Origin of the sequence: Alteromonas sp. C1M14 (assembly GCF_018860965.1) — a bacterium.
GTDB lineage: Bacteria > Pseudomonadota > Gammaproteobacteria > Enterobacterales > Alteromonadaceae > Alteromonas.
This window is the reverse complement of record NZ_JAHKQF010000002.1, coordinates 173,015-230,685: the sequence shown is the minus strand read 5'-3', so window position 1 is coordinate 230,685 and position 57,671 is coordinate 173,015. Positions and strand designations below refer to the sequence as shown.

46 protein-coding genes (2 of these 46 running past the window's edge) are annotated in these 57,671 nt (G+C 44.8%); 37 read left to right on the top strand and 9 right to left on the bottom strand.

Annotated features, from left to right (window positions below):
- The 13 genes from pepN to rmf all read left to right on the top strand — a co-directional run.
- Positions 1-2,433, top strand: the 3' portion of a protein-coding gene (gene pepN, locus KO501_RS01550; RefSeq protein WP_216027882.1) for an aminopeptidase N. The gene continues 168 nt to the left of window position 1, outside the view; the window shows 2,433 of its 2,601 coding nt (coding positions 169-2,601); its start codon lies beyond the left edge, outside the window; it ends in the stop codon at positions 2,431-2,433.
- Complete coding sequence (locus KO501_RS01545) at positions 2,411-2,653, top strand: DUF2835 family protein (RefSeq protein WP_216027881.1); 243 nt, start codon at positions 2,411-2,413, stop codon at positions 2,651-2,653. Before pepN ends, KO501_RS01545 begins: the two co-directional genes overlap by 23 nt.
- 196 nt (positions 2,654-2,849) lie before the next feature.
- Positions 2,850-4,910, top strand: a complete 2,061-nt coding sequence (locus KO501_RS01540; RefSeq protein WP_216027880.1) for a DUF1302 domain-containing protein — start codon at positions 2,850-2,852, stop codon at positions 4,908-4,910.
- Between the two features lie 10 nt (positions 4,911-4,920).
- Positions 4,921-6,285, top strand: coding sequence for a DUF1329 domain-containing protein (locus tag KO501_RS01535; RefSeq protein WP_216027879.1), 1,365 nt, complete (start codon positions 4,921-4,923; stop codon positions 6,283-6,285).
- A 58-nt stretch (positions 6,286-6,343) separates the two neighbouring features.
- The gene (locus KO501_RS01530) at positions 6,344-7,384 is read left to right on the top strand and encodes a YCF48-related protein (protein WP_216027878.1); all 1,041 of its coding nucleotides are present in this window, start codon (positions 6,344-6,346) and stop codon (positions 7,382-7,384) included.
- Positions 7,385-7,393: 9 nt separating this feature from the next.
- Positions 7,394-9,721: an MMPL family transporter gene (locus KO501_RS01525; RefSeq protein ID WP_216027877.1), complete on the top strand. Its 2,328-nt coding sequence runs from the start codon at positions 7,394-7,396 to the stop codon at positions 9,719-9,721.
- Positions 9,722-9,894: 173 nt separating this feature from the next.
- On the top strand, positions 9,895-14,733 hold the full coding sequence (locus tag KO501_RS01520) for an NAD-glutamate dehydrogenase (protein ID WP_216028179.1): 4,839 nt from the start codon (positions 9,895-9,897) through the stop codon (positions 14,731-14,733).
- Between the two features lie 62 nt (positions 14,734-14,795).
- On the top strand, positions 14,796-15,803 hold the full coding sequence (pyrD, locus tag KO501_RS01515; protein WP_216027876.1) for a quinone-dependent dihydroorotate dehydrogenase: 1,008 nt from the start codon (positions 14,796-14,798) through the stop codon (positions 15,801-15,803).
- A 53-nt stretch (positions 15,804-15,856) separates the two neighbouring features.
- Entirely contained in the window at positions 15,857-17,959 is a 2,103-nt protein-coding gene (rlmKL, locus tag KO501_RS01510) for a bifunctional 23S rRNA (guanine(2069)-N(7))-methyltransferase RlmK/23S rRNA (guanine(2445)-N(2))-methyltransferase RlmL (RefSeq protein WP_216027875.1), read from the top strand.
- Positions 17,956-18,189: a glutaredoxin family protein gene (locus KO501_RS01505; RefSeq protein ID WP_216027874.1), complete on the top strand. Its 234-nt coding sequence runs from the start codon at positions 17,956-17,958 to the stop codon at positions 18,187-18,189. Before rlmKL ends, KO501_RS01505 begins: the two co-directional genes overlap by 4 nt.
- Complete coding sequence (locus tag KO501_RS01500) at positions 18,186-20,117, top strand: ABC transporter ATP-binding protein (protein ID WP_216027873.1); 1,932 nt, start codon at positions 18,186-18,188, stop codon at positions 20,115-20,117. Before KO501_RS01505 ends, KO501_RS01500 begins: the two co-directional genes overlap by 4 nt.
- A gap of 12 nt (positions 20,118-20,129) precedes the next feature.
- A complete protein-coding gene (locus KO501_RS01495; RefSeq protein WP_216027872.1) occupies positions 20,130-21,899 on the top strand; it encodes a DUF3466 family protein in 1,770 nt (589 codons plus the stop codon).
- A gap of 293 nt (positions 21,900-22,192) precedes the next feature.
- Positions 22,193-22,369 carry a ribosome modulation factor gene (gene rmf, locus KO501_RS01490; RefSeq protein ID WP_216027871.1) on the top strand — a complete coding sequence of 59 codons (177 nt, stop codon included), beginning with the start codon at positions 22,193-22,195 and terminating at the stop codon, positions 22,367-22,369.
- Positions 22,370-22,436: 67 nt separating this feature from the next.
- Here rmf and fabA read toward each other — a convergent pair whose 3' ends face one another.
- On the bottom strand, positions 22,437-22,955 hold the full coding sequence (fabA, locus tag KO501_RS01485) for a 3-hydroxyacyl-[acyl-carrier-protein] dehydratase FabA (RefSeq protein WP_216027870.1): 519 nt from the start codon (positions 22,953-22,955) through the stop codon (positions 22,437-22,439).
- Positions 22,956-23,085: 130 nt separating this feature from the next.
- On the opposite strand from fabA, the gene KO501_RS01480 reads away from it, so the two are divergent.
- Positions 23,086-23,346: a hypothetical protein gene (locus KO501_RS01480; RefSeq protein ID WP_216027869.1), complete on the top strand. Its 261-nt coding sequence runs from the start codon at positions 23,086-23,088 to the stop codon at positions 23,344-23,346.
- 140 nt (positions 23,347-23,486) lie between these two features.
- Entirely contained in the window at positions 23,487-24,920 is a 1,434-nt protein-coding gene (locus KO501_RS01475) for a deoxyribodipyrimidine photo-lyase (protein ID WP_216027868.1), read from the top strand.
- 11 nt (positions 24,921-24,931) lie between these two features.
- Here the strand turns inward: KO501_RS01475 and KO501_RS01470 are convergent, their stop codons facing one another.
- On the bottom strand, positions 24,932-25,348 hold the full coding sequence (locus KO501_RS01470; RefSeq protein ID WP_216027867.1) for a MerR family transcriptional regulator: 417 nt from the start codon (positions 25,346-25,348) through the stop codon (positions 24,932-24,934).
- 152 nt (positions 25,349-25,500) lie between these two features.
- Here KO501_RS01470 and KO501_RS01465 point away from each other — a divergent pair, with 152 nt between their 5' ends.
- The 5 genes from KO501_RS01465 (at position 25,501) to KO501_RS01445 (ending at position 33,392) form a co-directional block, all read left to right on the top strand.
- The gene (locus KO501_RS01465) at positions 25,501-25,905 is read left to right on the top strand and encodes a hypothetical protein (protein WP_216027866.1); all 405 of its coding nucleotides are present in this window, start codon (positions 25,501-25,503) and stop codon (positions 25,903-25,905) included.
- Positions 25,906-25,977: 72 nt separating this feature from the next.
- The gene (locus KO501_RS01460; protein WP_216027865.1) at positions 25,978-27,261 is read left to right on the top strand and encodes a TolC family protein; all 1,284 of its coding nucleotides are present in this window, start codon (positions 25,978-25,980) and stop codon (positions 27,259-27,261) included.
- 48 nt (positions 27,262-27,309) lie between these two features.
- Complete coding sequence (locus KO501_RS01455; protein WP_216027864.1) at positions 27,310-28,515, top strand: efflux RND transporter periplasmic adaptor subunit; 1,206 nt, start codon at positions 27,310-27,312, stop codon at positions 28,513-28,515.
- Positions 28,516-28,529: 14 nt separating this feature from the next.
- The gene (locus tag KO501_RS01450; RefSeq protein WP_216027863.1) at positions 28,530-31,643 is read left to right on the top strand and encodes a CusA/CzcA family heavy metal efflux RND transporter; all 3,114 of its coding nucleotides are present in this window, start codon (positions 28,530-28,532) and stop codon (positions 31,641-31,643) included.
- A gap of 213 nt (positions 31,644-31,856) precedes the next feature.
- Entirely contained in the window at positions 31,857-33,392 is a 1,536-nt protein-coding gene (locus tag KO501_RS01445; protein ID WP_216027862.1) for a glucan biosynthesis protein, read from the top strand.
- Between the two features lie 154 nt (positions 33,393-33,546).
- Here KO501_RS01445 and KO501_RS01440 read toward each other — a convergent pair whose 3' ends face one another.
- Together KO501_RS01440 and KO501_RS01435 are read right to left on the bottom strand one after the other, a co-directional pair.
- Positions 33,547-33,900 (bottom strand): hypothetical protein, encoded by a 354-nt coding sequence (locus KO501_RS01440; RefSeq protein WP_216027861.1) that lies wholly within the window; start codon positions 33,898-33,900, stop codon positions 33,547-33,549.
- Positions 33,901-34,248: 348 nt separating this feature from the next.
- Positions 34,249-35,385, bottom strand: a complete 1,137-nt coding sequence (locus KO501_RS01435) for an OprO/OprP family phosphate-selective porin (RefSeq protein ID WP_216027860.1) — start codon at positions 35,383-35,385, stop codon at positions 34,249-34,251.
- Positions 35,386-36,694: 1,309 nt separating this feature from the next.
- Here KO501_RS01435 and KO501_RS01430 point away from each other — a divergent pair.
- Complete coding sequence (locus KO501_RS01430; protein ID WP_216027859.1) at positions 36,695-37,753, top strand: tyrosine-type recombinase/integrase; 1,059 nt, start codon at positions 36,695-36,697, stop codon at positions 37,751-37,753.
- A 133-nt stretch (positions 37,754-37,886) separates the two neighbouring features.
- The gene (locus KO501_RS01425) at positions 37,887-38,288 is read left to right on the top strand and encodes a MerC domain-containing protein (protein WP_216027858.1); all 402 of its coding nucleotides are present in this window, start codon (positions 37,887-37,889) and stop codon (positions 38,286-38,288) included.
- 92 nt (positions 38,289-38,380) lie between these two features.
- Here KO501_RS01425 and KO501_RS01420 read toward each other — a convergent pair whose 3' ends face one another.
- Positions 38,381-38,914 carry a peroxiredoxin family protein gene (locus KO501_RS01420; protein WP_216027857.1) on the bottom strand — a complete coding sequence of 178 codons (534 nt, stop codon included), beginning with the start codon at positions 38,912-38,914 and terminating at the stop codon, positions 38,381-38,383.
- A 323-nt stretch (positions 38,915-39,237) separates the two neighbouring features.
- Here KO501_RS01420 and KO501_RS01415 point away from each other — a divergent pair, with 323 nt between their 5' ends.
- Complete coding sequence (locus tag KO501_RS01415; protein ID WP_216027856.1) at positions 39,238-39,603, top strand: hypothetical protein; 366 nt, start codon at positions 39,238-39,240, stop codon at positions 39,601-39,603.
- A 72-nt stretch (positions 39,604-39,675) separates the two neighbouring features.
- Positions 39,676-40,947 carry a DUF945 family protein gene (locus KO501_RS01410; RefSeq protein WP_216027855.1) on the top strand — a complete coding sequence of 424 codons (1,272 nt, stop codon included), beginning with the start codon at positions 39,676-39,678 and terminating at the stop codon, positions 40,945-40,947.
- Between the two features lie 68 nt (positions 40,948-41,015).
- On the opposite strand, the gene KO501_RS01405 is transcribed toward KO501_RS01410, so the two are convergent.
- On the bottom strand, positions 41,016-44,003 hold the full coding sequence (locus KO501_RS01405; protein WP_252728053.1) for a TonB-dependent receptor: 2,988 nt from the start codon (positions 44,001-44,003) through the stop codon (positions 41,016-41,018).
- A gap of 487 nt (positions 44,004-44,490) precedes the next feature.
- Here KO501_RS01405 and KO501_RS01400 point away from each other — a divergent pair, with 487 nt between their 5' ends.
- Entirely contained in the window at positions 44,491-44,847 is a 357-nt protein-coding gene (locus KO501_RS01400; protein WP_216027854.1) for a hypothetical protein, read from the top strand.
- A gap of 5 nt (positions 44,848-44,852) precedes the next feature.
- Here KO501_RS01400 and KO501_RS01395 read toward each other — a convergent pair whose 3' ends face one another.
- A complete protein-coding gene (locus tag KO501_RS01395; protein WP_216027853.1) occupies positions 44,853-45,275 on the bottom strand; it encodes a universal stress protein in 423 nt (140 codons plus the stop codon).
- Positions 45,276-45,342: 67 nt separating this feature from the next.
- Positions 45,343-46,971 carry an FMN-binding glutamate synthase family protein gene (locus tag KO501_RS01390; RefSeq protein ID WP_216027852.1) on the bottom strand — a complete coding sequence of 543 codons (1,629 nt, stop codon included), beginning with the start codon at positions 46,969-46,971 and terminating at the stop codon, positions 45,343-45,345.
- A 193-nt stretch (positions 46,972-47,164) separates the two neighbouring features.
- Between KO501_RS01390 and KO501_RS01385 the strand changes: the two genes are divergently transcribed.
- The 3 genes from KO501_RS01385 (at position 47,165) to bfr (KO501_RS01375) (ending at position 49,816) form a co-directional block, all read left to right on the top strand.
- On the top strand, positions 47,165-48,754 hold the full coding sequence (locus KO501_RS01385) for a cation:proton antiporter family protein (RefSeq protein WP_216027851.1): 1,590 nt from the start codon (positions 47,165-47,167) through the stop codon (positions 48,752-48,754).
- A gap of 118 nt (positions 48,755-48,872) precedes the next feature.
- Positions 48,873-49,349 carry a bacterioferritin gene (bfr, locus tag KO501_RS01380; protein WP_216027850.1) on the top strand — a complete coding sequence of 159 codons (477 nt, stop codon included), beginning with the start codon at positions 48,873-48,875 and terminating at the stop codon, positions 49,347-49,349.
- On the top strand, positions 49,349-49,816 hold the full coding sequence (gene bfr / locus KO501_RS01375; RefSeq protein WP_216027849.1) for a bacterioferritin: 468 nt from the start codon (positions 49,349-49,351) through the stop codon (positions 49,814-49,816). Before bfr (KO501_RS01380) ends, bfr (KO501_RS01375) begins: the two co-directional genes overlap by 1 nt.
- Positions 49,817-49,844: 28 nt before the next feature.
- Here the strand turns inward: bfr (KO501_RS01375) and KO501_RS01370 are convergent, their stop codons facing one another.
- Entirely contained in the window at positions 49,845-50,297 is a 453-nt protein-coding gene (locus KO501_RS01370; RefSeq protein ID WP_216027848.1) for a hypothetical protein, read from the bottom strand.
- A 234-nt stretch (positions 50,298-50,531) separates the two neighbouring features.
- Here KO501_RS01370 and ccoN point away from each other — a divergent pair, with 234 nt between their 5' ends.
- The 9 genes from ccoN to fnr form a co-directional block, all read left to right on the top strand.
- A complete protein-coding gene (gene ccoN, locus KO501_RS01365) occupies positions 50,532-51,965 on the top strand; it encodes a cytochrome-c oxidase, cbb3-type subunit I (RefSeq protein WP_216027847.1) in 1,434 nt (477 codons plus the stop codon).
- A gap of 12 nt (positions 51,966-51,977) precedes the next feature.
- The gene (gene ccoO / locus KO501_RS01360) at positions 51,978-52,583 is read left to right on the top strand and encodes a cytochrome-c oxidase, cbb3-type subunit II (protein ID WP_216027846.1); all 606 of its coding nucleotides are present in this window, start codon (positions 51,978-51,980) and stop codon (positions 52,581-52,583) included.
- A 1-nt stretch (position 52,584) separates the two neighbouring features.
- Entirely contained in the window at positions 52,585-52,758 is a 174-nt protein-coding gene (locus tag KO501_RS01355; RefSeq protein ID WP_216027845.1) for a CcoQ/FixQ family Cbb3-type cytochrome c oxidase assembly chaperone, read from the top strand.
- Between the two features lie 4 nt (positions 52,759-52,762).
- Positions 52,763-53,722 (top strand): cytochrome-c oxidase, cbb3-type subunit III, encoded by a 960-nt coding sequence (gene ccoP / locus KO501_RS01350; protein WP_216027844.1) that lies wholly within the window; start codon positions 52,763-52,765, stop codon positions 53,720-53,722.
- 145 nt (positions 53,723-53,867) lie between these two features.
- The gene (locus KO501_RS01345; RefSeq protein ID WP_216028177.1) at positions 53,868-54,347 is read left to right on the top strand and encodes a FixH family protein; all 480 of its coding nucleotides are present in this window, start codon (positions 53,868-53,870) and stop codon (positions 54,345-54,347) included.
- Complete coding sequence (locus tag KO501_RS01340) at positions 54,344-56,719, top strand: heavy metal translocating P-type ATPase (RefSeq protein WP_354667794.1); 2,376 nt, start codon at positions 54,344-54,346, stop codon at positions 56,717-56,719. The genes KO501_RS01345 and KO501_RS01340 overlap by 4 nt, the downstream gene beginning before the upstream one ends.
- A 7-nt stretch (positions 56,720-56,726) precedes the next feature.
- On the top strand, positions 56,727-56,918 hold the full coding sequence (gene ccoS, locus KO501_RS01335; RefSeq protein ID WP_216027843.1) for a cbb3-type cytochrome oxidase assembly protein CcoS: 192 nt from the start codon (positions 56,727-56,729) through the stop codon (positions 56,916-56,918).
- Entirely contained in the window at positions 56,911-57,579 is a 669-nt protein-coding gene (locus tag KO501_RS01330; protein ID WP_216027842.1) for a sulfite exporter TauE/SafE family protein, read from the top strand. Before ccoS ends, KO501_RS01330 begins: the two co-directional genes overlap by 8 nt.
- A 26-nt stretch (positions 57,580-57,605) precedes the next feature.
- A protein-coding gene (fnr, locus tag KO501_RS01325; protein ID WP_216027841.1) for a fumarate/nitrate reduction transcriptional regulator Fnr crosses the window boundary here: on the top strand, positions 57,606-57,671 show its beginning. Its footprint extends 672 nt past the window's final position; only the first 66 of its 738 coding nucleotides appear in the window; its start codon is at positions 57,606-57,608; the stop codon falls past the right edge of the window.

Below are 57,671 nucleotides of genomic sequence, written 5' to 3'. Positions count from 1 at the left end.
CTGTCATTATTGGGTGTCAGCATAGATGGTGCCGCGCACCATGATTATGTTGAAACGCAAGGGGGGCTTGTGATCCAGAATGTTCCTGACGCGTTCGAACTGGAAATTGAAACCCATATCGATCCGAATAATAATCATGCTTTAGAAGGGCTGTACTTATCTAACGGCGTGTTTTGTACCCAATGTGAAGCCGAAGGCTTTCGCCGAATCACCTATTTTCTGGATAGACCAGATGTACTGGCTACTTATGAAGTCACCGTACAAGGGGATAAACAGAAGTATCCGACACTGTTATCAAATGGTAATCCTGTCAATGCCGGTGAGAACGAAGATGGCACTCACTGGGTCACGTGGCAAGATCCCCATCCTAAGCCCTGTTATCTATTCGCCTTAGTGGCTGGCGACTTCGACTTATTAGAAGATCGCTACCAAACAATGAGTGGCCGAGACGTCAAATTGGAACTCTATGTGGATAAGGGCAAAAAAGAGCAGGGTAGCTTTGCCTTGGCGTCGCTTAAGCGCGCCATGAAATGGGATGAAGACACCTTTGGCCTTGAATATGATTTAGATATTTACATGATCGTTGCCGTAGACTTTTTCAACATGGGGGCCATGGAAAATAAAGGTCTAAACGTTTTCAATAGCAAGTTTGTTCTGGCAGATCAAAATTCTGCGACGGACGAAGACTTCTTTAATGTGGAATCGGTTATTGCGCACGAGTATTTCCATAACTGGACAGGCAACCGTGTGACCTGCAGAGACTGGTTTCAACTTAGCCTAAAAGAAGGGTTAACCGTATTTCGTGATCAGCAATTTAGCGCAGATATGACCTCGTCATTGAGCAACCGTATTAAGCATGTTCGGGTAATGCGCGAGCACCAATTTGCTGAAGACGCCAGTGCCATGAGCCATCCAATCCGCCCGGACGAAGTTATAGAAATGAATAATTTCTATACCGTGACGGTGTACGACAAGGGCGCGGAAGTTATTAGAATGATGCACACCTTGTTAGGCGAAGATGGGTTTCGTAATGGCATGGACGAGTACTTCAAACGCCATGACGGTCAAGCGGTTACCTGTGACGATTTCGTCGCGGCGATGCAAACGGCAACCACTAAAGATCTGACACATTTTTCAAAATGGTACAGTCAATCTGGTACACCGGTTATCAGTGTTGAGCGAATTTACGATAAACAACAACGAACCTTACACGTTACCTTGTCGCAACATACGCCGCCTACGGCCGATCAAGCCACCAAAGACGCCCTCTACATTCCTGTTGCCTTTGAGTGTGTAGATAACGAAGGCCAGCATTATCATGATCAAGAAGGGCGAATCAATGACGGTTTAGTTATTGTTGACGAACCTTCTGTGTCTCTGACATTTGTCGATGTTCCTGAGTCCAGTATCCCGGTGATCTTAGGGAATTTCTCAGCGCCGGTGAAAGTTGATAACCCGCTATCTGTGGCAGAATGGATCAGGGTATTTACATGGGCCAAAGACCCTTTTAATCGCTGGGATGCCATACAATCTCTGTACGACTGGTGTGTTCAACAAGTGGAGCAACAATCGGCCATTCCCCAAGAGGTTTGGTCATCGCTTAGCGAAGTATTAGAGCAAGAAAAAGACAACCATGAGCTATTAGCCGAATGCTTGTCAATTCCGAGTTTTGAAACCTTGTGCCAAAGCCGAACGTCAATTCATGTACAAAGCCTGGTTGCGGCAAGAAACACCTTTGCCCAACAATTTGCTACCCAAATGGCACCCGTGCTGACTGAAATCTGGCAGGGTATTGGTGTTGAAGACTACCAATACACCCAGCAACAGGTGAATGCCCGTCGTTGTAAAAACGTTATTCTTGGACTTTTGGCGCGAACCGATGACGGTAATGCCTTAATTGAGGACCACTTTAACAACGCCGACAACATGACAGATACTCTTGGTGCGCTTAAAGCGGGCCAAGTAAAAGCTGATGAACTATTTGAAAAGCTCATGGCTCAGTTCGAACAGAAATGGCGACATGATCCGTTAGTTTTAGACAAATGGTTTGCGTTACACGCCACGACCTCACGTGATGATATTCTTGCCCACATTACCATGCTAAAAACTCACCCCCAATTTACTATGGGAAATCCAAATAGAGTACGTTCTCTTATTGGTAGTTTTGCATTCTACAATGCATCGGGTTTCCATCAACAAGACGGTAGCGGTTATCAGTTTGTAGCCGATTATCTTATGGAATTAGACAAGCAAAATCCCCAAGTTGCGGCACGCATTGTCACCCCACTGACCCAGTGGCAACAATACGATCCTTGTCATCAAATTCAGATGAAAACCCAGTTGAATCGTTTGTTAAATCATGACGGTTTAAGTAAGGATGTGTTTGAGAAAGTCAGTAAAAGTCTGGCTTATGAAAATTGTGAAACCCACTGATAAAACGTATTTTTTTACCCTTAATATTCCATACACACACTGTCAGGTACTTTATCAAAGTGCCGGGCAGAGTGTGATCCTCATCGCCGAATCCGGCCTTCGTATACAAGTCCCTTTTGCCCGCCTTCGACCCTTTATCGACAGCCGGGGTGTACAAGGTCGCTTTCGCATGATTATTTCTGCCGAACGAAAGATTAAATCCTTCGAAAGAATCGCCTGATCCTGGCTAAAAAAACATCCCTCTACTACTTTTGACTAATAAGCTATTGAAACTGTTTACGTTATTAAAATGTTAAACTGGTACGATTAGTTCTTGCGAAAGTGACAAAATGATGTAATCATTTTGTTAACGACAGTAGTTGGTCATGTATTTTCGCAATCCATCGAATGATATTGCGTTGGATCAGGAGTAAAAAATGATAAATAGGCAGCATCGCTTTAATAAATCATCACTAGCCATTGGTATTGCCACCTTATTAGGCGCTTCTTCGCCAACGCTGGGTGCAAATTGGGATTTTGGTGATGTATCAGTATCCCTTGATTCTACCTTCACATTGGCTACCAGTGTGCGTGTAGAAGATAGAGATTTTGATCTCATTGGTAACAGTAATCACCCGCAATTTGATTGGTCAGGATATAATGCCGCTACCAATGTCAAATATCAGTCCGCAGATGTCTGGGCGTTATCCGACGGCAATTATTCGTCAAATGGCGATTTGGGTAATCTTTCTCATGATCCCGGAAAGGCTTTTTCAACTCAAATAGCCGGTAACCACGATCTTGATATTAATTTTGGCGATTACGGTTTCTTCACACGTGCTTTTTGGTTTTATGACTTTGAGCAAAGTGGCGAAGAACACGCCGCAGTCAATCCCATCACCGGCCATGCGCAAGATCTTTGTGCATCCTCTGGCGCTGAGGAACTTCTCTGTAAAGATTTTCGTATTCTTGATGCGTATTTTTATGGCGATTTTTGGATTGACGATAAGCCCTTGTCTATACGCATTGGTGACCAAGTCATTAGCTGGGGTGAGAGCACCTTTATCCAGCATGGTATCAATACCACCAACCCAGTGGATGTAAACCGAGCTCGCGCACCGGGTGCTGAATTAAAAGAAGTTTTTATACCCGTTGGCATGGTGTACGCCTCACTTGGCCTGACCGATACTGTTAGTGTATCAGCGTACTACCAATATGAGTGGGAACGCAGTTGGTTACCCGTTGCCGGTAGCTACTTTGCGACCAATGATTTTGTTGGAGAGGGCGGGCAGGCCAATAATATCCAGCTAGGCTTTACCGGTAACCCGGATATAGATCTTGAATTTCTCTTGTCATCACTCAACGGGTTAGGCGATGCATTAAGGGCGGGAGGCGACCAGACCGCCCTTGCGCAAGCCTACTTGGCGTATCCCACCAAAGTGGCGCTGCGGGGGTATTCTGACAATGCCCATGAAGATGCTGACGACCAAGGACAATATGGTGTTCGTGTCACTTGGTTGGCAGAAATGCTGTATGACAGTGAGCTAAGTTTTTATCATATTAATTACCATAGTCAGCGTCCTCTCATCTCTGGTATTACCTCAGATTTTACCGCCACGGGGATTGGTACAGATCTCGCTTATCTGGCCCAAAATACCATCACCAAGGACAATGTCACCAATCTTGATGCCTTCACTGAAGCCCGTTTTTATTACCCTGAAGACATTCAACTTTTCGGCATGAGCTTTAATACCAACATAGGTAGCTGGGCACTGGCCGGTGAATTTGCTTATCGGGTGGACGAACCTCTGCAAATTGATGATGTTGAGCTACTCTATATGGGTATGCCCGAACAATTAGCCAATGTGGGAATAAGTCCAGAGCTTGGGGGAATTTCTCAGTTAAACAATATCGACCGTGCCGTGGGACCAGGTGAAACGGCCCAGGGTTTCGTTTTCTCTGATACTTATCAAGCCCAGTTTACGCTGTCTCAGGTTTTTGGACCGGCACTAGGCACCGATAACCTTATTGTGCTCGGTGAAGTCGGTTACGTGAATATCGTGGATTTTCCCGATCCCAGTGTGGTGCGTTTAAATGCGCCGGGAACGGGTAGAACCGCGTCCCTCGAACCCACCGCGGATGGAAACCCCCGTACAGGTTTGCATACAGCGCTTTCAAATGGACCGGAAACGAATCCATTTGCTACCGATGACGCCTGGGGTTACCGCATATTAGCTCTTGCCGATTTTAATAATGTTTTTGCCGGAGTGAATGTACAAACTCGGGCGACGTTTTCTCACGATGTGAAAGGCACCACACCAGACCCATTGTATGTATTTTTAGAGGACACAAAATCCGCCAGTCTTGCGGTGACGTTTAATTACCTAAGCAGCTGGTCTGCTACAGCGTCATACAGCGCATTTTGGGGCGGAATAGGCAACAGCAATCAATTGTCTGACCGCGATTTTGTGTCTTTCAATATCAAGTATTCGATTTAAGGGGTATCGCATGTTACGCAAAGCTAGTCTTATCGCCGGTGCTGTAGCACTGACATTTTCTGCTACCGCAGCTTGGGCGAAAGTCTCCGACGAAGAAGCGGCAAAACTTGGCCAAACACTGACACCCTTAGGTGGCGAGGTGGCGGCCAATGCCGACGGAAGTATTCCTGCTTATAGTGGTGGGATCACTACGCCACCGGCCAATTACTCAGTAGGGGATCACCATCCCGATCCTTTTCCTGATGATAAAGTGCTTTTTGAAATCACAGGTGAAAACTACAAACAGTACGGTGACTTTTTGTCCGCCGGTCAAAAAAAGCTGTTTGAGATGTACGCCGACACCTATCGCATGCCGGTCTACCAAACCCGTCGGTCAGCATCTAACCCACAATTTGTTTACGATGCAACCAAAGCCAATGCCACTCGTGCAGAGTTAATCGAGTCGGGCAACGGTATTAAAGGTGCGGCTACGGGGATCCCGTTCCCTATGCCACAAAATGGACTTGAGGCGATATGGAATCACATTCTGCGCTATCGCGGCGAAGCGGTACAACGTTTTGGTGGTCAGGCGGCAGTGACCTCTTCAGGTAACTATACCCGAATTGGTTTTGATGAAAAATTGCTAATTAAATATTCCAACGAACAAGCCAAGCCAGATGATTTAGAAAAAGAAAATATCTTATTTTTCTTTAAACAAAAAATCACTGAACCGGCCCGTCTTGCTGGCGATATCTTGCTGGTAAAAGAAACCGTGGATCAGGTTAAAGAGCCTCGGGAGGCGTGGAAATACAACACAGGTCGCAAACGGTTAAATAGGGTGCCACAAATTGCCTATGATACGCCAGGTACCGAGTCTGACGGGTTAAGAACCACCGATGATTTTGATATGTTCAACGGCTCACCAGACCGCTATAACTGGACATTGAAAGGCAAAAAAGAAATGTATATTGCCTATAACAATTATGCTTTGCACAGTGATGAGGTTAGTTACGACGATATTTTAAAACCTAATCATATTAACCCTGATCTTACCCGCTGGGAAAAGCACCGTGTTTGGGTCGTTGAAGCAAACCTAAAAGAGGGACTACGTCATATTTATCAAAAGCGGGTATTCTATATTGATGAAGACAGTTGGCAGATTCAAGAAGCGGACATGTACGACAAGAACGATGAACTTTACCGCGTCGCTTTTGCGTATGGCATCAATTACTACGACGTGCCAACGCAGTGGTCCACCCTGGACGTGTATCACGACCTCAACTCCCGTCGCTACCTTGCCATTGGGTTAGATAATGAAGAAAAAATGTACGACTTCACAATTCGTCCCCGTGAGCGTGAATTTACCTCTCAAGCCTTAAGACGCGAAGGCCGTTAGTTTATTAGCATACACGGCTGGCTTTGCCAGCCGTTTTTCTTATAGGGTTACATAATTTATGAAGCAAGTTTTGTGGGCGATAATCGCGTTATCCGCGATAATGCCATTGCAGGCGCAAGACGCCTTCATGGCACCACTGGTTGAACAATCACTCTTGTTAGATATTGATAGTGTCGCAGACGATTACCTTGTGGTTGTTGGCGAGCGCGGCCACATACTCACCTCGAGTGATGGTGAGACATTTACACAACACGCAGTACCAACCACCGCAACGCTCACCGGTGTTACCGCAGTGGGCGACAATGTTTGGGCGGTAGGTCACGATGCCACCATATTGCACTCTACTGATGGTGGAAAGCACTGGCTTATTCAAATGGAAGCACCAGAACTAGAAAAGCCTTTCTTAGACGTGTTGTTTTTTGATGCGCGTCGGGGCATTGCCATTGGTGCTTATGGACTGTTTTTTCGCACAGAAAATGGCGGCGATAGCTGGGTTCAGGAGCGTCACCCCACCTTGTTGCATCCCTATGATCAAGAATACCTTAACGAGGTAAAAGCAGAGACACCGGAATATTATGATGAGGAGCTAAGTGCCATGTTGCCCCACCTCAACAAATTACATCGCACTGACAATGCTTTATATCTGGTGGGAGAAGCAGGGCTAGTGGCTAAAAGCATTGATGATGGGATGACCTGGCAACGTATGGAGACAGGGTATGAGGGATCATTTCTAAATATTACGTCCCTCGATAAACAAACCCTTATGATGGTGGGGCTGCGTGGCCACACCTTTGTGCAGCACCAAGATCAGCCTTGGCAGGCAGTTCCAACCTGCATGTCGGTATCCTTTAATGGCATTTTGGCCACCTCTGCAAATTCAGTAATGGTGTTGGCGAACAACGGGTATGTGGTGACACTCTCTCAACCTTTTAAAACGGAAAATTTTTCAGCATGGGGCCATCAAGATGATTGCCAACCCACTGAAAACATATCGTTCTATCAACTCGATGATAAAGCCAGCATAGTGAATGCCGTGAGTTTTAAAGACAAAATCATTGGGGTTTCTGCCAAGGGTATTAAGCAATTAAAAATGGATTAAGCGACCAATATGTCTAGTTTTACAACAATTCTCGAAAGACTCATTTTCGGTTACCGAAAAGTGGTTATTGCTATCTTTCTTATGGCCACGGTTTATCTTGGTTTTCAAGCTTCCATGATGCGCCTAGACGCAGGGTTTGAGAAAAATGTGCCGTTGAATCACACCTATATGCAAACTTACATGGCCCACCGGCAGGACTTTGGTGGTGCCAATAACATTTTAGTTTCTGTGTGTGATGCTACCGGCAGTATTTATAACACCGAGTTCATGGATACACTGCAACAGGTGCACGATGCATTGTTTTTTATCGATGGTGTTGAACGTTCATTAGTCAGTAGTTTATTTTCGCCTGCCACCCGATTTACCGAAATTGTTGAAGGGGGCTTTTCAGGTGGTCCGGTTATTCCCGCCGATTTTAAATCGTCAAACCCCGAGGCCCTCGCTCAGGTGGCCGCCAATGTGGAAAAGGCCAAAATCGTAGGGCGTTTGGTGTCTAACGATTATCACTGTGCCATGGTTACCGCACAGTTACTGGATCTAGACCCGCAAACCGGCGCGCCTATTGATATGCTGGCTATTGCCGAAGAGTTGGAAACCCAGCTAAGAGGGCAATTTGAAAGCGGCAATATCACTGTCCATGTTATTGGTTTTGCCAAAATGATTGGGGATGTCGCCGACGGCGCGAAAGATGTTATCTTCTTTTTCGCCATCGCCTTGGTGATCACCGCCATTATGGTTTATTTCTTCTCCAGAAATATCATGATGACCCTTTTGCCTTTATTGTGCTCAGTGATTGCCGTGATCTGGCAGTTAGGCTTATTGACGGTACTTGGATTTGGCCTTGACCCCATGTCCATTCTTGTTCCCTTTTTGGTGTTTGCCATTGGCGTCAGTCATGGTGTGCAAATGATTAACGCGGTAGAGAAAAAAGCCGTCGCTGGAATGGGGGCCCACCATGCCTCGATGAGTGCATTTCGGGCCTTGTTAATTCCTGGAGGCATAGCCCTATTATCCGATACGGTTGGGTTTATGACGCTCCTTGTCATTGACATCGGGATCATCAAAGAACTCGCCATCACAGCCAGTATGGGTGTGGCGGTTATCATTTTAACCAACCTTATTTTATTGCCTGTACTAATGAGCTTTTTGAACCTAGACGAAAACTATGTGAAAAAGTTTAATCGTAAGGAACGACGCAACACCCGGTTATGGGCATTCATTGCTGCTTGCACCCATCGCAAGCCAGCGATAGCAATCATGACAATCACCGGGGCATTATTCCTCTACGGGTTTGTCCAATCCCAACACATGAAAATTGGCGATCTTCATGCCGGTGCGCCGTCATTACAGGAAAGTTCACGCTATAACCAAGATACCTTCCTGATCACAGATAAATACTCGGTGACAGTGGACTATATTTCGGTGGTGGTAGAAACCACTCCAGAAGCCTGTACATCCTACAATGTGATGCAAGCCATGGACGATTTTCAGTGGCGGATGGAAAATGTAAAAGGGGTGCAATCTGCGGTGTCGTTGGCTTCTGTTGCCAAAAATGTGAATGCCGGTTACAACGAAGGGAATATAAAATGGCAGGTATTGCCCCGTAATCAGCAAACTTTAGCCCAAGATATTTCCCTGGTTCCTACCTCTTCAGGTTTGCTCAATGGTGATTGTTCAGTGATGCCGGTGATACTGTTCATGGAAGATCATAAAGCAGAAACCATTAATCACGTCATTGCGGCAGTGAAGAAATACCGTCAGCAATACCAAACTGATGACATGCAGTTTAAGCTTGCTTCAGGCCCTGTAGGCGTAATGGCGGCCACCAATGAAGCAGTGGCGGCGGCCCAAACGCCGATGATGCTTTACGTATTCGGCGCAGTGATCTTATTGTGTTTAATTAGTTTCCGGTCGTTACGTTCCACACTGTCGGTGGTCATTCCACTTTATGTGGTGTCTATCTTGGCGCAGGCTTTGATGACTCACCTGCAAATTGGACTTACCGTATCAACCCTACCAGTAATCGCACTGGGGGTGGGGATAGGGGTAGATTATGGTATCTACATATTATCGACCATGAGTCATAAGCTTAAAACCGGCGCGACAGTGCAAGATGCCTACATGGAAGCGCTAAAAGAGCGGGGCAGTGCGGTACTCTTTACGGGGATTACATTAGCCGTCGGAGTGAGTACCTGGGTATTCTCATCATTAAAATTCCAGATGGATATGGGAATTTTACTTACATTTATGTTTTTAGTGAACATGCTGGGAGCCATTATCGTACTACCCGCACTAGCCAGATTTTTGTGGTGGAAGAAAAACGCCCCAGAAACGTAAATATTTTTGCATAGATAATTACAAAAAAGGGCTTTTTAGCCCTTTTTTTGTGCGTTTTCTGCATAGTTATCTATCCTGTTAATATAGCGTTAAATTACCCCTTTCAAAGTGGCGTAACTTTAGCGAAAATAAGTAAGTATTTTGTGCACTTACGACTAGAATAAGGTTTAATGATGACAGTCACCTCCCAACGGCAGTCGGTGCTGCTTGATAATGTTTTCGCGCTCATTGAAAAAAACATCGATGGGCAGCAAAAAGCTCACGTCAAACAATTTGCCCATCATCTCTTTCATACGATTTCAAATGAAGACCTCGACGGACGAACTGACAGCGATCTTTACGGCGCAACGTTAAGTTTATGGAATGTGTTTTCCCAATTTGATAACGCCTCTCCCTATATCAAAGTCTTCAATCCAGAAATCGCCAAGCATGGCTGGCATTCTACCCACACCATTGTGGAGATCATTGTTGAAGATATGCCATTTTTGGTGGATTCGGTAAGGATGGCGCTTAACCGGCTTAACATCACTTCTCATTTGATGTTACACAGCCCCATTTGGTTAACCCGAGACAAAAGTCACAATGTGGATACTTTCTTAGGCCACGATAAAAAAGCGAAAACCGCCTGTAAGGAAACCGTACTATTAATCGAAATTGACCGCCAAACCACCAAAGCGGACATCGAACAATTAACCCACGAAATGCATTCTGTGGTGGATGAGGTTTCATTGGCTGTCAGCGATTGGCAAGCAATGGCCAATAAGCTAAGCGCGGTGATAAAAAACGCCAACAAGTTAGCATGGCCCGTGGATAAAGAACGTAAAACACAAACGATTCATTTTTTATCTTGGTTGGCGGATCATAATTTCACCATGATGGGGTATCGTTACTATGATGCCAAAGCCATTGAAGGAGACTATCGTTGGATCCCAAATAACGACAGTAGCCTAGGCTTGATGAAAAAGTCCATCAGCGATAGAGAACGACTGATTTCTAATCAAGCGCCCTCAGCCCGTGCCGAAGCGTTAAGTCAGAACCCCTTGATGCTGACCAAAACCAATACGCGCTCACGGGTACATCGTCCTGCTTATATGGATTATGTTGGCATTAAAGCCTTCAACAACGAAGGGCAGGTAATTGGCGAACATCGCTTCCTTGGTCTATTTAGCGCATCTTTTTATAATTCCAGTGCCACTGAAGTGCCGGTGCTGGCCAGCCGTATAAAAGAGATTTGTTCCCTGTCTGGGTATGACCCCGGCACTCACGCACACAAAGCCTTTGTCAACATTATCGAGACCTATCCCCGTGATGAGTTATTGCAAACACCGGTGGATGAAATGGCACAGATAATTACCGGCATATTCCAAATGCAGGAACGGGGCATCACCCGATTGTTCGTACGCAAGGACGTTTTTGGTCGCTTTATTTCTTGCATGGTGTACGTGCCTCGGGAACGCTACAACACAAAACTGCGTAAAGATACGCAGAAGCTTCTTCAGCGGTCATTTGGCACCACAGAGGATATTGAATTTACGACGTTTTTCTCCGAGTCAGTGTATGCCAGAACCCATTATATCGCTCGGGTCGAAAACAATAATGTGGAATACGATGTGAAGGAAATTGAGCAGAACATCATTGAATTGACTAAAACCTGGAATGATAGGTTGGCGTCGGCTATTAAAGCCGCCCACGGTGAAGCGAATGGCAAGGTGTTGGAACGTAAGTACAATAACGCTTTCTCTCGCAGTTATACGGAACAAAACCTGCCCACAGCCGCACTTATCGACATCGAAAAACTTGAGTTGCTTAGCGACGATCATACCCTCGACATGCTGTTTTATCGCCCGCAGGAAGAAGCCAAAGACAGTCAGGTTGTAAAGTTAAAACTGTTCCATCGTGCGGAACCCATTCATTTGTCAGATGTGCTACCTATGCTGGAAAACTTCGGCTTAAGGGTAATCGATGAAAGCCCCTTTAAAGTGCACTGTGCAAATAGCGAATTAAACTGGGTGATGGACTTCACCATGTTGCACAAATCAGGCAAAGATTTCGACATGGAACAAGCCCAGATGTTGTTCCAAGATGCGTTTGCTAAAGTGTGGGTTAATACCTTAGAAGATGACGCCTTCAATCGCCTGATTCTAGGGGCTGGTATGACTGGCCGTAAAGTGACTATTTTACGCGCCTACGCTAAGTACATGCGCCAAACCGGTAGCTCTTTTAGTCGAGACTATATTGCCAATACGTTAGCAGCGTATCCCGCCATTGCGAAAAAACTGGTAGATTTTTTCGAGTTACGATTCAACCCGAAAATAAAGCGCAGTGAGAAAAAAGAAAACACGGTACTGGAAGCCATCAAAACCCAACTTGATAACGTCAGTAACCTAGACGATGACCGCATTATTCGCCGTTATCTAGACATGATGCTAGCCACTTTACGTACCAATTTTTATCAGGCTGACGAGCAAGGTAACGAAAAGCCCTATGTTTCGTTTAAGTTATTACCTGAAAAAATTCCTGAAATGCCTTTACCGCTACCGAAATATGAAATTTTCGTTTATAGCCCACGGATTGAAGGGGTTCACCTAAGGGGCGGGAAAGTAGCCCGTGGTGGCCTACGATGGTCAGATCGCCAACAAGATTTCCGAACTGAAATTCTGGGCTTAGTCAAAGCACAGCAGGTGAAAAACACCGTTATAGTGCCCGTGGGCGCTAAAGGCGGATTTGTGTGCAAAAAATTACCCACTAGCGGCGGTCGAGAGGCCTTTTTGGCTGAAGGTAAAGCCTGCTATCGCACCTTTATTCGCAGCTTACTGGATATCACAGATAACATTGTGGACGGTGAAATTGTGCCGCCAAAAGATGTGGTACGCCTTGATGAGGACGACCCCTATTTGGTTGTGGCAGCGGATAAAGGCACCGCCACCTTCTCAGATATTGCCAATGGTATTTCTGATGAATATAACTTCTGGTTAGGGGATGCCTTTGCCTCTGGTGGCAGTGTTGGTTACGACCACAAGAAAATGGGTATTACGGCGCGGGGAGCGTGGGAGTCGGTTAAGCGTCATTTCCGCGAAATTGGCGTCGATTGTCAAACCACGGATTTCACCGCTGTGGCTATCGGTGATATGGCGGGCGACGTATTTGGGAACGGCATGTTACTTTCTGAACATACTCGCCTTGTGGCGGCCTTCAACCACATGCATATCTTTTTCGATCCAAATCCCAATACCGAAACCAGTTATAAAGAACGTCAACGTTTGTTTGATAACCCTAGCTTAAGCTGGGATGACTACGATCGTAGTTTGATCTCTAAAGGCGGCGGTATTTTTAACCGCTCGGCTAAATCTATAAAGCTCACTACAGAGATGAAAAAATGGTTAGGCACCCGTCAAACCGCCATGACACCCAATGAGCTTATCCACAATATCCTGAAAATGGAGGTGGATCTTATTTGGAACGGCGGTATTGGCACCTATATAAAAAGCAGCAAAGAATCCCACAGTGACGTGGGCGACCGAGCAAACAACGACGTGAGAGTAGACGGCAAAGACGTACGGGCTAAAATTGTAGGCGAGGGCGGAAACCTTGGTCTAACCCAACTTGGTCGGGTTGAATACGCCAGTTGTGGTGGCCGAGTCAATACCGACTTTATCGATAATGTGGGCGGCGTTGACTGTTCCGATAACGAAGTTAACATCAAGATATTGCTTAATAGCGTGGTAAGCAAAGGCGATTTAACGGTTAAACAACGTAATCAGCTCCTGTTCGATATGACCGATGATGTGGCAGAAATTGTGCTACAAGACTGCTATCGTCAAACCCAATCTATTTCCATTAGTGAACGCTCTGGGGTTGCCCAGTTAAAAGAACAACTTCGGTTTATTCATGGCTTAGAACGGGACGGCGCATTAAATCGCGAATTAGAGTTCATTCCATCCGATGACGAAATTTCCGATCGTGTGGCGTCGGATAGGGGCTTTACTCGTCCAGAACTCAGTGTGCTTATCGCCTATGGTAAAATGGTGCTTAAGGATTCACTTAATATTCCTGAAATTACCGAAAATCCTTACCATGGAAAACTCTTAGTTAACGCATTTCCACCAGTGTTACGGGATCGGTTTGGCGAAGAGATGGAGCAGCACCCGTTGCGCGCCGAAATTATTGCCACCAAGCTTACTAACAACATTGTTAACGATATGGGGCTTAACTTTGTCTTTCGCATGCAAGAAGAAACCGGAGCTACTCTCGACGAAATAGCCGATGCCTACGCTGTGGTCAAAGGGATTTTTAATATCGAGTCGCTATGGAAAGATGTGGAAGCACTTGATAACGTTATCGATGCTGATCGCCAACTGGAAATCTTAGAAAGCACTCGCCGCGTGATGCGTCGTACCGCTCGCTGGTATATCCGTCATGGAAACAAATCATTGGGAATACACTCTGCCATAGAAGCATACCGATGCACATTTGAAAACCTTGCGAATAACCTTAAAGACTACCTAGTGGATGACGAATATGCCGCTCTAGAAGCCCAAACCCAAGAACTGGTAAAAGATGGTGTGCCAAAAGAAATTGCCTATCGTTTAGCCAGTTTCTCGAATCTATTCTCAAGTCTAGATTTAGCTCAGATTGATGAAATTGACAATCACGATACATCAGTGATTGCTAAACTTTATTTCCAGTTAGGTTCGAAGCTTGAATTACACTGGTTCCTAGAGCAAATTACGAATCAAAGTGTGACCAACCACTGGCAAGCCTTAGCCCGTGCATCTTATCGAGAAGAGCTTGATTGGCAGCAACGGATAATAACCCTTAACTTGCTTCAATCTCGTCCCGACAGTGATGATGCCGATGAGATTTTAAGCACTTGGATGGATAACAACCAAGCCCTGTTGAAGCGTTGGTATCACATGATGTCTGAGTTTAAAACCAGCTCAATGCATGAATTTGCCAAATTTTCTGTGGCTTTACGTGAATTGATGCTTTTAAGCGCCAAGTCTAGCCATTAGAATACGCATATTCAAAAACGACGAAGCCCTGTTTTGACAGGGCTTTTTCTTAGAGATTGACGATGCATTCCATTGCCCAAAAACTGCTATTAAAATGTGACCCAGAAAAAAGCCACGATTTTGCCATAAAATGGCTTCATCGTACTCAGCACACGCCGCTTGCTCGTATGTACAGCCACGACACGGTATCGAAACCGGTCAAGGTAGCAGGAATTACGTTTCCTAATCCGGTGGGTTTAGCCGCAGGGTTAGATAAAAATGGTGAATGCATCGATGCCTTCGCCAGCATGGGCTTTGGTTTTGTTGAAGTTGGTACTGTAACCCCTAAAGGTCAACCGGGTAACCCGAAACCAAGAATTTTTCGTCTACCGGAAAAACGGGCCATTATTAACCGTATGGGGTTTAATAATTACGGCGTCGATTACCTCGTCAAACAGGTGAAAGATGCCCGTTACAAAGGCCCCATTGGAATCAATATTGGTAAAAACAAAGCGACGCCCGAGGTCAATGCCTTAGACGACTATCTTCATTGTCTAAATAAAGTTTACCCTTATGCCAGTTATGTTACGGTCAATATTTCCTCCCCCAATACACCGGGCTTACGTAACTTGCAATATGGCGAAGCACTAGATGCCTTGTTAACCGGGTTAAAAAGCGCGCAAGAAAAACTTTGTCAAACCCACGGTAAGTACGTGCCCCTGTTTATAAAAATAGCCCCCGATCTGAATGGTGAAGAAATAGACAGTATCGCTAAGTCGCTACTTAACAGTAAAATGGATGGCGTTATTGCCACGAATACCACCTTGAGCCGCGATCAGGTTTCTCATCTTAAGCATGGTAATGAGGCTGGAGGATTAAGCGGAGACGTGCTCACCGAGATGAGTCTGGATGTTACCCGTCAACTTGCCAAAGCATTAGACCGAGCCATACCTATCATCGGTGTGGGCGGTATTCACGATGTTCAAACGGCTAAAGACAGATTAGCTGCAGGTGCCTCGTTGATTCAGGTATACTCTGCGTTCATTTATCAAGGGCCATCCCTTGTGCAAAAAATCGTAAACGAACTTTAAACGTAGTTTATTTTTCGCCTGTAACCTTATGGTTGCAGCATTGACTGGATATTATGAATCATATAATTGTCACCACCAGCCGCGGCCTTGATTCGTTGCTGAAGACCGAAATCGAATCCTTGTGCGACGGTATTGAATGTCGCGAATCACCTGGCAGTATCCATTTTATTGGTACGTTAGAACAAGCCTATAAAATCTGTCTTTGGTCACGCCTAGCAAACCGCGTTATTTGGGTGCTGGCCGAAGGCGGGTGTGATTCAGCCGAAGAACTCTACGACACTGCCATGTCGGTGGATTGGCAACAACACCTAAAGGTAAACGATACCTTAAGTGTAAATTTCCATGGTACTAACCGCGCTATTAAAAACACCCAGTTTGGGGCGGTTAAAATTAAAGACGCCATTGTGGATCAATTCGTTGAAGAGTTAGATCAGCGTCCGTCGGTGGAAAGGCAGTTTGCTGATTTTCCCATTTGGGCCCGTTGCCATCGTGACAAAGTGACCATCGGCGTGGATCTTTCGGGGAATAGCCTGCATCAACGGGCCTATCGCAGTAAAACCGGCGAGGCGCCACTAAAAGAACATGTTGCCTGCGCCATGTTAGTTCGTTCCGGTTGGACCGAAAATACGGATATGCCTTTACAAGATATTTTCTGCGGTTCAGGCACCATCGCCATAGAAGCGGCCTTTATAGCTCGCAATATTGCACCGGGTATACAGCGGGCATATTGGGGCTTTTCTCACTGGTTGCAGCACCGCGCCGACGTGTGGGAAGCCATGTTAGATGACGCGCTCGCGCAGCAAAAGCCCTGTACAACGCGGATCATCGCCTCAGACATCGACAGAAGGCTTATCGCCATCGCGAAAAAGAACGCGGATCAAGCCGGCGTTTTTAAAGATATCCAGTTTGTTGTGGGCGATGCACTGACCGCTAAGCCGGGGGTAAATACACCTGGGTATCTTGTGTCTAATCCCCCTTACGGAGAACGGTTAGGGGAACTGACCGAACTTATTCCACTGTTTTCTGCATTGGGTAAACAGTTTAAAAACGCCTGGGAAGGCTGGCACCTTTCCATTTTAAGCAGTAACCGTGATTTATTACGGGTGATGAAATTGCGAGCAGGTAAAGAATACGCTCTCAATAACGGCCGATTAGAATGCCGCCTAGTCAATTACACCCTGGATGCGGACAACGTCAAACAATATGGCAACGACAGTGCCGAGAATCATGATTTTGCTAATCGGGTAAAGAAAAATTTAAAACGTTTAAAAAGTTGGATAAAACAGCAGGATACCAACTGTTATCGTATTTATGATGCCGATTTACCTGAATATAATGTGGCCGTAGATGTGTATGGCGACTGGTTGGTGGTACAAGAATACGCGCCACCTAAGACCGTCTCTGAAGATAAAGCCAGAAGACGCTTACAAGAAGTGCTTTTGTACTTGCCTGCTGTCACAGGGGTGGATCCTAAACATATTGTATTAAAAGTACGGGCACAGCAAAAAGGCCGTAATCAGTATGAAAAGCTTGACCAAAAAGATTCTCGTTTAACGGTTTATGAGAATGGGGCTAAGTTTGGCGTCAATCTGACCGACTATTTAGATACGGGATTGTTTTTAGATCACCGAGATACTCGCCAAATAGTGGCGCAAAAATCTGCCAATAAAGACGTACTGAATCTGTTTTCCTATACTGGTAGTGTTTCTGTACATGCTGCCTTAGGCGGCGCGAAGTCGGTTACCACCGTTGATATGTCGAAAACCTATCTTGAATGGGCCAAAGAAAATATGCGTTTGAACAACATTCGCAGTGCCAACGCGTTTATACAAGCAGACTGCACGTCGTGGTTAAAAACCCATCCAGGTAAATATGATTTAATTTTTGTAGATCCACCGTCTTTTTCTAATTCAAAACGTATGCAGGGCACCTTCGACGTACAGCGCGATCATGTATCGTTACTCGCCGATGCGTTTCGGTGCTTGAATCCCGGTGGTGAAGTCATTTTCTCCAATAACCGACGGGGTTTTAAGCTCGATCATGAGGCCCTAGAAAACCTTGGCTATACGGCGATTACCGATATAACCCAACAAACCATACCTGAAGATTTTGCCCGTAACGCCGCCATTCACAAATGCTGGGTGCTGACGCGATGAAACTGGCTTTTTATACCGGTCCCATGTGCCATTTGTGTACATTGGCCGATGACGTTTTAACGCAAACACCCCAAGCACAGGCATGGCAAATTACCAAAATTAACATCCGCGATGATGCGAACCTGTATCATCTCTATGGGGCCCGGATCCCCGTTATCAAACGTCTGGACAACGGTGCCGAACTTGGCTGGCCGTTTGACGTCAAGCAGGCAGAAATGTTTTTATCATGAGTGTTATACAGCTAAAAAATACCACGGTTATTTATGGTGACCCACCGCTACTAGACGGCATCGAACTGGTAGTGCACCCCAAAGAGCGGGTGTGTCTTGTGGGCCGCAACGGCAGCGGTAAATCTACCTTAATGAAAGTGCTCGCCGGCGATATCATTGCCGATGACGGCCAGCGTATTATCGATAGCAAAACCGTCGTGGCGCGCCTGGAACAAGACCCTCCACAAACAGTGGATATTTCGCTGTTCGATTATGTGGCAGAAGGGTTAGCTGATGTGGGTGAATGTTTAAAACAATACTTCCATCAAACCCGAAAAGTGGCCGATGACCCCAGCGAAGCCAACTTAAATACCTTGCAGACCTTACAAGAAACCCTTGAAAGTCGAGACGCTTGGCAGTTTGAACAGCAAATTGCACAAACCCTGACCATGCTTAAACTGGACGCGGATATGTCGTTATCCACGTTATCGGGCGGTTGGCGACGAAAAGCGGCTCTCGCTCGCGCCTTAGTGCGCCAACCGGATTTATTATTACTCGATGAACCTACCAACCACTTGGATATCGAAATGATCCGCTGGCTGGAGCAAAGTCTAACGGGCTTCCAAGGGGCAATTGTATTTATTAGCCACGACCGGGCGTTTATCCGGCAAATGGCAACCCGCATTGTGGACTTAGATCGGGGGAGCTTGATAAGTTACCCCGGAAACTACGCCACCTACTTAGAGAAAAAACAGCAGGACCTTGAGGTTGAAGCAGCGCAAAATGCTGAATTTGACAAAAAGTTAGCTCAAGAAGAAGTATGGATACGTCAAGGGATTAAAGCACGACGAACTCGCAATGAAGGCCGAGTGCGGGCACTAAAAAAATTACGAGATACCCGAAAAGCCCGCCGAGAGACCCAAGGTAATGCAGTGGTGGCACAACATACCGCGGCTCGTTCCGGCAAAATGGTATTTGAAGTAAGAGATGCTTCTTACGCCTATGGCGACAAACCCATTGTGCGTAATTTGCACTTAAATGTAATGCGCGGAGATAAACTCGCGTTAATTGGTCCTAACGGTAGTGGAAAATCAACACTTATCAAACTGTTACTAGGACAAATTACCCCAGATTCTGGTACAGTGCGCCAAGGCGTTAACCTTGATGTGGCTTATTTTGATCAGCACCGACTGGGTTTAAACCTTGAAGAAAGCGTCATTGATGCTGTCGGTGAGGGCAAACGAGACCTCATGGTCAATGGTCATCCACGGCACGTGATCAGTTATTTACAAGATTACTTGTTTACACCAGATAGGGTCAACGCACCCGTTAAGTCGCTTTCAGGCGGTGAAAAGAACCGTTTAATGCTGGCCAAACTTATGTTAAAACCCAGCAACTTATTGGTGCTCGATGAACCCACCAATGATCTGGATGTAGAAACGCTGGAAATGTTAGAAACCTTGCTGAACGATTATGAAGGCACCATTTTACTGGTTAGCCATGACCGTGAGTTTGTGGATAATGTGGCTAACAGTTGCTTAGTCTTTGAAGGCGACGGGGCACTTAGAGAATTTGTTGGCGGCTTTAGTGATGTTGAAGCCTGGTATAAGCAAAATGGCCAGAAGCCAACAAGTAAAGATAAAGACAACGTAAAAGATGAAACTATTACGCAAAGTAGTAGTCCTAAGCCAAAGCCTTCTGTACGCAAAGCGAAGAAGTTATCATATAAAGATCAGCGGGAATTGGACTCATTACCAGCCGAAATAGAAAAGTGGGAAGGGCGGGTTAATGAACTTCAAGAACATGTAAATGATCCTGAATTTTTTAAGCAGTCAAATGAGAGTACAGCACAAATACTTGCTGAACTCGCTGAATCAGAAGAAACTCTGTCCCAGAAATATGCGCGCTGGGATGAACTAGAAAGCATGCTGGAAGACACTCAGCAGTAAATAGGATAATAGATGAAATTAACACAGATCGCCGCCGCCATGGCCTTGACCACCGTGTCAGCATCGACCTTGGCAGCTACTTATTCGGTAACCCCGTTACCGATGTCAGATATTAGCTCCAATAATTTTGGTCAGTCTATTGACGAATCTGGCTACATGTTGACCATATCATCCTCTGAGTTCAATCCTCCCATTGACTTCGAATTTCTGGAAGATACTGGGTTTTTCACCAGCTATGCCACCTCCTTTGAAAGCTATAGTGACGTTATTCAAGGGTTATTTTCAGATTATGACTACAGCATTATCGTCAGTACCCTTCTGTCGTTAAGTGCTACAGCCAGTAACGCTTACGCCTACCAGCATTTGGCGGTATATCGTTCATATATTGCCGATACCACTGATGCGGATCTGGTACCTGGATTAGATGAATGGTCTGATGATTTTGACGATTACGCCCATGAAGCGGTCACCTATGCCCGTGATAGTGTGGACGGTGACTTCATCGTCGGTACCACGGAAGGACAATATTACCCATTAGATTACGAAGATGACGATGGCAATGAATTGACTTACGTTTTAAACGATATTGAAGAAAGTGCCTTCGTAAGTGTAAATGGTGAAACCAAATTACTACGTGCAGAAGATGAAGATGCCAGAGATACCCTTAATGGCTTAAGCCAGGCATTTGCCATCAACTACAACCTACAAGTCGCGGGCAATAGTGCCGTTGATTTTATTGACAGTATCGATACGGCCATTGAAAACTGTAAAGACGATGATACCCGGGGAGACGTACCTATTGAGTATTGCTATCGTAATATTCAGGTAGATGGCTCATCAGACGGTACTTCATACGGTTTTGATATGCCGGAAGTGGGCGACAGCAGTACCCCAGGCGCTTATGTAAGGGCCACCATTTGGCAATTAGATGGCAGTGGTGACGTGGTCAGTACTGATACCTACCCATTAGTGTTTGATCCCGATTCAAGCGACAGTTCTGCCTATTGGTCTTTAGCCACCGACATTAACGATAACGGTGTTGCAGTCGGCGCTTCATCCACCGATCAACTGGTCTATATTACCTATGCAACGGGTGCTTCATATGCGCTAGAAAATGTCGCAGTAAGCTACTCGAATGGTGAAACCAACGCGATCTTACCTGACGATGACGACAATCTTCTTTCAGAAGCCCTTGCCATCAATAATGAAAATTGGGTAACCGGTTATGTTTTACGTGCGCCAAATGGTACTGCTCGTAATAGGATTTTCATCTATAACCTAGACTCAGGGGAAGCGATTTACCCTGAAGGTTTCTTCACAAATGCCGGAGCACAAGGCAAGGCCATCAACAATAACAACATTGTCGTCGGTATCTCTGAATACGATTCAACGGTAGATACAAACCGGGAAACCCATGGTTTCATGTACGATCTTAACGATGGCGAAATTGTTGATCTTAATGATTTGTTGCCTTGTGACAGTGACTACACCATTGTCGATGCCGTGGATATTAACGATAACAACGAAATTATCGCTAACGCCAGATACCGCACGGATAGCACCTACGTCAATGGCGAACCCATCATTGGCAGTGATGGCTCAACCACTACCGTAGATACCATAGTGGCGGTTAAATTAACTCCCACCAGCGGCAGCGTTGAAACCTGTGAATTGGACGACGATGAAGAAGACGACGAAGCTTATGAAAGACAAGGTGCTTCCATGTCTTATACATGGCTTCTCTTCCTTGGCATGGTGGCATTCTTTAGACGCCGAATTTAGTTTTTTGCCCTCCAATTAAAAAACCGCAGTTAACGCTGCGGTTTTTTTGTTCATATATGAACCAGTTTTAACTTTCGTAATATTTATGACAAAAAATTGTAATATTAAATTACACCTCGTTTCATGGCGTTACCTTTTGTCAATAGCTGAAAATGATTAAAAAAGTTGAACCAATACCCGATATGCACTATCTCATATAGTGTGCATGATGCTTTGATGGCTCCATCAAATATAAAGACTGAGGAGAGCCTGAAAACGTCAGTGGCACAGCAACCACAATATGAGGCTTATCAATGAAACGACAAAAAAGAGATAAATTAACGCGTGCACACGCAAAAGGCTATCAGGCTGGTATCAGCGGTCGTTCAAAAGAGAACTGTCCATTTCAGGCTAACGATGCGAAATCGCATTGGTTAGGGGGATGGAGAGAAGCCGTTGAAGACAGGAACCTTGGATTCAACGTGCGTTAAGCGTCTCTTTCTCGTATAAGTGAAAGCCCCGATTTCGGGGCTTTTTTCATTGCGATAGAAAACAGCGTTAGAAGTTTGAGGTGTCTTGGAATAAGCCCACTTTAAGATCTTTAGCCGTATAAATTACTCGTCCGTCTACTTCTACCTGTCCATCGGCTAAGCCCATAAACAAGCGACGTTTAACCACGCGCTTCATATTAATACGGTAGGTGACTTTTTTTGCGGTAGGCAAAATTTGCCCTGTGAATTTCACTTCGCCAACGCCTAAAGCCCGTCCTTTACCCGGACCGCCACTCCAACCGAGAAAAAAGCCTACCAGCTGCCACATGGCATCAAGACCTAAACAACCGGGCATAACCGGATCACCAGGAAAGTGACAATCGAAAAACCATAGGTCAGGTTGAATATCTAGTTCAGCGACAATCTCGCCTTTATCAAACGTACCGCCTTCTTCACTGATATGGCTGATCCTATCCATCATCAACATATTAGGAGCCGGTAACTGGCTGTTACCTGGACCAAACATTTCGCCACGGCTACAAGCGAGCAAATCGTCACGGTTAAAACTATTTTGTTTGTCGGACATGATATCCCTTTGTTGTTAGAATTACAGTGCTGTAATTTAGCGAACACTTGTACGCTAAACAACTCTGAACAGTTATTTATTCAACATTTTTACATGCTAAACTGAATTCATAACGGAGAAATGACAAATTATGACTGAAAAGAAGAAAGCACAGCCTTCTGCGAATGCCGAAAAGCAACGGCGATTTCGTGAAAGACAAAAGGCAGCCGGCAAAAAGTTAGTCCGTGGCTATGTCACGCCGCAGGCCATGCAATGTTACGCTGATATCAGTGAGAAAACAGGTTGGAACGACAGTGAAGTGCTCTCCAATGCGTTACGCATAACCTATGCCGCGTATAAATGCGGGCAAATACGACTTTTAAATCAGTGGCTTAAAGAGCAAAAGCGATAAGTATGTTACAACGCAGCAATGGGTAAGTAAGGCCTAGTAGTTAACATAGCAGAGATTAAAAATGCTTAATCTTCACCGAATTTACGATTAATTCGTTAGACTTAGCGGTTATCCAAGTATCTTCAATAAGGATTTTATTTGTGGCTGTTCCTACCAGTATCGTTTGGTTTCGCCAAGATTTACGAGTGAAAGATAATCCCGCATTAAATGCGGCCAGCAGTCTTGGCAATATTATCCCTGTCTACATTGAAGATACCACGCTTCCCGCTTCTCGGGTGCCTGGTGGTGTATCGAAATGGTGGCTTCACCATTCGTTAACCGCACTCAACCAGCGACTTAATGATCATCTGATTATCTTGCGAGGGGACCCTAAGTCCCTGCTACCTGAACTGATGGATACCCTTGCAATAGATCACGTGTTTTGGAATCGATGCTATGAACCCTGGGCTATTTCCCGTGATAAAGCTATTAAACAGACGTTACGTGATAAGGGTAAAGCGGCAAAAAGTTTCAATGGCAGTTTGTTGTGGGAGCCCTGGGACATAGAAAATAAGTCAGGCGCACCTTATAAAGTGTTTACCCCGTTTTATCGTAAGGGTTGCTTGCAAGCGGCTGAACCTCGCTATCCACAGGCGCCACCAGCACGAATTACTTATGCCGACATTGATTCTAATGAGCAATTTTTAACCATTGACCAACTCAATTATTTGCCTGCTATAAAATGGTACGACGGAATTGCGAATACATGGCAGCCGGGCGAAGAGGGCGCGGCTGCCCGCTTAGCCACGTTTATTGAAGATGCCGCAACAGAATATAAAACAAACCGAGATTTTCCGGCTATCCCTGGTACTTCCATGCTTTCAGCTCATCTCCATGCTGGTGAAATTTCCCCTCATCAAATTTGGTACGCCATTAAAGGGGCATTTGGTGACAACGAAAATAAAGGGATAGATACTTTCCTTAGCGAATTGGGTTGGCGGGAATTCGCTCATCACCTTATTTATCATTTCCCTGATTTTCCAGACAAAAATTTTAATCAAAAGTTTGATTCCTTTCCTTGGCGCTTTGATCAATCCGATTTTGACAAATGGAAAACCGGCCACACTGGCGTTCCCATCGTCGATGCCGGTATGCGAGAGCTATGGCATACCGGATTTATGCACAATCGAGTGCGCATGATTGTTGGCTCTTTTTTAGTCAAGAATTTACTGATGGACTGGCGCAAAGGGGAAGCATGGTTCTGGGATTGTTTGGCGGATGCAGATCTTGCCAATAATACGGCAGGTTGGCAGTGGATAGCCGGTTCTGGCGCAGATGCATCACCGTACTTTCGTGTTTTCAACCCTATTTTACAGGGAGAAAAATTCGATAAAGATGGCAACTACGTGACAAAATGGTGCCCTGAGCTTAAACATTTGCCTGCTAAGTATATTCATAAACCTTGGGAAGCTAGCCAACCGCTGTTAAGGGAAAGCGGCATCACACTAGGAGAGCAGTATCCTAAACCCATGGTGGATCTAAAAGCGACCCGAGAGCGAGCGTTAGCGGCATTCGGTGAGATCAAAGGGCAGTGAGGCCCGAGTATCTACTTTACCGTAAGCCCTTCTGTTTTAGCATCGGCACGGAGTTTTTGCAATATTTCACAATGTGCCACCTGATCTTTGCGACAAGAATGGGCAAGCTCACTGAGGGTTTCTTCAAGTTTGGTTAGTTCTTTTAACCGACGCTGTACTCGCTGCAGCTGATTCATAATAATGTGGTCGATTTCACCACAAGAAGACTGTGCATTCACTTGGGTATTCAACAACGCTTTCAATTCTTTGATGGGGATCTGTAAATCCCGGCAACGTCTTACAAACACGAGTCTTTCTATATCCGTTTTGCTGTACTCTCGATAGCCATTGGCATCTCTGCTAGCCGCGGGTAGCAGCCCAATGTCTTCGTAATAACGTATATTTTTCGGCTTCACGCCCGATTGTTTGGCAGCTTCTTGTATTTTCAATGGTATTGACCTTCCAGTTACTGGAAGGTTTAACATAGCAGTTTTTAAAGTGGGATAATAGCTACAGTGACATCACTTGCTCAGGCTTGTCATCAATTGACCCCTTGTCTAGGGGAACAAGCCATGCGCCAATTTATACAAAAGGCCTATCAGTGGTAAACCTTTTTAGGCTGGGCAACGGCATAAAATCACTCTCACTATTTTTAGTGGTGGTACTGGTATTTCAAATAACATTTGTCTCAGCCGCGCTGTGTGAAGATGATGTGCGCTATGAAGTCTCTGCGAACGCTAATTCCCAACCTAACAATACCCCGCTAATGGGCTCACAAGTGCCAATTTGTGAGCACACAGATGATATCCATTGCCAATTATCTGTGCAAAATATAGGGTGCGACGATCAATGTGATCATTGCGGCAATTGCCACAACTTACTATGTGGCCCTGCTATTTTTGCCAGGACCACCTACCAGGTAACCAAACCCACGTTAGTCACCAATATCAAAGTGGTCAAGCTTGATAAGCTCGCCACAATTATTTATCGCCCTCCTATTAGCTGAACCTTTCTTATTAATACATCGCCGTCGTAAAGGCAATTTTTAGTCATACAATCGAAAGGTATAAGCAATCCCATGCTGGTAAAAAACCAACCACTGATTTGGCAACATCTGTGTGTTCGCCTGTTATCATTATTGCTAATAAACTGTGCGCTAATGGCCGCTGCCAATGCGCAAAGCGACACATCACTGACACTCCAAAATGCAGTACGTAAGACATTAGCACAGCACCCTCAACTTCGGATTTTTGATTGGCGCACCAAGGCCCTGGAAGGAAAACGCCAAGCTGCCGACCTTGCGCCTGCCTATGAATTAGGTATTGAAGCTGAAAATGTTTTAGGTACAGGGGATTTTGCTGTGGTGGATTCAGCTGAAATTACACTGGCGGTGTCTTCTGTGATCGAACTAGGTGATAAGCGGCAAGCGCGTACAGCCTATGTCGATAGTCATCTTGCTTATCTGGACGCGGAAAAGAAAGTGGCTGCGTTAGATCTTATCGGCGAAGTCACCCAGACTTTTATTACCACCATGTCGCTGCAAGAAAAACTGGATTTGGCGAAAGAAGCCACCGCGTTAGCCCAAAGTACCTTTAATCAGGTGCAGATGCGAGCTAAACGGGGCGTAACACCTGAAGCTGAAGCGTTAAGGGCAAAAGCCGCCTTGGCTCGCGCCCGTTTAAAACAAGCCAATATCGGTGCACGTTATGAAAGTAGCAAGGTGCTGCTAGCCAGTTACTGGGGAGCTAAAACCCTATCATTCAACATCTTAGAGGGCGATCTCTACGCATTTAGTGATGTTCCGGCCTTTGAAGTACTTTTGCAACGGGTAAACGCAACCCCAGCTATTGCTCGCTATGCCAGCGAACAACGGGTTAGGGAAGCTGAAATGAAATTGGCCGTGAGTCAATCTAAAAGCGACGTGCGTTGGCAAGTGGGTATCAAACGTTTTGAGGCCACCGATGATAATGCCTTTACCTTGGGCGTTTCAGTCCCCCTATTTGCTGAAAAACGTAATCAAGGCAATGTTCAATCTGCACTAGCGGCAAAAAACCAGGTTAAAGATGAGAAACAGGCGGCGTTACTTTCATTACGCGCCCGATTATTTAGCGCCTATACCACAAGGCAACAGCAATATCAGGCTTACAAACAGCTACAGCAAGACGTGCTCCCATTGCTAAAAGAGTCTCTGATCCTAACTCAGCAAGCCTATGAGAAAGGGGCTTATGGCTATGTAGATTGGGTCATCGCCCAACAAGAGTTATTGAACGGACGAATGGCCCTGGTGGACGCGGCGACTTCAGTGCTGCTGAATCAGGCTCTCATCGAACAACTTACCGCCCAACCATTAGCGATTCGATAACCGGATCCATGGCAACGTACACAGAATAAACTAGGAACGCTTTCAATAATGAAATTCATACTCTTTTTCTTATGTTTGTATCTCCCACTGTCGGCGTGGGGATCTGACGACCACGGTCATCATGACGAAGCTCATCACGAACAAGCCACAGGGCCCCATGGCGGTAAATTGCTCGTTGACGAGCATGTTTCAGCTGAATTTGCCATTGTTCACGAGCATGGCCAAGCTTTATTTCGCCTGTGGCTAACGGAGAATGAACAACCAATCAATGGTGAAAATATTACCCTTACCTATCAACGTTTGCAGGCAGAACCGGTGGTTGTGAATTTTCAACAACATGGGGCGTATTGGCAATCCCAGAGTGCCATTGCTGAGCCTCATTCCTTCGATTTAACCTTGTCGGTACAGGTCAAAGGACAGCAGCATCACTGGCAATGGGGATCTTATGAGGGCAGGGTGACCATTAGCGATGACATGGCCAGCAAAAACCGGCTCACATGGGCTTATGCAGAACCCGGGGATATTGCTAAAAAGCTAAAAGTCTTTGGTCGACTTAAAGCATCCCCAGAAAATATGGCAAATGTCGGCGCCCGGTTTCCCGGCGTTGTCCAAAAAGTATTTGTCAATATTGGCGATGAAGTGAAAAAGGGGCAAAAACTCGTCACTATCGAATCAAACGAAAGTTTACAAAGCTATACCGTCACTTCGCCTATAGACAGCATAGTACAACACCGCATGGTCAATGTCGGGGAGGTTACCGCAGATAAACCCCTGATGAAACTACTTAACATCCATGCGTTATGGGGCGAACTAAAAGTATTCCATAATCAAAGAACCCACATTAAACAGGGCCAGCAAGTACAACTAGTAGAAGAAGACCAAATGGTATTAAGTAAAATTCACCATATCATTCCAGGACCGGATGATGCCCCGTATTTGCTCGCCCGAATTAAGTTTGATAACAGTGACAAACAACACACGCCTGGGGATCTCATCAGTGCCAATATCATTTTTGAAAAAGAGCAAGTGGCAGTGCGGGTGCAAAACCGCGCCATCCACGAACTCGATGGTCAAACTGTGGTATTCATCAAAGAAGGTGATTCCTACGAACCACGAGCGGTAGAGTTAGGCCAACAGGATGCTAGCTATACCCAAATCATTTCAGGTATCAAAGCGGGTACCCCATACGCCTTAGACAACAGCTATTTAATCAAAGCCGACATCGAGAAATCCGGTGCTGGGCATGTACATTAACTTGGGTGATTTAAATGATTAATTATCTTATTCGATTATCTATTACCCGACGTTTTTTCATGCTTAGCATGATACTGGTTTTAGTGGCCGTGGGCGTGTGGAGTTATAAACAACTGCCTATTGATGCTGTGCCTGATATCACCAATGTACAGGTACAAATTAATACCAAAGCGCCGGGTTATTCCCCCTTAGAAACGGAGCAGCGTATTACGTTTCCTATTGAAACCGCGCTGTATGGTTTACCCCAACTAGAATACACCCGTTCCATGTCCCGTTATGGTTTATCTCAGGTAACGGTGGTTTTTGAAGAAGGGACCGATATTTATTTTGCCCGCAACCTGATTGATGAGCGCTTAGGTGCGATTAAAAGCCAATTACCAGCGGGCATTGAACCCACCATGGGGCCCATTGCCAGTGGTTTAGGTGAGATTTTCATGTATACCATTGAGGCTAAACCGGGTGCTAAACAAGCCGATGGCAGTGATTTCGATGCCATCGCCTTACGGGAAATACAAGAATGGATCATCAAACCCCAATTAGCACAGGTATCGGGCATTGTAGAGATTAATACCTTTGGTGGTTACGACAAACAGTTCCACGTCTTACCCAATCCCACGCAATTACTTGAACATGAAATTTCATTCAATGATTTAGCACAAGCCCTACGTAACAATAACAATAACCGAGGTGCGGGGTTTATTGAACGTAATGGCCAACAATTACTGGTGCGCTCTCCCGGGCAATTAAAAACCATTGCAGACATTGAACAGGTAGTGATCGGAAAACAGGGCACCGCTCCAGTGTTTGTTAAAGATGTGGCAGAGGTGGCTATCGGTAAAGAGTTACGATCCGGTGCAGCAACCGCCGATGGCAAAGAAACCGTGATTGGTATTGCCATGATGTTAGTGGGCGAAAATTCACAACGAGTGGCCAAAGAATTTGCTGAAAAATTAGAAACGGTTAAGGCCTCTTTGCCTGATGGCGTATACCTAGAAACAGTTTACGATAGAACGGAACTGGTGAACAAAACCATTCATACGGTACAGACCAACCTTCTGGAAGGGGCATTGTTAGTCGTGGTCGTGTTGTTTGTGCTGTTAGGCAATTTACGAGCCGCATTGATCACTGCCGCGGTGATCCCTTTATCTATGCTTGCCACCATCTTTGGCATGGTACAAACCGGGGTAACGGCTAACCTGATGAGCCTAGGCGCGTTGGATTTTGGCTTAATCGTTGACTGTGCGGTGATCATCGTCGAAAACTGCATGCGGCGACTTTCCCAAGCCCAACAACACGGTAAGCTAGGGGTACCACAGCGCTTAGAGTTAGTGTACGAAGCCACCGTTGAAGTTATCCGTCCTGCTTTATTTGGTGTACTCATTATTACCGTGGTGTACATACCTATTTTTACCCTAACCGGTGTGGAAGGCAAAATGTTCTATCCCATGGCGGCCACGGTGGTCATGGCGTTGATTGCCGCCATGGTATTTTCGCTAACCATTGTGCCTGCCATGGTGGCGGTCTTTATGAACGGGAAAATGCCTAAAACCGAGAACGTTATTGTCCGTTCCAGTAAATCCCTGTATCGGCCAATTTTACATGTCGTGCTTAAAATTCGTTTGGTGGTGATATTGTCCGCCATGTTGTTGGTGGCGGCCTGTTCATGGCTAATGTCTACACTGGGTTCGGAATTCGTACCCCAACTAGATGAAGGCGATATTACCTTACACGCCATGCGTATTCCCGGTACCAGTTTAGCCCAGTCAGTGCGTATGCAAGAAATCTTAGAAGACGCGCTTTTGGACATTCCAGAAGTAGAAAAAGTCTTTTCCCGTATCGGAACCCCCGATGTGGCAACCGATCCTATGCCGCCAAATGTGACTGACACTTTTGTACTTCTTAAGCCGCGCAGTGAATGGCGACAGCCAAACATGGCAAAAGCTGATTTGGTGGCCCTTATTGAAGATAAAGCCAAAAGCGTTCCGGGTAACAATTACGAATTTACCCAACCTATTCAGATGCGCTTTAATGAATTAATTTCCGGCGTTCGTGCCGATTTGGGTATTAAAGTTTTTGGTGACGATTTAACCACCTTAAAACGCACGGCTGATCAGATCCTAGCGGTGGTAAATCAGGTAGATGGGGCCGCAGATGCCCGGGTGGAACAGGTAGAAGGGCTGCCCTTATTATCTATCGAACCGAAGCGCACAGCATTGGCCCGATACGGCCTCAATGTGGCCGACTTACAGTTCTTCCTATCTGCCGCAATAGGGGGAGAAGATGTGGGCGCTATCTATGAAGGGGATCGTCGTTTTACCTTAGCGGTGAGACTGCCTGAAGCCATACGCAACGACGTGAACCAGTTTGGCGCACTTCCCATTGCACTACCTAATGGCGGATATATTCCTTTGAGCGAAGTGGCGAACATCAACATTAACCCTGCTCCGGCTCAAGTGAGTCGCGAAAATGGTAAACGTCGTGTGGTCATTACCGCTAATGTGCGCGAACGGGATCTTGGTTCCTTCGTTAGCGAGGTAAAAGCCCGCCTTCAACAGCAGGTAAAGTTACCCAGTGGATATTGGTTAGATTTTGGCGGTACCTTTGAACAACTTCAGTCTGCAAGCCAACGGTTATCTATTGTGGTGCCTGTTACACTGGCCATCATATTAGGGTTGTTAATCATGGCCTTTAGCTCTCTTAAAGACGCGTTAGTTATCTTTTCCGGGGTACCACTCGCACTGACAGGGGGCGTTTTTGCTCTGTGGTTAAGGGATATGCCCTTGTCTATATCCGCCGGTGTTGGTTTTATTGCCCTATCTGGTGTAGCCGTATTAAATGGCCTTGTGATGGTGACCTTTATTCGTGATCTATGGGACAAGCATGGCGATTTACTCAATGCCATACTAGAAGGTGCGTTGATGCGCTTACGCCCAGTGTTAATGACTGCATTAGTTGCCAGCCTGGGTTTTGTACCCATGGCGCTAAATACGGGCACCGGCGCCGAAGTACAACGGCCATTAGCTACAGTGGTCATTGGTGGTGTTATTTCATCCACATTACTGACACTCATTGTGCTGCCGGCTTTGTACAGTCTTGTTCACCGTAGTAAAACGACGTCTCACTCCTAAAATATAAAAGGGCCAGCTAGCTGGCCCTTATCTACGAAACAATTTTTTGATCCTTTAAGCAGGCTTTTTACTAATAAATAGGCTTAAGACTATTTTACCGCAAATTGCAGTTGTTAAAGAGGATAGTAGGTTGCATCAATTCCCCTTATACTTTTTATCCATCAAAGCCTGCTCGTTTTTGTTCGCAGCTAAATTTATTGGAGATACCCCTTTATGAAATTAAAGCCCTTTATCGCGGTGGTTTTTTCTATCTCGCTGTCAGCCCATGCGGCACCGAATATGGATAATACAGAGTTCACCTTTGATGATCTCAAAGCAATGGCGAAAGCATCTGCTTCCCAGCCTTATCATCCTACGACGGTTCCGGCGCCAGACCTCATCGATAAAATCGGGTATGACCAACATTGGAAAATTCGTTTTAAAGAAGATGAAAGCCTGTATGCAGATAGCAAAAAGTCGCCAATTCAGTTGTTTTACCCTGGTCGTTATTTTCCGCAACCAGTGAAAATATACCTGCGCGACGAAGACAACATCGTAAATGAAGTGCCATTTACCAATGATCTTTTTGATATGCCAGAAGATAGTCCGGCCCATGATCTTCCTGATGGATTCGGCTTTGCAGGCTTTAGGATCATGCGCCCTGGAATGAAGCCAGATTGGGTGTCCTTTCTTGGCGCGTCTTATTTCAGAACCGATGGCCCTGAAGGGCAATACGGTTTATCCGCCCGGGGGATTGCTATCAATACCGGCATGAATCAACCTGAAGAATTCCCACGGTTTTCAGCATTTTGGTTAGGTCCTGCCGATAAAAAAGGTGAAGATCTTACTGTTTGGGCATTGCTTGAAGGGCCTTCAGTCTCTGGTGCGTATCGCTTTGGGTTAGCTAAGGACAACGAAAAAGCCAAAGGCCATATCACATCGGTCACCGCCAATTTATACATGCGTGAAGATGTAGAACGTTTAGGGATTGCACCTTTAACCAGTATGTATTGGTATTCAGAAAAAGATAAAACCATCGCTAAAGATTGGCGCCCAGAAATACATGATAGTGACGGCTTAGCCATTGATACCGGCTCTGGTTTGCGAATTTGGCGGCCACTTAATAACCCTCATGGCGTTTCTACCAATAGCTTTATGGATGAAAACCCCAAAGGGTTTGGGCTTATTCAACGAGATAGAGACTTCAACCATTACCAAGATGACGGCGTATTTTATAATAAACGTTCTTCAGCGTGGGTAAAACCCATTGGTGATTGGGGAAAAGGCGCGGTGCAATTAGTTGAAATTCCAACGAAAGATGAAACCTTTGATAATATTGTTGCCTATTGGGTACCACAAAAAGCAGCTCAAAAAGGGGATGAATTTACCTTTTCTTATGATATTGAGTGGCGTCCCTCTGATCCAAAACCAGATAATTTAGCCACTGTTGTGGCCACACGTCAGGGTCTAGGAGGTATTCCAGGTCAACCCGTACCCGAAGGCGTTAACAAAATGGTAATAGATTTTGAAGGGCCGATACTTGAAGGTTTGGATCGCAACAGCGGTGTAGAACCCGTAGTGGAAGCCAGTAACGGCGAGATCATCGAACCCATCGGCGCCTATCAGGTCGTGGGAACCAATCATTGGCGACTCACCTTTGATTATAAACAGTCAAACAATGATCCGGTGAGTATTCGAGCATACCTGACCAAAAACGATAAGGTCATTTCCGAGACTTGGGTTAGTGACGCTAAGGTAACCATCAAGTAAAGGTAAGACGATGCCGTGACTTAATCGGCAGTGTGTTGTTATCTAGGGAGTAAAGGGAAGGGGACTGATTGGTCTTCTGTCTAGCTTAGGGTAAAGGACGAAACCACGACAAAAACACGAGGGCGCAAAAGCAGAAGCTTTTGCGCCTTTTTGTTTAGAACATCCAACTGTCTGGATTTTCTGGTGCTTGTTGATTTTCCAGTGCTTTCATACCTTTTACGCATCGGATAATTAACCATACTACCCAGAATAATATTACAAACCATCCTATAATAATAATCGACAAAAGAGAGCCAACGAACAGATATAGGAAACCTATCCAGAAAGTTCTAATTTGGAATTTATAATGGGATGCTAACCACTCTGGTGCTTCTGACTTATTAATATAAGCCATCACCACACCAATGATGCCAGTTATCCCAAAAAAGAGACCGACCAAATAAAGTATATAAACAATTTTTGCGGTGGAATCTGATGTTTTTGTTACTTCCGTGGGTGCTTCATTCACCTTATTTCTCCTTTCTATAAATCCTACGAACTTATACGTGTTGTTATGCCCACAATGGACTTAGGGTTGTGTTCTTGCCTAGAGCTAATTGACGGAAGGTAACCAGAGGGATAAACGTGTCAACATACCGTTGAATGCTTCCATGAAATTACACGCTAAGCGCATTTACGCTGCGTTCATTGCTGATCCGTCAGATTAGATAGTTGGTCGCTGCAAACTCACTCGCGTTAAATTTGAAGCACCTTATTAATATTGCAGGCTTTATTATAAAAAGCAACGTGTTAGAAAAATAAAGTAATAATTAAGTACTAGCCACGAATTAAAAGTCATTTTTTATATGATGTTTTATTAAAAGGTAATATCCCACTGTACCCGATAACGCCACTTATCAAGGGTAGTTGATAATGGATCATCATAATCAAAACGGGTGACGTCAGCGGTGATTTTGTTATCGTGGCCTAAGATAAACCAATTCAACGCCAACGCTTGCTCAGACTGGCGCACACTGGTTCTGGAGTCAGGCGTATATTGTGCATACCGAGCGGCTATTTCCAATGCTTTTGGCCATTGGGGTATTAACTGATGGGCCAAATATCCGGCTTGGACATAGTAACCGCGCAATGTCCGTCGTTCGCCCGTTGCAGCGTCGGTGATTTCTTTTTCATGATATTCGCCCTGACTGCTCACGCCTTGATATCGATAGGCAATATCAACAGCATACTGCTTAATATGATATTGGCCATCAGTGCCTTCTTCCATACCGGCAATAACGCCGCCACCGGCAGAGGAAAATCGGGTATAACGAGAACGATTCCAAGCGCGGCTGAAACCTAAGCTGGCCCTAGGTGATTGTGAAAAGCCTAGATCACTGGCAGTGAAGGGCACTTGTTTGCCCAAAAAATTCCATTGCAAACGAGCGAAATACAGCGGATGGTGATCATCATCGCTGTGGGCACCACGGCCAGAGCCTGTACCTACACCTGCCCAATAATTGAAATCTGCCATACCGCCAGCATCAACATGGCCATATACGGCGCCACCAAGTTGTCGGTCAATGGTGAAATGACGATTAATGATCGACCTATCTAACATTTGCTGGCCGCCACTACTAATACTTCTTTCCCTTGAGTATTCAAACTTCCATTGACCCACTTTAAATTTCAACCAGTCTGTCTTTTCTATCATGATGCGATAATCGAGTAGCGTGTTGCTGCTGATATCGTATTCAGCTGAAAATTTGAGCCAGGGCTTGATGCCATGTCCTTTGGCTTTTATCCGTGCGCGATTAACGCCCAATTGTGTTTCGCCATCGTTAAGGTAATCGTCCTTAATCACAGGCTGATCATCATCGGGCGAAGCATAACGAAACTGTATTCGTCCTTGTATAAGGATGGCATTGTTGCCGTCATTCGATTCAATGGCGATCCCTGGATCTCCTGATGACACCGTATAGCCATCGGCATAACCGTCACTATGTGAACCCATTGAATAAAGACCAAGCACTACTGAAAGTGTTGAAACTGTACGCATAAATAAAAGATACCACGCTAGATTGGAAGCAAGTGTAAAGCACTTATTTAAATCTTCAACAGCACTGTCATATTTGTGTCATAAGTTAATAGCAACAAATGCAAATAAAGGTTCACTACCAACAGCAAGAGGCGCGAGCAGTAGCAACTAAAAAAAGATAACTAAGCACCGAGCGCTACGTAAATTCTGTGACCGGTTGTCGCCATAATACCGCTAGATTTTAAACTCACGCACGTTCAATAAAGCCCAGACATAGCGCTGAGCCAACATAAGTATGTAAGCCATCACGCACGACAAAAGCAACAGCACAACTGGTCTGGACTTATAAAATGGGTAAACTATGCAATTGCGCATAATGTATATTATGTTAAATAGACTATATTTCTATAGTAAGGCATACACAGGACGCTATGATTTTAACTGGCGTTGTAAACTGGCTACCTCAGCCACACTAAAACGGCTTGTTTACCCTATTTAGCGTTAGCCACTTTATAAAAAACAATCGGACCTTTGCTGTGTTTTTCTTGGCACAAACCTGAAGATGATTACTGTATAAGTCGCATCAACGTTAACTATGATTTGTGTAAAACCCGCAGGTAGATGTGCCCTGGTGTTTCGTGTATTGCCGGCTTGTCGTCTTTGCCAATTAGCCTTTATTTATGATTAGAACAATCACCGCTAAAGATGCAGAATTTAATCAGTAATGGTAGCCGTGCCTTTTTCAAAGCAAAAAAGCCCTGATCCTCTAACAATGGTGAATTCAACCAAAATTCGAGTGATATGATTTACCTGTAGTGTTAACGCAGATGAGAACTCAAAGCTTCGATATGATTAGGCCGCTAAAGGACGTTACTTAGTGTGCATATCCATACTAGATAACAAATAACGGTGGCACGTTTGACAGCGGCATTACCGTAATAGATAGTACTGCTTCAAGGCTTAAATTTGGTTAACGGCGCTAAAAACACCTAATTAATGCTGCGTCACGCAAGATAATTGGGATTATCATGCGTGACGCTAAAACACTGAGCACATCAACTGCACAACAAGCATTTAACTCGCTACACCTAGCTAGCAATACCTGCTTTTTTTACTTGGCAATACATGCCATTTTCATACTATTTCTCTGTACTCCATTGTCTTAGCCTTAGGAAGATTTACACTTTTGCCATTAGACTGTATATTTATACATATAAACCGTGCTACCCGAGCTATCTTAGTGATACACACCATGGGTTTTCTTAAGAGCAATTAGTGATTTACCATGAATGAGACTATGCGTGTTACCACCAAGGCTTTTACCGATACTTATAAACATGAAGTAAAACGCTATTTTTCGGATATTTTCACCAAACTTCCTCGTAACACCCAACGGGCCTACATCAGTGATTTTAATGAATTTGCGGTGTTCTGCGAGCAACACCAGTTATCAGGTTTTAACGATTCTATGGCAAATAACGAGGCCTGCATTAAAGACTACGTATCCTGTTTGTGCGAAAGCCCCCTTGCCTACCGAACAATCAAAAGACGACTCAGTGCATTAAGTAAGTTTTTAAAAATCGCCTGTTTACCTAACCCCATTGTGCAATCAGTCTATCTGCGAGACTTTATTAAACTTTCTTTGGTGGAAAATCAAAAATACGCTCTTAGTGAACACCAAGCCACTGCACTTACTGTGGATTTGTTAGATAAAATCAATGAATCAATCATCCCTGATAACCTGTTAGAAATGCGAGATTTAGCCATTGTTAATTTGATGTTTGACGGGCTTTTGCGTGCCGATGAGTTGGTGCGGGTGAAACTAGAACACATAGATAAAAGGAATAACGCCCTACTAGTAATCACCTCTAAATCCGACCAATCAGGGCAAGGCTCATACCGCTTTATTTCTTCAAGTACGATTGACATGATTAATGAATACGTCAATGAAGCCAATTACGATGGAATTAATCGCACAGTAAGATCGACGGAGGATCCCCGCCGCATTAACAAAGGTATTTTATTTCGACGGGTGTCTAATCGTGGCCATGCCCTACTTCCCTATGAAGAACACCAACACAACACACAGCAACATGTTTTAGAATATTCAAGTATCTACCGCGTGTGGAAACGAGTTGCCAAAAAAGCGGATATCAAAGAGAATATTACTCCCCACAGTGGCCGTGTTGGCGGTGCCGTCTCCTTAGCCGAACACGGCGCCACATTGCCGGAAATGCAGTTGGCCGGCGGTTGGGCGTCACCGGAAATGCCAGGCCATTATAGTCGTCAAGCTAATGTGAAACGTGGCGGTATGGCGAAGTTGGCAGCTAAAAACAACCGCTAGCCTCAAATTGAACAAAAAACGATTTACTTTAGTAATTGTTATATTGTAACATAGCGCGCCGTTTTTAGATGATGGCAAACCTGTTCTTTGTCGTGTGCTTTACTTGTTTAAAGCTTTCATAGGATCTTCATAGATGACCAAAACTCAAGCGTTAACCGATAAGTTGTCCATTGGCTTGTCTGTGGCATGTACCATTCATTGCCTTGCATTGCCGCTTTTAATGACCATCGTTCCTGCCATGGCAGCACTTGGTCTTGACGATGAACGCTTTCATTTTTGGATGATCATTGCCGTCATACCTTGCAGTGTATTGGCCCTTGCTCACGGTTGTCGCCAACATAAAAAATATCCATTAATTGCGGTGGTGGCTACTGGTCTCACACTGCTGGTATTAGCGTTGTTTGCCGGCGAACGTTTTGGCGAAGTGGCTGAAAAAATGTTAACCGTTACTGGTGCCTTATTTGTGGCTACGGGCCACGGTCTTAATTATTGGTATTGCCGCAAAAGCAAAAAAGACAACTGCGAATGTAACTAGGCGGGCAAGTTACCGTTTATTTTTTCTCTCATAATTAAGCAGGGCAGTATAAAACCTTTTTCACCGCCCTGCTGTTACCATCCCTTTTTTAGCTAGTAGGTTAATTTACCTCGAATGGGATAATCATTTTCCGGATCGCGAATAAAGCCTAACCCACTCACTAACGTATCGAGTTTTGGACGCACAAAAGGTGCGTTCGCAAGTTCAACAATGTGCACGCGTCCTTCTTCGTTTACCACAAATAATGCTGGCTCTGAAAAGTTGTGATCGGTTTCTTTATCTGATCGGGGCTCTGAAATATATAAGCCTAACGATTTCATCTGTGCTTCTGTTAGTCCGTAGGCAATGGGATAATTGATATCAATTTCTTCAAGATGTTTTTGTAACTGTGACTGTGAGTCAGCAGAAACGGCAATGATATCGACACCTACATCAGCAAATTTTTCCGTATACGTTGCGATTTCGCTGAGGTACTTAGTACAGATAGGACAATGTTTACCCCGGTATACAAAAATGGCTTGCCAATCAAAGTCATTTCTTGGGTTACCTAGTAGCACTTCACTACCATCGTAATTGGTCACTTTAATGGTAGGAAAGGAATCTCCTGCATTTATCTTCGATGACATATACACCTCATTATTTAATTTACGTCGTGTTTGCGCTGGGTATTTGCGTCAAAATCCCACAAATACAAACTACTTAGTGGCTTATCAGCAAGCCATAATGAACAAACTTGCTTACGAGCAGACTCGAGCCTAAGATTTAGCAAGTTTTCAAACCATTGATTATATTGCGTTATTTTAACAAAATAGTTACGCGTAACCTATTGGCGCTATTCGAAACATGGGTTTATTAAAAAAACGGACAAACCACGGCTTTTCTCCCGTAAATGGTTTACTAAGCTAGCCGTAACTCGGATAATAAACGTCTTTTTCGTTATGGCATTATTATGAAGTATTTCCCATTAGTTCCATTAGCCTTAACAACAGTGCTGCTATCGGCTTGCAAGCCAGAAAACAACATGGCAGGCCTAGATCGGGTTTATAACAAACCCGTTTCCGCCGACTGTATCGCCAGTTCCATTCAAGGGCAGCCCTTTGTAAGTCATTTCTCCCTCACCTCTGCAGAGGTTTTTCGCTTTCAAATGGAGGGCTATGAGGTAAGGATGCTTAACAAAACATTGGACGGTAAAATATCGGGTTATGCCATGACCGTCGATGGCATGCATAAAGGCGATGAGCCCAACGATTTTTATAAACGGGTTCGGGAAATGGAAACCCTGTTATATACGAAAATAACGCAGACTTGTTACTAGAAACCGTTATCAAGTCTTTTTACGCCCCCAGCTTTTTTGCAGTTAGGGTTATTTCAAAAGTAGGAAAATAGAATGAAAAAAGGGATCGTAGTCATTGCTGGCGCATCAGCGCTAGCTGCATTTGGCATGTGGTTTACCCAACACAGTTATCAAACGGCAGTGGCCGATGCGCTAGAACGTAACGCAGACTCTTACCAGGATCTTGGTATTGATATACAAAAAAGTGACCTTGCCTCGTCTTTTGTTAGTCTTGAAGATGTATATACCGTTACGCTTACTGAACAGTTTTTTGAAGATTTAGACCTGCCCGATCTTTATGGTGAATCCTTTGATGTCACCATCAATAATGTGTGTAGTGTTTACCCCTTTTATATGTCTTGTCACAACGAAATTTCGTTGCCTGACGACGTTATCCCTGAGGATATTGTCGAGAAGATCAATGGGTTTTCCTATGATACTGGCTGGAGTTTTAGTCCATTAACTAATTCCGTATCCAGTTATGTTAATACCAGTAAATTTACCTTAGATAATGAAGGTGATCCGGTAAAATTTGAAGCGTTAACCATGACGTCTAATTCGGATCTTGCGTTTGAGCAACTGACCATAGATTTGAATTGGGGTGGCATGGCGGTTAGTGAGAGCTATAGCAATATGTCTATTGGTAACCTTAGCCTTAATGCAGATATGACCTTATTAAGCGGGATCACCTATATTGGTACATCTTCTGTTACCGTCGATGATATTCAATTAGGCAGCGTTAATGGCGAATCATTTTCTGCTGATACAATCACTGTATCGAGCGCCTCGTCTGAATACGAAACCGATAAATATGACGTACAATATTATGTCAACTCTCCAGCAATGGCCATTAACGGCGGGTTAATGCCTGTTGAATTAACCGAGCTTTCTATGGATATTCGGTTATTTGGCTTAAGTGAAAAAGCGTTAGAAATGATGAATTCATTTCAAAATAATGGTGCTTCAGAACAAGAAGTTCTCACCAACATGCTTAACGAAATGGGCAAAAATGAGCCCGGTTTTGTTATTAATGATTTCTCTACATCTGTAAATGGTGTGCCTGTGTCCTTAAACGGCGAGATTACCTTTGATAGCTTTACCGCTAATGATATCGATACGGGTGAAATTGCGGCTAAGTCCAATGCGCAGGTTAATGCCAGCGTAGGCAAAGATGTGGCATCCGCCCTCCCCCAATTAGTACCGATTCTTGAGCAATATACCCAAATGGGCATGGCAACTAAAGACAGCGAAGGTAATTACACCACCGAAATTACAATAAAAGACAGAACCCTAAGTGCAAATGGCACAGTTCTTCAGCAGTTTTAATCAATTGAAGTAATAAAAAAAACCGCCAAATTTGGCGGTTTTTTATTGCTTTTAGAACAACTTAACCCTTAGAACTGCATGGTTACTGACAGTTGTAAGCGACGTGGGTTGTAATATTCACGAGGCTCACCAAATGTCTCATTACTCACATAAGGGTCGTAGCTATAACCGGTTTGTTTATTAAATACGTTGAACAGATCAGCACGGAATTTAAGGGTATAGTCACTGATATCCCAATCTTGGGTATAGTTTAAATCCACTTGCCAATGGCTGGCACCGCGACGACTTCCGGCGGGTTCAGCGTAGCGGCTAATACTGGATGAGTAACCGTATACCGTACCATCCCACGCTGTCCAAGCTTCACCAGATTGGAAAATAAAGTAAGCACCAATATTCGCATCCCAATCAGTGGTGTAATAACCAAAGGCTTTTAGCTTATGAGGTTTATCGCCAATGAGATTACCATAGCGATTATCCCATGGCATACGCCCTCTTCCATCACCATAATAGGATGAACCGATAAAGGTGTTAGCATCGTTAGTGGACGTGGTGTTGTCTTGGTCAAAGTTACCGTAGTAGTGACTCCACGTGTAAGAAACGTTTAGGTAAGTACGTTCACCAAACCATTCCGCTTCCGTGCTCCACTCCCAGTATTTGGTCTGACCTTCGTCAACTTCAGCTACCACATAGGAGGAACCACCCACTTCCGCTCTTAACTCATCAAGGTTATCAATGTATAACCCCTGTTCGGCGATGCTGTCCGGTACTGAACCACCTTCGTAATCACCGTATAAACGGGCATCATTGGGCATATCTTCCCAAAAATGGCTACCGTAACGGAAACGCAGGTGTGAACGAAGCATCAGATTATTGCTAACGGCCCGGGTGGTACCAATGGTGTATTCATCGATACGACGGGGACTCATGTTATCGGCAAAGAATTTACCCGAAGACCCTGCTTTGGCGCCCGAGGTGAGATAATTTCCGTCTTCATCAAACTGAACTTCAATAGTCGCTCGGGAGTTTCTGTCCCAAGACGCAGCACGGGCCAATGAGCTAGCATTGGGGTTGTAGCTTGCATAGTTGGCAAATACGGTACTTTCATTCTGGTATTCCCAGGTAACCCCTAAACGGGGTTGGATCATGTCTTTCCAGTCCACCGTATACATTTTGTATTTGTGACCCGGTGCAGTTTCCCAACCAGAGACGTTACTACTATTGGCTTTTAGGCCTTGTCCGTAATAAACATCTTTAGATACCAAAACACCGATGTTGTAGGTGAAATCACCGTGTTCGATGCTGTCGTTAATCTCAAAATTATAGGATTCGGAAGAGGAAATAATTGATGGTGTGACATCGCCATCAACGGCTAAGCTCATTTGCTGTACTGCCGCGACGTAATAAGCCCCTGGATATTCATCATCTACACCGCCCACATAGCTGATAGTTCCCCAGCCATTAGACAGACGGGCCAGATCTTCAGTACTTTCTGACCATTTTGCTCCAACATGAATGGTGTGGTACATGTTGCCCCACATTTTTTCTGTGTCAAAGGCCAGTTCAAAACTTTCCCGTTCAAAAGACTGTCGATTGTATTGAGAATAGGCGCCGACGCCACCGCCACCGGCATAGGAGCCGTCGTCATCAATATAGCCATACTGATCAATTAGGCCGATTGCCCCGGCATTGAACTGTAAGTCTTCATCGGTTAAATCATCACCTGTACGCAAACTCGGTACACTGAAGTAACCCAATTGATCCAAACTGGTGATATCCAGTGAATTACCAATAACCGGCGTGATACCGCTTAATTCGACATCAGGCGTGTCGATAAAGTCTTCTTCGTATTTACCGTACTTAAATGAAATACTTGAATCACCAAGCAACCAAGAACCATCAACAGAATAGATATTTAGATTGGACTCAGACCCCACTGAAACAGAATCCGTTTCATATTCGCCAATAGACGACCCTGTTACCGTGCGTTCTGAATCACGAATACTGGCATTAAGCAAAATATCGTCGGTAGGCGCCCAGGTTAATTTACCAAAATACTCATTACGCTCACTGCTGTAGTCTTTTGTTGGGCCGTATGCTGTGGTTTTACTACTGCCATCAACTTCAGGACGATAGAAAGACCCATAGAAAAACAACTCATCTTCAATAAGGGGGCCACTTACAGAGCCGACAATCCAGGTTTGATCCGTATCTTGTATTACGCCATCTTTAGGTGTGGCAGAAAATGATGAAGGCTGAATACGATATTCTAAACTTCCGTGAAATTCATTGGTGCCTGATTTAGATACCGAATTTACAGAGAAACCACCTGAACGGTTAAAACCAATGGCTTTAGCTCCACCGCGGTCCACCGATACGTTAGCAATATCGTGAGTAGAAGGTTCGGAAGACAAATTGCCGAACATGGGCATGGATAAATCTACGCCATCAAAACCATAACTGTTATCAGCACCCGAACCACCGGCCGATGGACCTAATGTGCCGTTTTCTGAATATTCCACACCAGGTAATATTTTCAGCATATCCCGATAGGTCTGCCCTGTGGGCAAAGACTGCAATACCTCAGCACCAAATGAATTGGTCAAAGATGAGTTACCCGTGGTAACAAAAGGGCTGCCGGTAATGGTGATGACTTCGGTATTATCCGGGGAATAGACAAAGTTAATGGATGACGCTTGCTCTAGTAATACCTGGGTAGTAAACGCTTTTGTTTGGCCATTGGGCAACGAAAAAGACACCGTGTATTCACCGGGTAACAAAAACGGCATAGTAAAGGTACCGTCCTCTCGGGTTGTGGCCGTACGAGGTTTTGGCATCACAGCGCTAGTAGCGATGATTTCAATACCTGCCACGCTGGTATTCATGTCTCCTGCTTCGACTTGTCCTCTTATACTACCTGTTTGTTGCTGAGCCATGGCGGGAGCAGAAAGTACCGCAGTGGCTAAACAGATAGGTGCAATTACATTAACGGGGTTCCAAGCTTGACGGATTTGCTTACTAAGATAGCAAGCAGCAAAACGTGCTCTTTCCATTTTCATAGTGATACCTGTTGTGTTGTTCTGGTTATTCTTTGAATATTTTTTTTATTATATTAACTCATTTAACAGCCACGTAAGGATATCGTCAAGAATAGTTTTTTCTTACATACAGGAATATCTGTAATATTTTATGTTTAGAATAGAGCGTTTACCTTAAAGGTATTACCATGGTGCTTTTTAATCCCATGCGCTTAAATCCGCAGAAACAAAGGTAATAGACTTGTTTCTTTCCTTTTATAGTGGCGCTTTTAGAGGACTTTAGAAAATCACGGCATAGACGTAGGTTATATGCTCAAGAATGAAAGGAATATGTAAACAGACCGGGATTTTCTCAATAATCCCAGCGATAAGTAAGTGTTCTTTACTTAAATTATTTATTCAAAACTTAGAGGTTTCAAGAATACTGACGGTGACTTTGGTGAACATTCGAACTATTTGTGCACGTTTCCCGTAGCAACACATAAGATTGAATATAGAGGAATGCACCATGACATGTGAAATTGACACGAAACACGCAAAGTTACTTATTGAGATCCTCCAGCAATCTGATCAATGGATCTTACAACCGGAAAAAAAATCCCCGTTTGAAAGTAAAAAGGCCGCGTATGCATATTTGGAGACAAATAATGAACCCTTATATATTCGCGTGCCAATTACCAATAGCGATGAACAAACCTATGTAAGAGTAAGTAGCGCAGGGGATGATCTTGAGTTTCAAACCGTTGGTTTTGATAATGTTCAAAAAACGAAGCTGCACCATTCCCACCTTAAATTAATCGAAAGTACGGTTACCGATATGGTAAACGCGCAACTTCCTGCGGGACAAAAGGCGGCTTCGTTCTAAAAGAATTAGACCTTCACTGCCAGTACATCAATTTTTACACCATGCATTACCGCATTGGCGGTAGAGCCTAGCAGCAAACGCACCCCACTTCTGCCATGGGTACCTATGACAATGAGATCTGCTTTGAGTCGCTCTGCCGCTTCATGAATTTCGTCTGCGGCCGCCCCGACCACTACATGGGTGTTAGTACTCGATATACCGTGTTTCGTGGCAAGATCCTTGAGCCGGGTTTTCGCCTGCTGGCAAATTTCATCAGAGTAATCCGTTTCTAAAAATAAGCCGTACGGCTCAATACTGGTTTGTGGATACACAACATAAATAAGATTGACCGTTACACCATCGCCAGCCATGTTTAATGCGCGCTGTATAACCGGTTCATAGTCTGAGTAGATGTCTACTGCCACTAGGATGGATTGGTAACTTTTCATTGTTAGCTCCTTTGTTATGGCTCAGTATAGTGTACCTTTGTGCCCTCAATGTTGATTGACATCAATTTTAAACCGCTTTTGTTTCTTCTTCGATTCTAGCCAGATGACTTTGTGGCATAAAGCTACGTGCACTGGCTTCTTGTACATGCAATTTAAAGGGGTCAGGCACCGCCTCCCCAAGCAATGCACCTCGTTTAACTAAGGGGAAAATTTCGTCATAACGGCGCACTTCAGCATGATTGATACGGCGAAAAACATGGGTACGATTTAACCGGTCATGGGAGCCATGCCCTGTGGAAGATAAAATATCCATAAATGCATTAACGGTTTTATTGTGGAATTGGCAAACCCTGACACTTTTATCCTCTACCACTAAGCCGCGAGCAAGGGCTGGGTCTTGGGTCGCCACACCCGTTGGGCATCGATTAGTATTACACGATAACGATTGCACACAACCTAATGCCAGCATCATCCCTCGTGCAGAATTACATAAATCAGCACCTAAACTTAGGTTTTTCACGATATCAAAGGCAGTAATAATCTTACCGGAAGCGATAATTTTTATATGTTGACGCAAATCGAACCCCATTAAGCAATCATCGACGAATGCCAAAGCTTCGCGAAGGGGAAAGCCAATAGAGTTTGCGTATTCTAGAGGCGCAGCGCCAGTGCCGCCTTCACCGCCATCGACAGTGATAAAGTCGGGGTAAATCTCTGATTTTGCCATTGCTTTACATAAGGCTATAAATTCACTTTTTCTGCCAATAGACAGTTTAAACCCTACTGGCTTGCCACCACTCATCTCCCGCAGCTGTTGGATAAAATCCATCATTTCAAGCGGGGTTGAAAAAGCCGTATGCCGTGGTGGTGAGTCAACTTGAGTACCGGGTTTTACGCCTCGTACCTTAGCGATCTCGGGGGTATTTTTATCCGCAGGCAAAATACCTCCGTGCCCCGGCTTGGCGCCCTGAGACAGTTTAATTTCTATCATTTTCACATTGTCATGGGTGGCTTTATCGGCGAACGCCTGAGGGTCAAAGGTGCCGTCTTCATGGCGACAACCGAAATAACCCGTACCAATTTGCCACACCACATCGCCACCGTTATCTAAATGATAGGGAGTGAGGCCACCTTCACCGGTATTATGATAAAACCCTCCTTTGGCAGCACCTTGATTCAGTGCCTTGACTGCATTTGCACTTAGTGCACCGAAGCTCATGGCCGAAATATTCAGAATACTGGCTTGATAGGGTTGGCGACAAAACGGACCACCGATATGGACTCTGGGGTTTTCATCCATTTCATCAATTTCCATTGCAGAAAGGGAATGCCCAATCCACTCATAACCGGCTTGATAGGTGTCAAGCTGTGTACCATAAGGTGAGCTATCGAGTACATTTTTAGCACGTTGATACACAATCGCACGATGCATGCGGCTAATGGGTTTACCATCGATGTCAGATTCAAGAAGGTACTGTTGAATAAAGGGCCGCAACCCTTCAATAAACCAACGCCCCCGCCCTACTAAGGGAAAGTTCTTTAAGATGGAGTGTCGGTTTTGATTGACGTCATAAACCGCCGTAAGTAAGCACAATAAGGTGACCGGTAAAAGCCACACAAATCCGGAAACAAAAAGGCTTAGCAGCAAGTTAACAACAAAGACGGCCAGTAACGTATAAATTATTCGGTGATGCATTTTTTTCTCATTGTGTCTGCAAACTGATGTAGGGTATGTATTTTACCAAGAAGAGGATCATCAACACGCTGACTTGCCTCAAATTTGTTATGAATGGCAACTTAGTTTAGTTTTCTCTTAGGATTTACAAAACTTATCCGTTCAAGCATGCTTATGCTGTGAGCTTAACTTATTTTTCTTGAGCAGTAATTTAATGGAATATCTTTTTCTACTTTTTGCCTTTATCTGTGGTCTTTCAGTCAAGCTTATAGGCATTCCGCCTTTAGTGGGTTTCTTAATAGCCGGGTTTGTTTTAAACGGCTTAGGTTACGCGATGACCGACCAACTTCAGCAAATTGCCGACCTGGGTATCACCATTATGCTCTTTAGTATAGGTCTTAAGCTAAATGTTAAAGACTTAAGTAAACGGGAAGTCTACCTTGGCAGCACCTGCCATACACTCATATGGGTTGGCCTTATATCAGCTGCCCTTTATGGTGTTGCCGCACTATTTTCCTCATTCATGGGCGACTTATCTTTTACCAGTGCCATTCTCATCGCTTTTGCCCTTAGTTTCAGCAGTACCGTGTGCGTATTTAAAGTCCTTGAAGAAAGTGGCGAAGCAAAAACCCGCCATGGTAAATTAGCCATAGGCATCCTGGTGATGCAAGATGTCTTCGCAGTACTGTTTTTAGTGGCCGCTACCGGCAAACTCCCGTCGGTCTGGGCATTTGCCTTACTTGCCATTATTCCCCTGCTGCCGCTACTGAATAAACTCATTGACCGTTCTGGACACGGAGAATTACTGCCCCTCACAGGCTTGGTGTTCGCCTTAGGCGGTTACCATCTGTTTGAATTGGTAAACATTAAAGGCGACTTTGGTGCCCTCTTAATGGGCATCATGCTAGCCAAGCACGCCAAAGCCACAGAGTTATCAAAATCGTTAATGGGTTTCAAAGATCTATTTCTTATTGGTTTTTTCTTATCTATCGGGCTAACCGCCTTGCCAGACTTCAGTATGGTAATGGCAGCAGGCGTATTATGCGTCTTTATCGTCGTTAAATTAGCCCTGTTTTTTGGTCTTTTGACAGCATTAAAATTACGGGTTCGTACTAATTACCTCACGTCTTTGATCATGAGTAACTACAGTGAGTTTGGTCTGATCATAGGCGCATTGGCAGTCAGTCAGGGGCTGTTAGCGCCTCGTTGGTTGGTTATTATTGCCCTTGCCGTATCATTTTCCTTTGTGATCACTAGCATTGCTTATCGTTCTAGTCATTCACGGTATTTAAAAATTAAGTCCCACCTTATACGATTTGAGCGCAAAGAGCGTTTACCGGGGGATCTTTACCCTGTGGTTTCTCAAGCTGAATTCCTTGTCATTGGTATGGGCCGTGTGGGATTAGGGGCATTTAATTCACTCAATAATCTAGCAGGCAAATCGGTTTGGGGAATGGATGCCGATCAAGGGAAGATTCGTACGTTAAAAAAACAAGGGCTCAATGTCATTTGTGGTGACGGTGAGGATATCGATCTGTGGCAGAATATCGATATATCGGGGGTGAAACTTATCCTACTGGCCCTGCCTTCAATTGAAGATGCCATTAATATCACCCATCAATTAAAGTTTAGTGGATATCAGGGCAAGATTGCTGCCATCGCCCGTTATGAGGATGAAGTGCAAGCGCTTTTAAACCAAGGTGTGGACAAAGTATTTAACTTTTTCACCGAAGCCGGCCTTGGTTTTGCCGAAGAATCATTAGCTTATGTCAATACCACCGTGTTTCCCCCAAACACCCAATAGTAAAAGAGGACAACATGTGAATCATTATCATTTTCATGTTATTGTTTTTTAAAGTATTTTTTTGATTTAGATCAGGTTTTAGTCTATCCTTCTGGTCATATCAAATTAGGGGCACATTATGAAAGGCGATAAACAAGTCATCGCAATACTGAACGAAGTATTGACCAGCGAGTTAACGTCCATCAATCAGTATTTTCTACATGCACGTATGTTCAAGAACTGGGGCTTTGGCGAGCTTAACGAAAAGAACTACAAAAAATCCATTAAAGACATGAAGCAAGCCGACGCAGTTATCGAGCGCATTCTTTTTCTTGAAGGGTTGCCAAACTTGCAGGCTTTAGGAAAGCTGTATATTGGTGAGGACACCGTAGAAATGCTTCAGTGCGACAGTCGCTTTCAACTTGAGCAACTGCCGTTGCTAAGACAAGCCATTGCGTTATGTGAAGAAAAACAAGATTACGTTAGTCGGGATCTGCTTGAAGATATTTTAGAGTATGAAGAAGAGCACCTCGACTGGATAGAAACCCAAGAATATCAAATTTCTACTATGGGTTTAGAGAATTACTTGTTACATCAAATCGAAGGGGATGAATAATGAAAGGTAATCAAGCGGTTATAAAGGCCCTTAACGAATTACTATCTTTTGAATTAGCAGCGATGGATCAGTATTTTATTCATTCTCAGATGTATCTCGATTGGGGCTTAACGAAATTGTACGAGCGTATCAATCATGAATTTGACGATGAAAAAGGTCACGCCACTAAGCTAATTGAACGAATGCTGTTTTTAGAGGGTACGCCCGACATGCAAACTCGTACCGGCTTTAAAGTAGGCGAAGATGTGCCTGCTATGCTTGAAAGTGACTTACGAGTAGAATATGAAGTCGATGCGAAGCTGAAAGAAGTGATTGCTTTGTGTGAAACCGAACAAGATTATGTCACCCGAGATATGCTCATTGTTCTGCTAGATGATACCGAAATGGATCATGCCCACTGGTTAGAACAACAATTAGGACTCATCAAGCGATTAGGCTTACCCCTTTATATGCATTCTCAAATGTAATTATCGGCCACAGACACCCATTGACTAATCAGTGTGTGTCTGTGGTGAAAGTAAATATTTTAGGATCCGCGAGCCCCTTTATATGCATCAGCATTTGCCATTGCATTTGCGGTTCGCTGCAACTCCCTAACATAAACCAACCTGACCACTGGCCTGGGCTCATTTCTTCCACGAGCACAGGGATTTTCCCCATATACATGTTTATCCCCTCAATCCAAACACTTTCGATTTCATATTGTGGATCTAAAGAAAACTGAACGGTAATGGTTTCTTCGGCTTCGGGTATAGTCGAAAACGTCGCCTTAAGACTGGTGGTACCCACCGCTAGCTCGCAAGACAGATCATCAAAATGACACTGGGTTGAAGAATGGGGGTTGCCCCTTGACTGAGTGGACATTTTTTGTGCAACATAAACCCCAGCGGCTACAATGAGGATAAGTGCTGGAAGCAGGTACTTTTGCAACGTTGTTTTTAATCTCATAGTTCGTTTAATGCATAACTAAGCAGTATTTGTTTACGACCTTTGACGGAGATCAACCCCGACTAGTTTATGGTATCTTTTTGTAAATAAAAATCTTATCATCCGCGTACCAATGGATCTGTTAATAATAATACCATCTTTGATGGGTAAAATGTTAAGCCTGCAACTTTACATTTACCTCTGATAAGCAATCCGTGGAAAACCCATTTATCATTGAAGTGGAATATCAATCAAATGAGTGAAATAAGCCAAGCACAACCTGATTACAATTATAAAATAGTCAGGCAATTTACCATCATGACGATAGTCTGGGGTATCATAGGAATGGGCCTTGGAGTATTTATTGCTGCGCAATTATTTGCTCCTGCACTGAACTTCGATACGCCTTGGTTAACGTTCTCGCGGTTACGACCTTTACACACCAATGCGGTTATATTTGCCTTTGGTGGATGTGCCCTCTTTGCGACTTCATACTATATCGTACAACGTACCTCACAAGTACGTCTGTTCAGCGATAAACTTGCCGCTTTCACCTTTTGGGGATGGCAAGCAGTGATAGTTTTGGCGGTAATTACGCTACCTATGGGTCTGACTACGACCAAAGAGTACGCGGAATTAGAATGGCCAATTGATATCCTGATCGCACTGGTGTGGATTGCCTATATCATTAACTTTTTCGGCACCTTGGTGATTCGAAAAGTCTCCCATATCTACGTGGCAAACTGGTTCCTTGGCGCCTTTATGCTTACCGTGGCGGTGTTGCATATCGGCAATAGTATGGCCATTCCAGTGTCGTTTACTAAGTCATACTCCCTGTATGCAGGTGCAGTGGATGCCATGATGCAATGGTGGTACGGACACAATGCCGTTGGCTTTTTCCTTACGGCTGGATTTCTTGGCATGATGTACTACTTCGTCCCCAAACAAGCCGGTCGTCCAGTTTATTCTTATCGCTTATCCATCGTTCACTTCTGGGCGCTTATTTCACTTTATATATGGGCCGGCCCTCATCACCTTCACTACACTGCGTTGCCCGATTGGACCCAGTCATTAGGTATGGTGATGTCGATTATTCTATTTGTTCCATCCTGGGGTGGCATGATCAACGGTATTATGACGCTTTCTGGAGCATGGCATAAGTTGCGTACCGACCCAGTTTTACGTTTTTTGATTGTTTCCCTTTCATTCTACGGCATGTCAACATTTGAAGGGCCAATGATGGCCATCAAAACAGTTAACGCCCTATCCCACTATACCGACTGGACCATCGGCCATGTTCACTCTGGCGCGCTTGGTTGGGTAGCCATGGTATCCATTGGTTCAATTTACCATCTTATCCCCGTACTGTTTGATCAGCGAGCCATGTACTCTACTCGCTTGGTTAATGTGCATTTCTGGTTAGCCACTATCGGCGTCGTGCTATACATCGTTGCCATGTGGATGTCAGGTGTTCTGCAAGGCCTTATGTGGCGCGCAGTGAATGCCGACGGCACACTCACCTATAGCTTTGTAGAATCGTTAGAAGCGTCTAAACCTTTCTATGTGGTGCGTTTTATAGGTGGTTTATTTGTTGTTGTTGGCATGCTTGTAATGGCTTACAACACATGGAAAACCGTGCGTGCGCCAAAAGGCAGTATTGCAGTTGAACCTGCAGCACAAGCAGCATAAGGGAGAGTCGTAGTGAAAAATCCACATGAGTTAGTCGAAAAAAATGTCGGTTTACTGACGGTTCTTATCTTGGTGGCCATCAGCTTAGGCGCCATGGTGCAAATTACTCCGTTGATGTTTCAACAACAGGTTATGGAGCCGGTGAAAGGCCTTAAGCCTTACACCGCTTTGCAACTTGAAGGTCGCGATATCTACATTCGTGAAGGTTGCGTTGGTTGTCACAGTCAAATGATCCGTCCTTTCCGTGCAGAAACGGAACGTTATGGTCATTACTCTGTCGCCGGTGAATCAGTTTGGGAACATCCTTTTTTATGGGGTTCAAAACGTACGGGGCCTGACTTAGCTCGGGTTGGCGGTCGATACAGTGACGAATGGCACCGTGTCCACCTACTGAACCCTCGTAACGTCGTACCTGAATCGAACATGCCTGGTTTCCCATGGTTAGCAGAAAATACGCTTACCGGTGAAGACACAGCGGCAAAAATGACGGTATTTCGTGGTTTTGGAGTGCCTTACACCGACGAAGATATTGCTGGTGCAAAAGAAGCAGTTCAGGGTAAAACCGAAATGGTCGCCCTAATTGCCTATCTTCAGTCCCTCGGCACATATTTGAAATAATATGGATCAGGGAATCATTGGCAGCATATTTACTGTCGTCGTATTTGTTTGCTTTATCGGCGTTGTCTGGTGGGCTTTTAGCGGTCACAACAAAAAGAAATTTGATGAAGCCGCTAACCTTCCTTTCGCCGATGAAGTGAAAGAAGAATCAAAAAAAGATAAGCAGGAGTCTTGAACTCATGAGCATGTTTTGGACAATCTGGATCTCAGTGATTACGCTGGGAACCATAATCGGCTGCTTCATCTTGTTGCGTTGGACATTGGCCAACAAAACAGGTGTTGCAGAAGGCGAAGGGATGGGACACGTTTTCGACGGCATTGAAGAAATTAACAATCAATTGCCCCGTTGGTGGACCATTTTATTTTACGTTTGTATTGTATGGGGGTTTGTTTATTTGGCCCTCTACCCGGGTCTAGGATCTTTCCAAGGTTTGTTGGGTTGGAAAAGCTCGAATCAAAATATCCAGTCTCTAGAAGAGTCAGCCCAAGCCAGGATTGATGCTAAAGAGGCAGGAATGTTAGTGGCGTATGACCGCGAACTAGACAGAGCAGCAGAAGAATACGATCCAATTTTTGAAGCCTATGCACAAATTCCAGTTGAAGAACTGGCAAAAGATCCAGAAGCGGTAAAAGTTGGACAGCGTTTGTTCTTACAAAACTGCTCTCAGTGTCACGGTTCTGATGCCCGTGGCGCCAATGTAGGCTTCCCTAACCTCACCGACGATGATTGGTTATACGGTGGTAGCGGCGCTAAAATTGTAGAAACACTGACCTTGGGTCGTCAAGCGGCCATGCCTGCTTGGTTAGCCACCATGGGCGAAGACGGAATTAAAGAAACCGTCGCCTATGTGTTAAGCCTTAGTGGTCGTGAGCAAACGCCAGAGATGGAAGCCCTTATCCCTGCAGGCCAAACCCGCTTTGCGGTATGTGCAGCCTGTCACGGTATGGACGGAAAAGGCAACCAGATGCTGGGCGCACCTAACCTAACCGACAATATCTGGCTATACGGTTCTTCTGAACGTTCGGTTACTGACACCTTGGTGTACGGCCGTAACGGTGTGATGCCGTCGTTTAAACAAACCCTAGGCGATGACAAAATTCATGTAGTCGCTGCCTACGTGTATAGTTTATCTCATTAATCGTATGTGACCTTAAAAGCCCCGTGTTGTCGGGGCTTTTTTATGTGAAAATACACCGTTTACTATTTCACACTGACATTTTGTTAGGTTAAATTTTCTTTTTTTAAAACGTTCAATTGTTGTAATAGGATGGATAGCCGTTGTGATAAATACCCCATGGTATAAGCAGTTTTGGCCTTGGTTTTTAATATTTGTTCCTGTGATAACGGTGATCATGGGCGGCGTGTTAATGTATTTTGCCACTTCCACCCAAGATAGCTTGGTGATTGATGACTATTATAAAGAAGGCAAAGCCATCAATGCGTCACTAGACAAAGAGACCAGGGCGAAAACACTCAACATTACCACAGAATTAAATGTTGACGGCGACCGCGTAGCGGTGACGTTTCATTCTGGAATCCCTGCCGATGGTTCGGCCATTCTGATCACATTTTATCATGTCACACTTGAAGCACTTGATACCTCGTTACTTCTTACCCGGGATGCTGCTGGCGTATATAGAGGCGTAGCAGAACGCCCATTAGAAGGTAAATGGCGCGTTACCTTGTCGCCATTAAATGAAGAATGGAAAATTCAAAACACATTATTGTTACCTCTTTCCCAGCCAGTTAGTTTTAATCCGTGACCCAAACTGAACATTGCTACCACTGCGGAGAAAAAAACAACCCGCAACAGGTTTACACCACGTGTGTGCTTGGTGAACCTCGCCCTATGTGCTGCCCTGGGTGCCAAGCGGTAGCCCAAGCCATCGTTGATAATGGTTTAGAAGATTATTACCGCTTTCGTACCGCGCCTGCAGCAAAAGGTGACGATGCCCTACTGTCCACCATGGCAAAGCTCGCCGTATACGACGAACCCGCTCTGCAGGAAGAATTTGTGGTGGACGACGGGGATGAAAAACAAATTGAATTAACCCTTGAAGGGATTACTTGCGCAGCATGCGGATGGTTAATTGAAAAGCAATTATCGAAAGTAAAAGGGATCCGTCAGGTCTCCGTAAATGTGGCTCAACGACGGGCTTTTGTGACATGGCTGCCTGCCCAACTAAGTTTAAGTCAAATTATGGAAACCCTACATCGCATAGGCTATCCAGCATTGCCCTTCCAACCGGATCAGCACGAAGCATCTTACAAAAAAGAAAATAAACAGTTTCTCAAAAAATTAGGGCTAGCCGGCATCATGACCATGCAGGTAATGATGCTTGCCGCCGCATTATACTTTGACTGGCTTGGCAACATGGCGGCAGAAACCCGTACTTATTTTCATTGGGTTGCCCTTACATTGACCACGCCCGTTGTCTTTTATTCCGGTAGTACCTTTTATTTAGGCGCCATGAAAGCATTGAGCGCCAAAACGGTAAATATGGATGTACCTGTATCCATCGCCATATTTGGTACCTATATGGCCGGCATAAAAGCCACTTTACTACAGCAAGGAGAGGTATATTTTGAATCTATCTGTATGTTTATCTTCTTGTTATTGCTCAGTCGCTATTTAGAACATAGAAGCCGGCATAAGGCTGCAGAAATATCGGCCAATATGATGCAATATATCCCGGTTACTGCCACCAAGGTTACGCGTAACGGTGAACAACAACAAGTACTGGCAAAATCATTACAAACTGATGATGTGGTCTCCATTAAGGCAGGAGAAACCGTGCCCATTGACGGTATCGTTATCGCCGGTAAGTCCACCATCGATGAATCCATGTTAACCGGTGAATTTAAGCCCGCCAAAAAAATAGTCGGCGACAGGGTTTACGGAGGCACGGTTAATCAAAACAGTACAATCACGGTCAAGGTCACCAACACATTAAAAAATGCCTTAGTTAACCAAATTATACGCCTTCAAAGTAAAGCCATGGCAAGTAAGCCTCGAGTCGCACAGTTAGCGGATAAACTCGCTAGCATCTTCGTTTTTGCAGTACTTCTCATTGCCGCCTCTACCTTTTTGATATGGCATTGGTTGGGTAACGAACAGGCGTTTTGGATCACCATTTCAGTACTGGTCGCCACCTGCCCTTGTGCCTTGGGACTGGCGACCCCTTCTGCCCTTACCTGTGCGATGGCTTACTTAAACCGTCGGGGCGTATTACTTAAACGGGCCGATGCGTTAGAACAATTAAGCCAAGTCGATACGGTCATATTCGATAAAACCGGCACCCTCACTGAAGGTGTCTTCGCCATATCACAAATATGGTTGGCGGCGAATGCTAAGGAGGATCACGTATTAGCCATTATGGCTTCGTTAGAAGCCTTGTCAGAACACCCCATCGCTGGCGCATTTACGCATAATACCACCCTACCGGTAAGCGACTTTACCGTACATTCTGGTGAGGGAATTACCGGCATCATCAACGGGGATGTTTATCGTGTGGGTACGGCAAATTATGCCTGTTTGGGTAAGCCCCCCACATTGCCAAAGGCAAATGTTTTTATCAGTTGCAACGGCCACTATCTGGCAGGGTTTCAGGTTGCCGATAAAATAAAAGACGATGCCCAGTGCCTTGTTAACGGGTTTAGCGATAAGCATCGGATACTGTTAAGTGGTGATATCCAAGAAAATGTGTCCCAAGTGGCACAACGACTGGGCATTAACGAGGCCGTAGGCGGTAACACCCCAAAACAAAAATATGCCTTCGTATTGCAACGCCAACAGGCCGGAAACCGCATTATGATGCTAGGAGACGGTATTAACGATGCCCCTGTACTTGCCGCTGCCGATATTGCCGTTGCTGTGGGGAACGCGACAGACGTGGCGAAAAGCGCCGCCGACGTTATCTTATTGGGCGATAAAATGGCGGCCATTCCTGAGCTATTTAAACTCGCTAAGCGTGTTAATATGACTATTAAGCAAAACATGGCCTGGGCGCTAGGCTATAACATACTGGTGCTGCCTTTCGCAGTTTCTGGCGTACTCACCCCATGGATGGCGGTTATCGGCATGAGTTTAAGCAGTATCATCGTTGTGACCAATTCAACCAAATTGCTAAAGTGAAACTTTTATGAGCATCATCTACGTTCTCATTCCTCTGGCCATTATTATTGTCGCTATCGCCATAGCCATTTTCTTTTGGGCGGTTAAGTCGAATCAATTTGATGATTTGGATCGTCAAGGCTATAGCATCTTATACGACGATGACTTACCTCCCGAAGAAAAAAAACTCGCTGAAGAACGTAAAAAGCTTAATGAATGATCTGTCTTTTCTATCCGCATTTTTAGTAGGTTTAGCCGGCGGCATTCATTGTATTGGGATGTGCGGCGGTATTGTGGTGGCATTTTCTACTGCTTCTTCAGCAAATTACCCTAAATGGAGCTATGCACTGGCCTATAACTTTGGTCGTATATCCAGTTATATTTTTGCCGGCGCCATTACCGGTACTCTGGGACAGATCGCAACCCAATGGATCCCCATCAGCGGGCCTGTACTTAGCGTGTTTAGTGGGTTTATGTTATTTGCCATGGCCTGTTACCTTGGAAATTGGTGGCATGGCTTAGTCAAATTAGAAGCCTCTGGCAAGCACTTATGGCAGTTCATCCAACCGTTTTCTAAGCGCTTTTTCCCTTTCAAGACACCACTTTACGCTGTACCCTATGGCATGGTATGGGGCTGGCTTCCTTGTGGTCTAGTGTATTCAACGCTAACTTGGGCGCTGGCTTCTGGCAGTACACGCAATGGCGCGCTTATTATGGCCGGATTTGGTCTTGGTACGTTACCTACGCTACTAGCAGCTTCAGCAGGTGCAGATTGGCTAGCAAAGGGATTAAAGCACCCCATTTTACGTCAAGTACTTGCACTCAGCCTTTTATTCTATGCAGGCTTGTTAATTTGGCGCGCGCTCTTTACACTATATTAGAATTTTCGCACTTACGGTAACCAACTATGCAAAAGCGAACGGAATTTTCGATTCACTGCCAAAACTGTAGTTTCAGTCATTTGTGTCTTCCC

What these genes read in the sequence shown, in the direction of transcription:
- KO501_RS01545 (WP_216027881.1), top strand. Translation starts at nt 2,411, where the DNA reads ATGAAAATTGTGAAACCCACTGATAAAACGTATTTTTTTACCCTTAAT.
- KO501_RS01540 (WP_216027880.1), top strand. Translation starts at nt 2,850, where the DNA reads ATGATAAATAGGCAGCATCGCTTTAATAAATCATCACTAGCCATTGGT.
- KO501_RS01535 (WP_216027879.1), top strand. Translation starts at nt 4,921, where the DNA reads ATGTTACGCAAAGCTAGTCTTATCGCCGGTGCTGTAGCACTGACATTT.
- KO501_RS01530 (WP_216027878.1), top strand. Translation starts at nt 6,344, where the DNA reads ATGAAGCAAGTTTTGTGGGCGATAATCGCGTTATCCGCGATAATGCCA.
- KO501_RS01525 (WP_216027877.1), top strand. Translation starts at nt 7,394, where the DNA reads ATGTCTAGTTTTACAACAATTCTCGAAAGACTCATTTTCGGTTACCGA.
- KO501_RS01520 (WP_216028179.1), top strand. Translation starts at nt 9,895, where the DNA reads ATGACAGTCACCTCCCAACGGCAGTCGGTGCTGCTTGATAATGTTTTC.
- pyrD (WP_216027876.1), top strand. Translation starts at nt 14,796, where the DNA reads ATGCATTCCATTGCCCAAAAACTGCTATTAAAATGTGACCCAGAAAAA.
- rlmKL (WP_216027875.1), top strand. Translation starts at nt 15,857, where the DNA reads ATGAATCATATAATTGTCACCACCAGCCGCGGCCTTGATTCGTTGCTG.
- KO501_RS01505 (WP_216027874.1), top strand. Translation starts at nt 17,956, where the DNA reads ATGAAACTGGCTTTTTATACCGGTCCCATGTGCCATTTGTGTACATTG.
- KO501_RS01500 (WP_216027873.1), top strand. Translation starts at nt 18,186, where the DNA reads ATGAGTGTTATACAGCTAAAAAATACCACGGTTATTTATGGTGACCCA.
- KO501_RS01495 (WP_216027872.1), top strand. Translation starts at nt 20,130, where the DNA reads ATGAAATTAACACAGATCGCCGCCGCCATGGCCTTGACCACCGTGTCA.
- rmf (WP_216027871.1), top strand. Translation starts at nt 22,193, where the DNA reads ATGAAACGACAAAAAAGAGATAAATTAACGCGTGCACACGCAAAAGGC.
- fabA (WP_216027870.1), bottom strand. Translation starts at nt 22,955, where the DNA reads ATGTCCGACAAACAAAATAGTTTTAACCGTGACGATTTGCTCGCTTGT.
- KO501_RS01480 (WP_216027869.1), top strand. Translation starts at nt 23,086, where the DNA reads ATGACTGAAAAGAAGAAAGCACAGCCTTCTGCGAATGCCGAAAAGCAA.
- KO501_RS01460 (WP_216027865.1), top strand. Translation starts at nt 25,978, where the DNA reads ATGCTGGTAAAAAACCAACCACTGATTTGGCAACATCTGTGTGTTCGC.
- KO501_RS01455 (WP_216027864.1), top strand. Translation starts at nt 27,310, where the DNA reads ATGAAATTCATACTCTTTTTCTTATGTTTGTATCTCCCACTGTCGGCG.
- KO501_RS01450 (WP_216027863.1), top strand. Translation starts at nt 28,530, where the DNA reads ATGATTAATTATCTTATTCGATTATCTATTACCCGACGTTTTTTCATG.
- KO501_RS01445 (WP_216027862.1), top strand. Translation starts at nt 31,857, where the DNA reads ATGAAATTAAAGCCCTTTATCGCGGTGGTTTTTTCTATCTCGCTGTCA.
- KO501_RS01435 (WP_216027860.1), bottom strand. Translation starts at nt 35,385, where the DNA reads ATGGGTTCACATAGTGACGGTTATGCCGATGGCTATACGGTGTCATCA.
- KO501_RS01430 (WP_216027859.1), top strand. Translation starts at nt 36,695, where the DNA reads ATGAATGAGACTATGCGTGTTACCACCAAGGCTTTTACCGATACTTAT.
- KO501_RS01425 (WP_216027858.1), top strand. Translation starts at nt 37,887, where the DNA reads ATGACCAAAACTCAAGCGTTAACCGATAAGTTGTCCATTGGCTTGTCT.
- KO501_RS01420 (WP_216027857.1), bottom strand. Translation starts at nt 38,914, where the DNA reads ATGTCATCGAAGATAAATGCAGGAGATTCCTTTCCTACCATTAAAGTG.
- KO501_RS01415 (WP_216027856.1), top strand. Translation starts at nt 39,238, where the DNA reads ATGAAGTATTTCCCATTAGTTCCATTAGCCTTAACAACAGTGCTGCTA.
- KO501_RS01410 (WP_216027855.1), top strand. Translation starts at nt 39,676, where the DNA reads ATGAAAAAAGGGATCGTAGTCATTGCTGGCGCATCAGCGCTAGCTGCA.
- KO501_RS01405 (WP_252728053.1), bottom strand. Translation starts at nt 44,003, where the DNA reads ATGAAAATGGAAAGAGCACGTTTTGCTGCTTGCTATCTTAGTAAGCAA.
- KO501_RS01400 (WP_216027854.1), top strand. Translation starts at nt 44,491, where the DNA reads ATGACATGTGAAATTGACACGAAACACGCAAAGTTACTTATTGAGATC.
- KO501_RS01395 (WP_216027853.1), bottom strand. Translation starts at nt 45,275, where the DNA reads ATGAAAAGTTACCAATCCATCCTAGTGGCAGTAGACATCTACTCAGAC.
- KO501_RS01390 (WP_216027852.1), bottom strand. Translation starts at nt 46,971, where the DNA reads ATGCATCACCGAATAATTTATACGTTACTGGCCGTCTTTGTTGTTAAC.
- KO501_RS01385 (WP_216027851.1), top strand. Translation starts at nt 47,165, where the DNA reads ATGGAATATCTTTTTCTACTTTTTGCCTTTATCTGTGGTCTTTCAGTC.
- bfr (WP_216027850.1), top strand. Translation starts at nt 48,873, where the DNA reads ATGAAAGGCGATAAACAAGTCATCGCAATACTGAACGAAGTATTGACC.
- bfr (WP_216027849.1), top strand. Translation starts at nt 49,349, where the DNA reads ATGAAAGGTAATCAAGCGGTTATAAAGGCCCTTAACGAATTACTATCT.
- KO501_RS01370 (WP_216027848.1), bottom strand. Translation starts at nt 50,297, where the DNA reads ATGAGATTAAAAACAACGTTGCAAAAGTACCTGCTTCCAGCACTTATC.
- ccoN (WP_216027847.1), top strand. Translation starts at nt 50,532, where the DNA reads ATGAGTGAAATAAGCCAAGCACAACCTGATTACAATTATAAAATAGTC.
- KO501_RS01355 (WP_216027845.1), top strand. Translation starts at nt 52,585, where the DNA reads ATGGATCAGGGAATCATTGGCAGCATATTTACTGTCGTCGTATTTGTT.
- ccoP (WP_216027844.1), top strand. Translation starts at nt 52,763, where the DNA reads ATGAGCATGTTTTGGACAATCTGGATCTCAGTGATTACGCTGGGAACC.
- ccoS (WP_216027843.1), top strand. Translation starts at nt 56,727, where the DNA reads ATGAGCATCATCTACGTTCTCATTCCTCTGGCCATTATTATTGTCGCT.
- KO501_RS01330 (WP_216027842.1), top strand. Translation starts at nt 56,911, where the DNA reads ATGAATGATCTGTCTTTTCTATCCGCATTTTTAGTAGGTTTAGCCGGC.